This window comes from Streptomyces sp. NPDC056144 (genome assembly GCF_042264145.1).
Lineage (GTDB): Bacteria > Actinomycetota > Actinomycetes > Streptomycetales > Streptomycetaceae > Streptomyces.
The window spans coordinates 55,896-110,401 of the sequence record NZ_JBHJVF010000006.1 but is presented as its reverse complement, the minus strand read 5'-3'; the positions used below and the strand labels follow the sequence as shown (position 1 = coordinate 110,401).

The following is a 54,506-nucleotide window of genomic DNA, read 5'->3' as shown; positions in this document are numbered from 1 at the left end:
GCCCGGCTCCGCCACATCCCGAACGCCGAGAAGAAGCTCGCGCTCGTCCTCTCCGCGTACCCCACCAAGCACTCCCGCATCGGCAACGCCGTCGGTCTCGACACCCCCGCCTCCGCCGTCGCCCTGCTGCGCCGACTCATCGCCGAGGGGTACGACTTCGGGCCCGAGGCCGACCTCCCGGGGCTGGTCTCCGGCGACGGCGACGAGCTGATCTACGCCCTCATCGAGGCGGGTGGCCACGACCAGGACTGGCTGACCGAGGAGCAGCTCGCGAGGAACCCGGTCCGCATCCCGGCCGCCGACTACAAGCGCTGGTACGCGACGCTTCCGGCCGAGCTGCGCGAGCAGGTCGAGGAGCACTGGGGTCCGGCGCCGGGCGAGATGTTCCTCGACCGGTCCCGCAACCCGGAGGGCGACATCGTCCTCGCGGCGCTGCGGCGCGGGAACCTGCTGATCCTCATCCAGCCGCCGCGCGGCTTCGGCGAGAACCCGATCGCGATCTACCACGACCCCGATCTCCCGCCGTCCCACCACTACCTGGCCGCCTACCGCTGGATCGCCGCCCGCGAGGACGACGGCGGCTTCGGCGCCGACGCCATGGTCCACCTCGGCAAGCACGGCAACCTGGAGTGGCTGCCGGGCAAGAACGCCGGTCTGTCCGCCGCCTGCGGCCCGGACGCGGCGCTCGGCGACATCCCGCTGATCTACCCGTTCCTCGTCAACGACCCGGGCGAGGGCACGCAGGCCAAGCGGCGCGTGCACGCCACCCTGGTCGACCACCTCGTGCCGCCGATGGCCCGCGCCGACTCGTACGGCGACATCGCGCGCCTGGAGCAGCTGCTCGACGAGTACGCGCAGATCTCCTCCATGGACCCGTCGAAGCTGCCCGCGATCCGCGCGCAGATCTGGACGCTGATCCAGGCGGCGAAGCTCGACCACGACCTGGGCATGGAGGACCGCCCGGAGGACGACGGCTTCGACGACTTCCTGCTGCACGTCGACGGCTGGCTGTGCGAGGTCAAGGACGCGCAGATCCGCGACGGTCTGCACGTCCTCGGCGGGGCGCCGGAGGGCGAGGCCCGGGTCAACCTGGTCCTCTCCATCCTCCGCGCCCGCCAGATCTGGGGCGGCACGCAGGCGCTGCCCGGCCTGCGCGAGGCGCTCGGCCTCGACGAGTCCGCGCCCACCCGCACCGACGCCGACGCCGTCGAGGCGCAGGCCCGCGCGCTCGTCGAGGCGATGGAGGCGGCCGGCTGGACGGAGGAGGCGGTCGCGACCGTCGCCGAGGCGTACGGCTCCGAGGTCCGCGACGTCCTGTACTTCGCGGTCCGCCAGGTCGTCCCGCGGCTCGCCGCGACGACGGACGAGCTGACGCACGCGGTGCACGCCCTGAACGGCGGCTTCGTCCCGGCCGGCCCCTCGGGCTCGCCGCTGCGCGGCCTCGTCAACGTCCTGCCGACCGGCCGGAACTTCTACTCGGTCGACCCGAAGGCCGTCCCGTCCCGCCTCGCGTGGGAGACGGGCCAGGCGCTCGCGGACTCGCTCCTCACCCGCTACCGCACCGACAACGGCGAGTGGCCGACCTCCGTCGGTCTCTCCCTGTGGGGGACGAGCGCGATGCGCACGGCCGGCGACGACGTCGCCGAGGCGCTCGCCCTGCTCGGTGTCCGCCCGCTGTGGGACGACGCCTCGCGCCGTGTGAACGGCCTGGAGCCGATCCCGCTCGCCGAGCTCGGCCGCCCGCGCGTCGACGTGACGCTCCGCATCTCGGGCTTCTTCCGCGACGCGTTCCCGCACGTCATCGGCCTCCTCGACGACGCCGTCCGGCTCGTCGCGGGGCTTGAGGACGAGTCCGCCGAGGACAACTACGTCCGGGCGCACGCGCAGGCCGACCTCGCCGAGCACGGCGACGAGCGCCGCGCCACGACCCGCATCTTCGGCTCGCGGCCCGGCACGTACGGCGCGGGCATCCTCCAGCTCATCGACTCCCGCGACTGGCGCACCGACGCGGACCTGGCCGAGGTGTACACGGTCTGGGGCGGGTACGCGTACGGCCGCGGGCTCGAAGGCCGCCCGGCGCGCGCCGAGATGGAGACCGCGTACAAGCGGATCGCGGTGGCCGCGAAGAACACGGACACGCGTGAGCACGACATCGCGGACTCGGACGACTACTTCCAGTACCACGGCGGCATGGTCGCGACCGTCCGCGCGCTGAAGGGCACCGCCCCCGAGGCGTACATCGGCGACTCGACCCGCCCCGAGACCGTCCGCACCCGCACGCTTGTCGAGGAGACCTCCCGGGTCTTCCGCGCCCGCGTGGTCAACCCGCGCTGGATCGAGGCGATGCGCCGCCACGGCTACAAGGGCGCGTTCGAGCTCGCGGCGACCGTCGACTACCTCTTCGGCTACGACGCCACGACCGGTGTCGTCGCCGACTGGATGTACGACAAGCTCACCCAGGAGTACGTGCTCGACGCCGAGAACCAGGCCTTCCTGAAGGAGGCCAACCCCTGGGCCCTGCACGGCATCGCGGAGCGCCTCCTCGAAGCCGAGTCCCGCGGCATGTGGGAGAAGCCGGACCCGGAGACCCTGGCCGCCCTGCGCCAGGTGTTCCTGGAGACGGAGGGCGACCTCGAAGGCCCGGAGGACGAGGACTAGCCCGCCTCCTGGGCCGTCATCTGAGCGGAGACCGGGGCCAGCTCCAGGCGGCGGCCCCGGAACCCTTCCCTCAGCCGCCGGTCGTGGCTGACCACGACCAGCGTGCCCCGGTACTCGGCGAGCGCCGCCTCGATCTCCTCCACCAGGCCGGGGGAGAGGTGGTTGGTCGGCTCGTCGAGGAGGAGCAGGTCGGCGGGTGAGGTCACGAGCAGGGCCAGTTCCAGTTTCCGGCGCTGGCCCGTCGAGAGGAGACGGACCGGGGTCGCGAGATCCCGGGCGGCGAAGAGCCCGAGGGCGAGCAGCTCGTCCTCCCGGCCCTCGCCGAACGCCTCGCTCACCGTACGGGGGTCGGTGGGCGGGGCCGTCTCCTGTCGGAGCGTCCCGACGCGGGTGGTGAACGCCCCTCCCGTCCGCACCGTGCCCGCGTCCGGCGTGAGCTCTCCGGCGAGCACCTTCAGGAGCGTCGTCTTCCCGGCGCCGTTGGGCCCGGTGACGAGAAGCCGCTCGCCCGGCTCCAGACGGAGGGCGTCGAGCCGCAGCCTGCCGTCCACGCGCAGGCCCGTCACGTCGACGGCCGCGCCCTCGCCCACGAGCTCCGCGCGGAACCGCAGCGGGTCCGGCGGCGCGGGTACGGGCCGTGCCGACAGCCGGGCGAGCTTCTCCCGGGCCGCCCTGATCCTGCTCATGGCGCCGTGCGCCCGGGACCGGGCCCGGAAGGCGCCCGCGCCGCTGAACGCGGCGGGTGCCTTGCGCGGGATCGCCGAGAACCGGTCGATGTGCGTGTCCGCGAGGGCCCGGTACCGGGCGGTCTCCTCCTTCCACTCCTCGTACTCCCGCTGCCTGCGCGCCCGTTCGGCCGCGCGTCCGGCGAGGTAGCCGCCGTACCCGTCGCCGTACCGGCGGACGGTGTGCCGGTCCTCGTCGACCTCGACGACCGCGGTGGTGACCCGGTCCAGGAAGACCCGGTCGTGGGAGACGGCGACGACCGTTCCCCGGTGGGTGCGGAGCCGCTCCTCCAGCCATTCCACGGCCTCGTCGTCGAGGTCGTTCGTCGGCTCGTCGAGGAGCAGCAGCTCGGGTTCGGCGGCGAGGACGGCGGCGAGCGCGAGCCGGGACCGCTGCCCGCCGGAGAGCGTCCCGAGGAGCCGGCCCCGGTCGAGCGGCCCGGGCTCCCCGAGCCGCCGGAGCGTGGCCTCGACCCGCCGGTCGGCCCCGGCGCCGCCGCGCGCCTCGTAGGCGGCGAGCAGCGCGGCGTACCCGTCGAGGTCGCCGCCGAGGTCTCCGCTCGCGGCGAGTCCCGCCTCGGCGGCCCTGATGGCCCGCTCCAGCTCCCGTACGTCGGCGAGGGCCTGGTCGACGGCGTCCCCGACGGTGGCGGTCCCGGGCAGGTCCAGGGTCTGGGCGAGGTGCCCGAGGCCGCCGGGGGACTCCACGGTCACGGTGCCGTTGTCGGCGGTCTCCGCCCCGGCGAGGAGCCGCAGCAGGGTCGACTTGCCCGAACCGTTGTCCCCGACGATCCCGAGCCGTTCGCCGGAGCGCACGGAGAGGGAGACGCGGTCGAGCACGGTGCGGCGTTCGGGGGTGTGCGGCTGGTCGTAGCGCTTGGTGACGTCGGTGAGTTGGGCACGGAACAAGGGCGGTCTCCTGACCTGGGCGACAAGGACGACGCAGCCATCGGCTCCAGGGGGAACCGAAGCCGTAGCTGCACGAGACGTCTCGTCTCGTTTCCTCGAAGGTACGCCAAGCCGGGCCCGTCCGCAAGACGTTCCGTCTCGTCAGGCCGAGGCGACCCGCAGCACCAGGGCGACTATGGGGAGCACGGTGAGGATCACGAGCGGCGCCACCGCGTAGTCCTTGCCTCTCAGGTGGGTGATCACGGCCCCGAGGAAGTAGAGCGCGACACCGACCGCCGCGGCCACGCCGATGAACGGGATCACCAGGCCCACGAGCAGGCCGATCGCACCGGCGGTCTTCGCCGTCGCGAGCCAGGGCAGCCAGCTCTCCGGCACCTCCAGCCTCGTCATGGTGGCCATGATCTGCGGGTTCCTGGTGAAGGTCAGGAAGGCGGAGGCGAAGAGCGCGAGTGCGAGGACGGCGGCCAGGACGGCATAACCGATGAACATGCGGGATCTCCAATGATTCGTTGGCGCGAATGATTGAAGAGTATCAACGATTGATCTGGCTCCACAATAGGGTCGCTGTTACGGTGGATCGCATGGCAGCTCTCCCGACCGACCGTCTCGGTTTCCTCCTCTCCTTCCGCGGAGAGCTCACCGGCGCCCGCATCCGGGCCGCCCTGGGCGTGGCGGGTCTGCACCCCCGGAGCGCGATGACGCTGATGCGGCTCGCCGAAGGCGCCACGAGCCAGCGCGAGCTGGCCGCCGCGATGGAGATCGACCCGAGCCAACTGGTCGCGATCCTCAACGACTTGGAGTCGGAGGGGCTCGCCGAGCGCCGCCGCGACCCCGCCGACCGGCGCCGCCACATCGTCGAGATCACGGAGGCGGGTTCCGAGACGCTCCAGCGCGTCGACGAGGCCGTGGGCGCGGCCGAGCGCGAACTCTTCGGCGACCTCACCCAGGCCGAACAGGTCCTGCTGCGCGGCCTGTTGGACCGCGTGATCGTCGACCCCGCCGCCCACGAGTGCGACTAGGGGACAACGCGAGGACCCCGTGAGCCGTGCTCACGGGGTCCTCGCGCGTTGACCGGGCGGGCGCTACTCGCCCTTCGCGGCCTTCACCGCCGCTGCCGCGTCCACGTTGCCCAGGCCCAGCTTCGGGATCTGCTGGGGGTTCTTCGCCGTGCTCTGGATCGTCTTCATGATCTCCGCCGGGCTCTGGCCCTGGTGGTGCAGGAGGGCCGCCACGGCGGAGACGTACGGCGTCGCCATCGACGTGCCGGAGAGCTTTCCGTACCCCGTCAGGTTCTTCAGCGTCTCCTTCGTCGTGTACGTCGGGAGCGTGGAGAGGATGTCCACGCCCGGCGCCGCCACGGCGTTCTGCGCGCCGAAGTTGGTGAAGGAGGCCGGGAGTCCGCTCTGGTCGGCCGCGTTGACGACCAGGACCGGCGTGTCGATCTTGTACGGCTGGAGGGCCGTCGAGTCGTTGCCCGCCGCGGCCACGACCACCGCGCCCTTGCTGTTCGCGTGCGTGATGGCCTGGTTGAGGACGCCGCCCTTGAGCAGGCGGGCCATCAGGCCGGACTCGCCGAGCGAGAGGTTGATGACGTCGGCGCCGTTGTCGGCGGCCCAGACGATGCCCTTGGTGATGTTCGCGTCGGTGCCGCTGCCGTCGGCGCCGAGCACGCGTACCGGCATGATCTTCGCGGCGGGCGCGCCGCCCGAGACGCCGATGCCGTTGTCCGTGTGCGCGGCGGCGATGCCGGAGACGTGGGTGCCGTGGCCGTTGAGGTCCTTGGGCTGCTTGTCGTTGTCGACGAAGTCGTAGCCGTCGACGAGCCGCCCCTTGAGGTCCGGGTGGTCGAGGTCGACGCCCGTGTCGACGACGGCGATGACCGTGTCCTCCCCCTTCGACGTCGACCACGCGTCCGGCAACTTCAGCGCGTCGATGCCCCACTGCTGCGAGCGCAGCGGATCGGGCTCGGGGTCGTCCCCGCAGCCGGTGACCAGTCCGGCGGTGAGGGCGGCGAAGGCGGTGAAGGCGGCAAGTGTGGCGGGCCGGCGGCGCATGAAGATCTCCCCATTCGTCTGCGTTCTTCCCTTTGATACAGCCGGTGACCGGAGTCCGCATCTCGACAACAAAGCGACTTGTTCTAGTAGAGTGCGAACAAGGAGGTCATCATGAACCGTGCCACCCGTTCCGCCACTCGTTCCGTCACTCCTCTCCTGCGCGGCCTCGCCGCGCTCCCCTTCGCCCTCGCCCTCGCCGTCCACCTGAGCCTCTTCGTCGCCTGGCGCGACGCGTTGCCCGCCGAACTCGCCACCCACTTCTCCCTCGGCGACGGCGGCCGGCCCGACGGCTGGTCGACCCCCACGGCGTACGTCCTCACCAGTACGGGCCTGCTCCTCCTCGCCGCGGTCGTCTGGATCGCCGTCGTCCGCCGCAACTCCCTGTGGGCCGCCTGGGCCACCGCCGGTTTCACCGGCGGGCTGCTCGTCCAGCTCCTCCGCACCAACCACACGGTCCCGCTGACCTCCGCGCCCCTCGTCGACCTCGCCGTCGCCGCGACGGCCGCGGCCGCCGCCGGGTTCGCGGGCTGGGCGCTCACCTCCCTCGTACCCCAGGAGGAGCGGCCCGCGCCCGCGCCCGGAGCGGACGGCGACCTCCGTCTCCCGCTCGCCGACGGCGAGATCGCCGGCTGGTCCCGCGACGTCGCCTCCCGGACCCTGACCGCCCTCTCCGTCGTCGCCCTGGTCGCGACCCCGGTCGTCCTTCTCCTCCTCCCCTGGCCCGAGGCCCTGTTCGGCCTCCTCGGCCTGGTCATCGGCCTCCCGGGGCTCGCCCTCGCCCGCGTCCGGGTCACCGTCGACCGGCACGGCCTCACCGTCCGCTCCGTCCTCTTCCCCCGCCCACGCGCGCGCGTGGCGCTCGACGACGTCGCGTCCGCGGGCGTCCGCGCGATCGACCCCCTCACCGAGTTCGGCGGCTGGGGCTACCGGGTCAGGGCTCACCGCACGGGCGTGATCGTGCGCTCGGGCGAAGCCCTCGTCGTACGCCGTTCGGGTGGTCGGGAGTTCGCCGTCACCGTCCCCGACGCCCGCACGGCGGCGGCCCTCCTGAACACTCTCGCCGCGCGGGATGGGAAGGTCTGACCGTGCTCTTCCGTGTCGACCCGGCCTCCTCCGTCCCCCTCGGCGACCAGATCGCCGCCTGTGTGCGCGGCGCGCTCGCCGACGGCTCCGCCGAACCCGGCGAACGCCTCCCCGCCGCCCGTGAACTCGCCGACTCCCTCGGCGTCAACGTCCACACCGTCCTCCGCGGCTACCAACGCCTGCGCGAGGAGGGCCTCATCGAACTCCGCCGGGGCCGCGGCGCCGTCATCGTCCCCGGCGCCACCGCCCCCGACCGCGCCCGCCTCGTCGCCCGCCTCCGCGAGGCGGCGGCGGACGCCCGCGAACTGGGCCTCACCGAAGCGGAGTTCGTGGAGCTGGCCCGTACGAGCATGACGTAGGACGTCCGGACGCTACGAGCCCGGCAGTCTCGAACCCATCCCCACGTTCCACCGCCCCGCCCGCCCCGTCAGCTCCACCGACGTCAACGGCCGTACGTCCACCCGCCAGAACACCGCCTCCGGTACGCCGAAGGCGTGGGCGACGGCCGCCCGGACGACCTCGGGCTCGGCGAAGGCCCACACCGTCCCGGGCGCGAGGCCCTCCATCCAGCCCCCTACCCGCCCCCAGAAGTCGCGCAGCGACTCCCCACCGTGCGGGACCGCGTCCGGGTCGCCGAGCCAGGCGGCCACCGACTCCGGTTCCTCCCCGGCGAGTTCGTCGAGCCGCCGCCCCCGCCACCGCCCCATCGCGCACCCGGCGAGCGCCGGCTCGTCCGCCGCACCCCCCTGCCCGAGCGCCTCCGCCGTCCCGCGACAGCGGGCGGAAGGCGAGGTCAGGACCCGTACGGACCTGCCGAGACGCAGCGGGTCGGCGGTGCGTACGGGCTCCACCGGCGACGACCCGTCGTCGAACCGCGCCTCCCGCAGCGCCGCGCTCATCGCGGGCGCCACGAGAGTCAGCCGAACCGTCCCCGTCCCCGCCGTCCCCGTCCCCGCCGTCCCCGTCCCTGCCGTCCCCACCACAGGTGATCCATCCCTCACTGCTCGATCCGCCGCCTGCACGCCCTTGGCGCCGCACGGCGTACGCGGTACGGTCACGGCGACAATTCCACAACCGACGACGGCGAGACGGAAGTCCGGTGCAAATCCGGCACGGTCGCGCCACTGTGAGCCGCCCCGGCACCCCCGGACGCGGTGAGTCAGACCCGACGACCGTCGTCGCGCACCACCGCAATGGGACGCGAGTTCCCGAGGAGGTTCCGCCATGGCCGAGGCCGTCGCCCCCGCCGTCACCCCCACCACCCCCGTAGCGCTGCCGGTTTCCCTGCCGGTCCGCACCGTGCTGCCCTGGGCCCTGTTCGCCGGGCTCCTGGCGCTGGTGGCGCTCTACTTCGTCGGCGCCGAGCAGGGCGCCCTCTCCGTCTTCGCCGGCAGCGACGTGCACGAGTGGGTGCACGACGGCCGTCACCTGCTCGGTTTCCCCTGCCACTGACCGACCGGGGACTCCACCGACATGCGCACCGACACGCACACCGACACGCACACCGACTCCTCCACCGTGAGGAGACTCCTGGTCCGCGGCATGCTCGCGGGCCTGATCGCCGGACTGTTCGCCTTCGCCGTCGCGTACGTCGTCGGCGAACCGTCCGTCAACGCCTCGATCGCCGTCGAGGAGGCCGCGGCCCAGGCCGAACACACCGGCCATCACCAGGCGGCGGAGGCGGCCCACGAGGAGGAAGAGGAACTCGTCAGCCGGGACCTCCAGTCCACCGCGGGCCTCGCCACCGGCGTCCTCGTCTACGGCGTCGCGCTCGGCGGCATCGCCTCCCTCGAGTTCGCCTTCGTCCTGGGACGCGTGGGCCGGTTCACCCCGAGGGCGACGGCCGCGCTCGTCTCGGCCGCCGCCTTCACCACGGTCTACCTGGTGCCGTTCCTGAAGTACCCGGCGACCCCTCCGGCCGTCGGCAACCCGGACACCATCGGGAAGCGCACCACGCTCTTCTTCCTGATGATCCTGCTGAGCGTGCTGCTCGGCGTCGCCGCCGTCATCGCCGGCCGCCGCCTCGCCCCGCGCCTCGGCAACTGGAACGCGACCGTCGTCGCGGGCGTGGGCTTCGTCGCCGCGATCGCGGTCGCCTGCGCGTTCCTGCCGGGCAACGGGGACGCGGTCCAGGCCGGGTTCCCCGCCGCCGTGCTGTGGGAGTTCCGGCTCGCCACCCTCGGCATCCAGGCGGTCCTGTGGGCGGTCTTCGGGATCGCCTTCGGGTACGCGGCCGAGCGCCTGCTCGCCCCGCGCCCGGCGGAGACCGCCGCCGGCGCGAAGCCGGTACCGGCGGCCTGAACCGGCGGGTGCTCCCTGGATCCCGTATCTACGGGAGCACCCGCACCGGCGCCCCCTCCAGGAACGCCTCGATGTCCTCCACCGCCTCCCCGAAGTACCGCCCGTAGTTCCCCTCGGTGACGTACCCGAGGTGGGGGAGGGCGAGGACGTTCGGCAGGCTCCGCAGCGGGTCGTCCGCCGGCAGCGGCTCCGTCGCGAAGACGTCGAGCCCGGCCCCCGCGATCCACCCCTCCCGCAGCGCCCGGAGCAGCGCCTCCTCGTCGACGAGCCCGGCCCGCGAGGTGTTCACGAGGTACGAGGACGGGCGCATCGCGCGCAGCTCCTCCTCCCCGACGAGGCCCCGCGAGCGCTCCGACAGCACCATGTGCAGCGAGACGAAGTCGCTCTCCGCGAACAGCGCCCGCTTGTCCTTCGCGAGCCGTACGCCGTGTTCGGCGGCCCGCTCCTCCGTGAGGTTCGGGCTCCAGGCGACCACGTCCATGCCGAAGGCGAGCCCGACCCGGGCCACCCGGCCGCCGATCTTGCCGAGGCCCACGAGCCCGAGGGTCCGCCCGCCCAGGTCGGCGCCGACCGTCGACTGCCACGGCCCGCCCTCGCGCAGCGCCCGCGCCTCGGTCGTGACGTGCCGGGCGAGGCCGAGGAGCAGGGCCCAGGTGAGCTCGGTGGGCGGCTGCGGGCTGCTCGCCGTGCCGCAGACGACGATCCCGCGCGCGCGGGCGGCGGCGACGTCCACGGAGGCGTTGCGCATGCCGGAGGTGACGATCAGACGCAGGCGGGGGAGCCGGTCGAGCAGGGCCGCGTCCACCGGGGTCCGCTCCCGCATGACGACGAGGATCTCGCAGTCCTCGACGGCGGCCACGAGCGCGTCCCGGCCGCTTCCTTCGCCCTCGCCTCCGTCGTCGAGGTGCTCCCGCAGGACACGTACGTCCACGCGGCCGGCGAGCGGGCTCCAGTCGGCGGAGGAGAGGGCGACGCCCTGGTAGTCGTCGAGTACGGCGCAGTGCAGTGTCATGTCCGCATGATCACCCACACGGACCACCGGAAGGCCACCGGAAGGCCGTCCTCCGGGCGACAAACCCGACCACCCGCCGGAGAATTGCCCTGATTTGTCTCTCTGGGTGAGGAGTGGGTGCCGATGGCCGCCAAGGACGTGAGCCCCGAAGGTGACGCCGAGCTGACCGCTCTACGGGCCCGCATCGCGGCCCTCGAAGCGAGGGAGGCGGCCGCCAAGCCGCCCCACCACCGCGTCCGTTCCTTCTTCGCCGCCCTGCTCATCGTCATCGGCTGCGTCCTGACCCCGCTCGGCCTCGTCGCCGCCTGGTCCTCGGACATCGTCGGCGACACCGACCGGTACGTGCAGACCGTCACCCCGCTGGCCTCCGACCCCGACATCCAGGCGGCCGTGGCGACCCGCGTGACGAACGCGGTCATGGAGCACATCGACCTGAACGCGCTCCTGGAGGACGTGGCCCCCGACCAGCGGCCCCTGGCCGGCAAGGCCCTCGACAAGCTCGGGGACTCGCTGGAGGGCGCGGTCAAGAGCTTCGTCCACGACCGGACGCAGGACGTCGTCGCGTCCGACGCCTTCGAGACGATCTGGGTCGACGCCAACCGGGCGATCCACACCTCCCTCGACCGCGCGCTGACGGGCAGCGACGACGGGGCCGTACAGATCAACCAGGACACCGTCACCATCGACCTCGCCCCGGTCATCGACCGCGTGAAGCAGCGGCTCGTCGACTCCGGCATGACGATCGCCGCGAAGATCCCCGAGGTCCACACCGAGTTCACCGTCCTGGAGGCCGACGACATCGGCAAGGCCAAGACGGGGTTCTCGCTGCTCCAGGGCCTCGGCACCTGGCTGCCGGTGATCGCGGTGCTCCTGGTGGCCGGTGGCGTCCTGCTCTCCGCGCACCGGCGCCGGAGCCTCATCGCCGGCACCCTCGGCATCGCCGTCGCCGCCCTCGTCCTCGGCGTCGCGCTCACCGTCTTCCGCACGGTCTACCTCAACGCCCTGCCGGCCGGCGTCTCCCCGGCCGCCGCCGGGGCCGTCTACGACACCCTGATCCGCTACCTCCGCACCTCGGTACGGGTCTTCGTGACGCTCGGCGTCCTCATCGCCCTGGCCGCCTGGCTCTCCGGCCCGAGCCGCCCGGCGACCGTCGTCCGCGGCCTGTGGGACGCGGGCATCACCGCGACCCGGGGCGCCGCCGACCACGCGGGCCTGCGCACCGGACCGGTGGGCCCCTTCGTCCGCCGCTACCGCACCTGGATCACCTGGATCCTCGTCGCGGGCGCGGCGGCCGCCGTGGTCTTCTGGCCGCACCCGACCGGCTGGGTCGTGGTCGGGATCGCGCTCCTGCTGCTCTTCCTGCTCGGGGTGACCGCGTTCCTCGCGGAGAAGACGGAAACGAAGCAGGGGCCCCCGGCGGAGACCCCTGCTCTGTAGCGACGGAAGAACCGATCCGACACCGTACGGCGAGCGTCACCGCCGTACGGTGTCGTCCGTCTTCAGCTCCTTCAGCGCCTCGTCGAACTCCTCCAGCTGGTCGGGGCAGTAGACCTTCAGGACGATCCGCTCGGCCTGGAGGGCCTTCGCGTCGGAGATCACGGGCCGCTGGCCGGGGCCCCCGGCGCCGTTGGACTGCTGGATCTTCCACAGCGCCGTCTTGAGCGCGTTGCCCGGCTCCTCGCAGACCTGGCCGCCGTCCGTGCCGAGCAGCCGCTCGATCGTCTCGGTGTCCGGGGACGAGTAACCGGCCTTGACCAGCTCGTCCTGGAGCTGGGTGGCCTTGGCCTCGGTCTTGCTGTTCGTCCGCACGGCCGAGTACCGGATGAGGCCGGTGACGACGAGCCCGACGAGGAGCACGATCGCTCCCCAGTAGATCCACTTGTGCTGCATCGCGAAACGGGTGCTCATCGCGCTTCTCCTTCGCCCTCGGCGGCCTCGACGGACGCGGTGCCCTCGGCGGTGCGCCAGTCCGGCTTGCGGAACTTCAGGAACGCCCAGGGGATCAGCAGGCCCAGGATCACCAGTCCGCCGCCGACCACGACGACGTACTGCAGGACGCTGCTGCCGCCGAACTGCGAGGGCGGGATGAAGCCGATGGCCATGGCCGCGAGCGAGGCGAGCAGACCGACCGAGCAGAGCAGGCCGAGGGCGGGTGCCCGGTAGCCGCGCGGATGGTCGGGATGGGTCTTCCGCAGGCGCATGGCGGCGGCGAACATCAGCAGGTAGACGATCAGGTACACCTGCGTGGTGATGGTCGAGAAGATCCAGTAGACGCTCGACACGTTCGGGATCAGCGCGTACATCAGGGCGATGACCGAGGTCACGACGCCCTGGGTGACCAGGATGTTCTGCTGGATGCCGAACTTGTTGAGCTTCTGCAGGAACGGCGGCAGGTAGCCCTCGTGGCGGGAGATCTCCAGGAGGCCCTTCGACGGGCCGGCGAGCCAGGTCAGCATGCCGCCGAGGGAGGCGGAGATCAGCATGACGGCCGCGATCGGGGTCATCCAGCCGACGTTGAAGTACGAGAAGAAGGCGTCGAAGGCCTGCATGACACCGGCGGTCAGGCTGAGCTGGTCGGCGGGGACGACCCAGCTGATCGCGAGGGCGGGCAGGATGAAGATGAGCAGGACGAGGCCGACCGCCAGGAACATCGACTTCGGGTACTCCTTCGCCGGGTCCTTCAGCGAGGAGACGTGGACCGCGTTCATCTCCATGCCGGAGTACGACAGGAAGTTGTTGACGATCAGGACGAGGCTCGCGAGGCCCGTCCACTGCGGCAGCAGGTGGCTGCTGTCCATCGGCGCGGCGGAGGGGTTGCCCTGGCCGAGGAAGACCATGCCGAGGACGACGAGGATCGTGCCGGGCACGAGCGTGCCGATGATGAGGCCCCAGCTCGACAGGCCGGCGAGGGCCTTGGTGCCGCGCGAGGAGATCCAGACGCCGGTCCAGTACAGGACCATGATGACGATCGCCGTGTAGACGCCGTTCGAGGCGAGCGAGGGGTCGATGACGTACGCGATCGTCGACGCCACGAAGGCCAGCAGACTCGGGTAGTAGAAGATCGTCATCGCGAACTGGCACCAGACCGCGAGGAATCCGAGGGGCTTGGAGAGGCCCTCGGCGACCCAGCGGTAGACGCCGCCGCTCCAGCCGGAGGCGAGCTCGGCGGAGACCAGCGCGGTCGGCAGCAGGAAGACGATCGCGGGGATCAGGTAGAGGAAGACGCACGCCAGGCCGTAGACGGCCATGGTCGGCGCGGCCCGCAGGCTCGCCACCGACGCGGTGGTCATCAGGGCGAGCGTCACCCAGGTCATGGTGGTCGGCGCGGGCCGTGCGGCGGCCGCTCGTGGTCTGGGTACGTCTGCGGGGGTGTCGAGGCTGCTCATGGGCCCTCCCAGTGGTCGCACGAATCCCTTCAGGCTCGAACGGCCCAGGGAGGGCGGCAACCGCTGTCGGCCGTACGGGTTACGGCGCGCGCGGGTCACGGCCCGCGCGGCGTACGGATCGCGCGGGTTACGGCTCGCGCCGCGCACGGCCCGCGGGGGTCACGGCTCGCGCGGCGGGCGCCCGAAGGAGCGGCGGTACGTGCGCGGCGGCACACCCCGGCGGCGGACGAACTGGGCGCGCAGCACGGCGGCGCTGCCGAAGCCCACCGCGTGGGCGATCTCCTCGACGGGGAGGTCCGTGGTCTCCAGGAGCTCCTCGGCCCGGCCGAGACGCAGCCCGAGCAGCCAGGCGTGCGGGGTCGTGCCGGTGGAGGCGGCGAAGCGGCGGGCGAAGGACCGACGGCTCATCAGCGCCCTGCGGGCCAGCTCCGCCACGGGCAGCGGCCGGTCCAGGTGCTCCCGGGCCCAGGCCAGGACGTCGGCGAGCCGCTCGTCCTGGCTGTCCTCGGGGGCGGGCGTGACGAGGTACTGGGACTGCCCGCCGTCCCGGTGGGAGGGGAGGACCAGGTCGCGGGCGATGGCGTTGGCCGTGGCGGCGCCGTACTCGCGCCGCAGGAGGTGGAGGCACAGGTCGAAGCCGGCGGCGGCGCCCGCGCCGGTGACGACCGGGCCCTCGTCCACGTACAGCGCGTCGGGGTCGACGGTGACGGCCGGGTGGCGCTCGGCGAGGAGCCCGGCGAACCGCCAGTGCGTGGTGGCGCGGCGGCCGTCGAGGAGCCCCGCGGAGGCGAGCGCGAAGGCGCCGACGCAGTGGGCGGCGACGAGCGCCCCGCGCGCGTGGGCGGCGGTCAGCGCGTCGAGGACGGCGGGGGCCGGAGGCGTACGGAAGTGGGCCCAGGGGAGGGCGATGACGAGATCGGCGGCGGCCAGCCGGTCGAGGCCGTGCTCGACGACGAGGGGGAGCCCGACGTCGGTCCTGACCCGGCCGGGCCGGTCCGTGCAGAGCGCGAAGTCGAAGCGGGGCAGGTCGGGGCCCCGGGCGTCGAACACCTCGGAGACGATCCCGGCGCCGAGCATGCCGACGCCGGCGGGCGCGTAGGCGGCGACGGTGACGAAGGGCGGAGTCATGAGGAGGCAGTGTGGCACTTTTCCTGCGATGGGTGGCAGAGCGGCCACTCGTGAAGGGCGGTGCGGGACAGAAGACTTGAGCCCATGAACGAGACGAGCAGCACCCTCGCCCCCGTGACCGACGCCCCCGTGACCGGCGCCTCCGCGACCGACGCCCCCCGGGGCCGTACCGCCGCCTTCACGATCCTGACCACCGGATACACGCTCTCCACCGGGCCCGGCGTCGCCGCCACCGTCTCGTACGTGCACGACGGCGACCGGCACGTGATCGTCGACCCGGGCATGGTCGCCGGCCGCGACCGCATCCTCGGCCCGCTGGCCGCGCTCGGCCTCGGCCCGGACGACATCACCGACGTCGTCCTCAGCCACCACCACCCGGACAACACCATGAACGTCGGCCTCTTCGGCCGCGCCCGCGTCCACGACCACAAGGCGATCTACGAGAACGACCAGTGGACCGACCGCGACGCCGAGGGCCACGAGCTCACCCCGTCGCTCCGCCTGATCCGCACCCCCGGACACAGCCGCGAGGACATCACCCTCCTCGCCGGTACGGCCACGGGTGTCGTCGCGTTCGTCGGCGACCTGTGGTGGCGGCCGAACGGCCCCGTCGAGGACCCGGTCGCCCCCGACCACGCGGTCCTGCGCGGCTCCCGGCTGCGGGTGCTCGCCGCGGCGGACGTGATCGTCCCGGGCCACGGCCCGGCGTTCCCGGCGGACGCGACCGCGCCGCACTAGCCGTACCGGGGCAGGAACGGTTCCGCGCATGCCGAAGGCCCCGGGGACAGGACCCGGGGCCTTCGGCGGTCACGCGCCGGAGAGGGGGCGCTACTTGGCCGGTGGCTGCTCGGAGCCCGGCTGCTGCGTACCCAACTGCTCGTGGAGCTTCTCCTGGGCCGTATCGACCTGGCTCTTGTACTTGTCACCGGTCTTGGCGTCGACGGCGTCGCCCGCCTTCTCGATGCCCTGGCCGACGGTGTCCTCGTGGCCCTTGATCATGCCCTTGAGCTTGTCGAGCATGGACATAGACGTCCTCCTCACGAAATGCCGACGTTCCCAGCATCACGGGGATACGGGGTTCCCGCATCCGGAGGAGCGGATTGTCGTCTTCCTACAGGTGTCCCCGCAGTCCCTCCACGTGCGCAGTCCCTACATGTGCGGGACGCCGTAGTACTTCGCGAACTGCTCCAGGTAGGTCGGGTCGCGCGGCTCCCGCCCGCGTTCGAACTCGGGCGCGTCCTTGATCTGCGCCTTCGTGCGGTCGACGCGTACGGTCCCGGCCTCGCGGTCGACGCTCCGTACGGTGCTCGCGGGCAGCAGGACGTGCTTTCCGAAGATCCACACGCCGGTGTCGACGACGAGGTAGCCGGCTCCGGCCTCGTCGGTGTGCTCGTCGACCTTCCCGATGTCGCCGTCGGTCGCCGCGACGGTGAACCCGACGAGGTCGGTGCCGGTCTCGTAGCCGGAATCGGCGCGGTAGCCCCAGATCTCACGAGGGGTGTCGTGGTGCATCATGGCAGCTCACCTCAGCCCTCTGCTCACCTCAGCCCTCTACCGGGCGGCTGCCCGCCCCGCGCTCAGGCAAACGCGGTGAGCCCGACGGCCCGCCCGTCCTCGGCCCAGGCGACCTGGAGGATCCGGGCCACGGCGTCCCGGTTGACGGGTCCGAAGAGGTGGGGGAAGAGGACGTCGTCCGCGACCCCCGGCGGCGGGGTCGGCGCCGCCGCCTCGAACTCCAGCCGGGCCGTCAGCCGTTCCTCGTCGAGGACGAGGGCGAGCAGGGGCCGTTCGGTCTCCCGGTAGAAGGCGTTGACGACGGCCAGGGTCGTGGCCTCGTCGGGGGAGCAGTGCACGAAGCCCTCCTCGGCGAGGGAGGCGGGAGCGTACGGGCGGTCGGGGGCGGCGTTCCACTCGGCCGGGGTCACGACGTGATAGATCATGCGCCAGTTTCGCATGGGGGTGCGAAAAGATCCGGAATAGTCTGAATTACGGACTAACGCAACTATCGTCCCGGTGTGGCGAAGGGGTGATGATCAATTTCGCCCTTAATGTCCGAGAGGTCACTGTCGAACTCTCTGGACGGGACTGATCCATGCCCCGACACCGGCCCCCACGTGGCCGTGCCCGACTGGCCGTCGGAATCGCCACCGCGCTCAGCCTGCTCTGCGCCGCCCCGGCACCCGCCGTGGTGGCCGCCGCCGGCGACGTTCCCCGGAGCGCGGTCGGCATCACGAAGACCAACGACACGGGGGGCAAGCCGCTCAAGCCCGGTGACGAGTTCATCTACACCCTGAACGGCCAGTGCTCGGGACTGACGGTCGACTGTGTGCACTTCACCGTCACCGACACCCTCCCGGCGGGGCTCGACGTGACCAGCCTCCCCAAGAGCACGACCACCCGCGACGTCACGTACGACGAGGCCACCCGCAAGCTGGTGATCGTCTACAAGCAGGCCCTCCAGAACCCCACCGGCGAGACCGGTCTGAGGGCTGGTCAGGCGGGCACGGTGGAGGTCGGGATGCGCGTCCCGGCCGACACCGACATGAAGGACGGCACGACCGTCACCAACACCGCCCGGGTCTCCGCCGACAACGCCGACCCGAAGACCTCGTCCACGGACGTCACGATCACCATCCCGCTCGTCGTCAAGCCGGTCGCGACGAAGACCTGGGAGGACGGCTCGGCCGTCGCGGGCACGGACGAGACGTCGACGGTCACCCTGAACGTACGCAACCAGTCCTCGTCATCGGCCGAGGTCACCGAGCTGTCGGTCACGGACGACAGCGCCGAGACCTTCGAGTACTTCGACTTCACCACCGCCACCGTGACCCGCTTCCCGGCCGGAGCCGACGAGGCCCACCTCGTGGTCACCACGGAGGACGGCACCACCCGCACCGGCGGCTCGATCAGCGCGCCCGGCAAGCTGCCGCTGCCCGCCGGGGTCGAGCCCGACGAGGTGGTCGGCGTCGAGGTCGTCTTCACCAACAGCAACGGTGATCCGCTCCCGTACGACGCGACGGGCGGGACCGTCGAGGTCGGGCTCAGGCTGCGCGACACCAAGCGGTCGGACGGCTCGCCCCTCCGCCCCACGGACAAGATCGTCGTGAACAACTGTGCCGTGCCGTCGGCCGAGGAGGCCACGAAGGGCACGGTCGCCGGGGCGCAGGCCTGCGACACGTACGACATCCTGCCGGACATCCTCGTGCTCACCGGCACCAAGAAGTACATCCCCGACACCGACGGGGACTTCGCGCAGGAGACCGGCGAACACGCCGTGCTCGGCGAGAACTCGCCGGTCAGCACGCTCGTCGACGTCACGAACGGCTCGCCGTTCCCGGTGAAGTCGATCACGGTCACGGAGCCGGACGCGACGGCGACCAGCGAGTTCAGCAAGCTGGACGTGGACCAGGTGCGGCTGCGCTTCCCGAAGGGCGCGACGAAGGCCGAGCTGACCGTCACGTACGCCGACGGGACCAGCACCACGAAGACGTACACCGAGAACACCACCGTCGACGTGGCGAAGGCCGGGACGACCGTCACCAAGGTCGAGGTCGTCTACACGGGCGTCGACGCGGACGGCAACCCGACCATCGAGCCGGGCGCCGACGCGGGCCTCGACCTGCACGGCACCCTCACCGGTGACGTCACCGCCGACGACCTGCCCACCGGCTCCAGCCCCGGCGTCTCCAACTGCGCCGGTTTCGCGGGCGACGCGGGACGCACGGACGGCAGCGGTACGGCCTCCGGCACCGCCTGCGCGACCCTGCCGATCGAGGCCCCGAACACCTCCGGCCAGGGCGAGAAGACCGTCGACCAGACGAACGTGCCGCCGGGCCAGCCCATCGGCATGCACCTGACGGTCACCAACAACGGCAACAAGCCGCTGGTGAACCCGGTCCTCACCGACCCCTCGGCGGGCCCCGACGGCAAGCCGGCCGGCGAGAGCCCCTTCGACGTCCTCCGGATCGACTCCGCGAGCGTCCGCCCGTCCTCCGCGCCGGTCACCCTCGAACTGTGGGACCCGGCCGCCGGCACGGGCGACTGGGTCGCCTACGACGCGAACGACACCGACCTCCTCCACCGGGCGAAGGGCATCCGCGCCCTCTACGACGGCAACATGCCCCCGCAGTCCAGCTTCACCGTCGACCTCGTCACCGAACGGCGCGAAGGCGTCGACAACGGCGTCGAGTTCAGCAACTGCTACTCGATCACGGCGGGCGGCGACTACGTCCCCGGCGGCAACGTCTGCTCCCCGGGCATGAGCACCGGCCCGGCCTCCGACTCGGCCTCGCTCAACAAGTCGATCAGCCCCGGCGAGCTCCCCGAGTACGTCCCCGGCCTGCCCCGCCAGACCGCCGACACCACCCTCACTATCCGCAACACCGGCAACATGTCGGCGAAGTACCTCGAAGTCACCGACCAGGACACCGACTTCTTCGACGCCGTCGACCTCACCGCGATCAAGTCGAACCAGATGCCGGCGGGCGCGGACCGGGTGACACTCGACGCGTACGTGAACGGGGCCTGGGTCGCCGGATCGCCCGCGACCTCCGCCGCGCTGCCCTCCGGGGTCGACCCGGCCGCGGTCACCGGCCTGCGCGTCACCTACTCCTCGACCAGCGCCTTCAACGACGGCTACACGATCACCCCGTGCACCAAGACGGCCTGCGACGGTGTGCTCGTCTTCACCGTCAGCCCGCGCCCCGCCCTGCGGAGCAACGGACAGCCGGTCCCGGCCCATCTGGAGGACACGGCGAGCGGCCGCTTCCTCACCAAGGTCGAGGACGAGGACAAGCCCAAGGACATCGCGCCGGTCGACGCGACCCTGAACCTGGTCAAGGGCGACCCGGTCCTCGCGGTGAGCAAGGCGCCGAACACGGCGATCGCCCCCGGCGAGGACGCGCCCTTCTACCTGAAGGTCACCAACACCGGGACGGCGAACATCCCGAACCTCCTGGTCAAGGACGCCCTGCCGCCCGGCATCGCGTTCCTCGACTCCTTCCAGGGCGACAACGGACAGCCGTACAAGGTCATCGACACGCAGGTCCCCGACGGCACCCCGCCCGTCCCCACCCCGGTCTTCGAGCAGACCACCGACGGATCCCGGATCGCGGGCCTCAGCTGGGACTTCTCGAAGGACGCCGACGGCAAGGCCTGGGTGCTCGCGCCCGGCGCCACCCTCACCATCGAGATCCACGTCAGCCTGGAAGCCGGCATCAACGCCGGTGACGTCGCCACCAACACCATGGGCGCGACCTCCTCCGACAAGGACATGACCTGCGACGGCCCGTCGCAGGCGGACGGGGCGACCTTCGGCTCCGGCCTGTACTGCGTCGCCTCCGCGACGCTGACGGCCAAGTCCGGCGCCTCGTTCTCCGCCCGCAAGTGGGTCTCCGGCCGTGACGAGCTGGGCTGGTTCGACCAGCGCGGCGGCACGGTCGTCCCCGTCGGCGACCCCTCCTGCCTCTCGGCGAAGGACGCCACCGGCCGCCAGTACACCACCACCCCGTGCGTCGCCCTGGTCAACCCGGGCGACCGGTACCACTACCTGATGCGCATCCAGAACTCCGGAACCGAGAACGGCACGGCCATGCGCGTCGTCGACCGCTTCCCGGTCCAGGGCGACAAGGGCGTCATCCTCGACGTCAGCCGGGGCACGGCCTGGGACAAGCGCCCCACCCTCGCCTCGCGCCCCGAGCTGACCGGACCGGGCACGATGACCGTCTCGTACGAGAACGACGAACCGCTCTGCACCGACGACCTCGGCATGGGCGGCGCGGGCTCGAACGCGGCGGTGTGCGCCGCCGGCACCTGGGACGACACCTTCGGCCCGAAGGCCGTCGGCACCCGCCTCGACCTCGCGTTCCCGACCCCGCTCCCCCCGGGCGGCACGGTCGACGTCACCTACGCGATGGACACCCCGCTGGACGTCGCCCACAACGGCGACCCGACCATCGCGTGGAACTCGTACGCCCACAACGAGACGACGGACCGCGCCGGTTCGCCGCGCGTGCTCCAGGCGAACGAACCCATCCAGGTGGGCGTGGCCCTGGCCTACGGCGGCCTGAAGCTGACGAAGGCGCTCGGCGACCACCCGTCCGCCCTCACCCCCGGCCTCTCCAAGGCCCCGTTCCCCTTCCACGTCACCTGCGTCATCAAGCCGCAGGGCCGCCCCGAGCGGACGGTCCTCGACGCGGACTACAAGGTCTCCGTGGACAAGCCCGTGACGATCGACTCGATCCCGGCGGGCGCGGAGTGCGAGGTCTGGGAGGAGAACGCGCGGGGCGGCAGCGCGAACCACCCCGAGAACGACCCCCTCACCGTCACGATCAAGCCGGGCCTGGTGGACCCCTCCGTCCAGACGGCCGAGATCACCAACACGTACGTCTTCGGTGAGCTGAAGCTCGTCAAGACGGTGGACGGTGACGCCGCCGCGTACGCCGACGGCCGCACCTTCACGGTGGACGTCTCCTGCGCGCTGCCGACGGCGTCGGGCGAGCCGGGCGACCTGGTCCTCCACAAGGAGTACGAGGTGACCGCCGACGAACCGGTGACGATCAAGCCCCTCCCGGTCAACACCCTTTGCTGGGCGGAGGAGACCGACACGGGCGGCGCGGCGGAGACGGTCGTCGACCACGGCACCGCCGACAACCCGGTGGTGATCACCGCCTCCGGCTCCGACACGGCGACCATCACCGTCACGAACACCTTCCCGGCCGGCCTGGTCGAGGTCACCAAGCACGTCGTGAACGGCGGCGCGGGCCCGTACGCCTTCACCCTCGCCTGCACGACCGACCAGGGCGCGGTCCCGCTCGCGGCGGAGGACGCGGCCTTCAGCCTCTCCGACGGCGAGACCCGCGAGGTCTCCGTCCCGGACGGCGCCACGTGCACGGTGACGGAGACGGACGTTCCGGACGGTGACACGGTCACGTACAAGGCGTCCGACGGACGCACGGACGGCGAGGTCACGGTGGACGGAAAGGCGACGGTCGACGTGACGAACACCTTCGCGACGCCGCCGACGCCGACCCCGACGCCGACGGATCCGACCCCGACGCCCACGCCGACGGATCCGACGCCGACACCCACGCCGACCGACCCGACCCCCACGGGGCCGACCCCCACCCCCTCCACGAGTACGGGCCCGCCCCCGGCGCCCGGCCCGAAGGAGGACGGAGGCAGCCTCTCCGACACGGGCACGGGCCCGTGGACGCTCCTCGCGGGGCTCCTGGCGGCCCTGGCCCTGACCCTCGGCTTCGTCGCCCGCAGGGCGACGCGCCGCCGCAACGGCTGATCAGTCAGGCAGGAAACGAGTGAAGGCCCAGGTCGTCCCCGACCTGGGCCTTCACCCTTTCCTCAGACGTCTCCCAGGAACTCCCGGAGTACGCGTCCCAGGACGTCCGGGCGCTCCAGATGGACGTCATGCCCCGTCCCGGGAACGCTCAGGGCCCGGGTCCCGGGCCGCCGCCCGAGCATCTCGTCGACCTCCGCGGGCGGGAGGAAGCCGGTCTGGCCGAGGACGGCCAGGGTGGGGCAGGCGACCGCCTCCCACTCGTCCCAGAAGGACCGCTGGGCGTTCTCGGTCAGCGACTCGACCATCACGTCGTTGTCGAAGCGCGGCCACCAGCCGCCGTCGCGCTCCTCCAGACCGGCCGCCCACCCCTCGCCGACGGGTCCGCCGCCGAGGAACTCGACGGCGGCCTCGCGGGAGGGGAACGGCCGGGGCCAGGAGTCGAACCAGCCGCCGATCCGCTCCTGGCTCTCGGGGGTAGACCCGCCGGGCCCGGCCTCCACGAGCACGAGCGCGCGGAAGAGCTCCGGGTGCGCGGAGGCGGCGAGCATGGCGGTGTGCCCGCCCATGGACTGCCCGACCAGGACGGGGTTCCGGAGCCCGAGCCGTTCGCGTACGGCGACGACGTCCGCGACGTACGCGGCCCGCGAGACGTCCGCCGGGCGCCGCTCGCTCGCGCCGTGACCCCGCTGGTCCACGGCGACGACCCGGTGGCGGGCGCTCAACTCCGCGGCGATGACGTCCCATTCACCGACGTGCCCGGCGAGCCCGTGCAGCAGGACGACATCGGGTCCGGAACCGTCCGAGCCGCCCGAGCCGCCCGGGGCGCCCCAGTCGCGGCAGGAGAGGCGGACGCCGTCGCGGACGACCGTGAGTTCCGACCAGGTCATGCGGGGTCCTTACGGTAGGTAGAGAGGGTGATCATCAGAACATCTGATCGGGAAACGCGGAGAGAGGGAGGGGAATTGGCGGACGAACGCGAGGTCGTCACCTGGCGCGACGCGAGGTGGGAGATCGTCGGATGCTGGGTGGTCTGCGCCGTCGGCGGAGTGCTGGTCGCCCTCTTCGACTTCTCGACGAGCCTGATCGCCTACCTGGCGGTGGGCCTGCTCGCGGAGTGGTTCCGGCCGCGCCGCGACTGGCCGGCGGGCGTGCTCGCCGCGTGCGCGGGGGCCGGGGTCCTCTTCCCCGCCCTGGACACCCTCCGGCCGGTGACGCCCCGCGCCCTCGCGGACGGCCTGGCGATCGCCCTCGGCGCCACCACGGGCGTCCTCGTGTTCACGCTGGTGGGACGGGCGAGGACGGCGCGCGGGCGGGCCCGGTAGCGGCCGGTCGCGTCCTCCCGCCGCTCACGGGTGCGGCTTCTCGCCCTTCGCCAGCATCGACACGAACTGCGCGATGCGACGGGCCCGGGTCTCGGGCCTCTTGGCGTCCTGGACGCGGTACAGGATCGCGTACCGGTTCGGGCGGTCGAGGGTCTCGAAGAAGGCGGCCGCCGCCGGGTCGGCGGCCAGGGCGGCGGCGAGGTCCTCCGGGACGGTGGCGGTCCGCGGGCTGTCGTAGGCGGCGTCCCAGCGGCCGTCGGCCTTCGCGCGGTCGATCTCGGCCTGGCCGGACGGACGCATCCGGCCCTGGGCGGTCAGGGCGGCCACCTTGTCCCGGTTGATCTTCGACCACCGGCTGCGCGGCCTGCGCGGAGTGAACCGCTGGAGCCACCACTCGTCGTCGGCCTTCGCCTTCTGCCCGTCGATCCACCCGTGACAGAGCGCCACGTCGACCGCCTCCGCATAGGTCAGCGCGACGACTCCGGGCGCCTTCTTCCGCAGCTTGAGCCAGATCCCCGCCGACTCGGCGTGGTGCTCCCCGAGCCACGCCTCGAACTCCTCGGCGGACGCGAACACGACGATCTCCAGGTCCTGAGCCATTCCGCCAGCGAATCACAGGCGACCTCCGGCGACAACACAGCGCCACCGGTCCCCCTATCGAGGGAATCCACAGCAGGCGTTCACCCCTGGGGGTGCTCGCCACTACCTGTCCAAGATGCGCATCTGGGACGTTGACCCGGAAATGCCGCGCTGCCGCGGCGACGGATGCGAGGAGCGGGGAGAGCCGTGTACGAGTGGCTGCGGGAAACGCTGGTGAACAGGCTCGGGCTGCCGGCGGACGCCGTGCGTGCCGAGGCGACGCCGGAGGAGGCGGGCCTCGACTCCCTGTCCGTGACCGAACTCTCCATGGTCGCGCAGGAGGAGTGGGGCGTCGTGGTCCACGAGGACGACCTCGCCGCGTGCGCGACGGTCGGGGCGATGGCGACGCTGCTCGAAGAGCACCAGCAGCGGACCGCCGCCCGGTGACGGCCGCGCGGAACGGCGGGACGCCGGCGGCCGTCCTGTGCGGCCTCGGCGCGTGGCTGCCGCCCCTGGTGGTGCCCAACACCGAGGTCGCGGAGCGGTTGGGCGTGACCGACGACTGGATCCAGAAGCGCACGGGCGTCCGCAGCCGGCGCCGCGTGGAACCGGGGACGGCGACCGTCGACATGGCCGTGGAGGCGGGGGCGCGCGCCCTGAAGTCCCAGGGGCACGGGCAGGTCGACGCCGTTCTGCTGGCGACGTCGACGCCCGACCGGCTGATCCCCTCGTGCGCACCCGAGATCGCCTCCCGCCTCGGGCTGTCCGGTGTGGCCGCCCTCGACCTCGGCGCGGCGTGTGCCGGGTTCGTGTACGCGCTGTCGGTGGCCGCGGGCTTCATCGCCGGCGGAACGGCGGAACGGGTCCTCGTGATCGGGGCGGACACCATGTCCGCCGTCACCGACCCCATGGACCGGACGACTGCCGCGATCTTCGGAGACGGCGCGGGAGCGGCCGTTCTGCGGGCGGGCCGCGCCGACGAGCCGGGAGCTCTCGGGCCCTTCGTCCTGGGCAGCGACGGCGACGGCGCGGGTCTGCTGGGCACGCCGCGGGGAGGCTCCCGCACCGGCTACGACTACACCGCCGACGAACCGCGCCCTTACGTGCGCATGGACGGACGGCAGGTGTTCCGGAACGCGGTCGAGCGGATGGGCGCGGCGATCGGCGAGGCCGCCGACAGGACCGGCTGGGACCTCCCCGCCGTCGACCGCGTCGCGATCCACCAGGCGAACGCGCGCATCTGCCAGGCGCTGTCGACCCGACTCGCCGTGCCGGGAGAACGCTGGCTCGCGAACATCGACCACGTGGCCAACACCTCCGCGGCCTCGGTGCCGCTGCTGCTCGACCACTCGGTGCGGGACGGTTCTCTCGCGCCCGGTGCCCGCCTGGTGATCGCGGCGTTCGGCGCCGGCCTGACCTGGGGGGCCACCACCGTCGTCTGGCCCGAACTGACGCCGGGCGAATGAGAGGACGGCCATGACGGAGGGGACGGACATGACCGGGGCGGCCGTCGCCTATCCGGCGCTCGATCGGACGATCCGCGAGATGGAGGAGTCGGTCCACTACCTCCACATCGGCGCGGCCATGGAGATGCAGGGGCCGCCTCCTGGTGTGGAGACGGTGCTGGACCACGTACGACGGCGTCTTCCCCTGCTGCCGCCGCTGGTCGGCTGCGCCGACCATCTCGCCGACCACGTGCGTCGGCTCCCCGTGCCGGGCTGTCGTTCCGGTGACTGGTCACGGGCGTACGACGCCCTGGTCAACGCACCGGCGCCCGCATGCGCCCAACGGCCGTGGGAGGTGCTGCTGGTCGCCGACGAGGACGGGGACAGGAACGGATATCTCCTCTGCTACCGCGCTCACCACGCTCTCCACGACGGTGTCAGTCTGATGAGGCTGGTCCGTCTGCTGTTCGCCCGCACCGAACCCGTACCCGCCATGAACGTTTCGCCGCCGCAGCGCGACAAGGAACCTCCGGCCTTCGGCGCGCGTGTCACCGGCCGCCTCCACACCGCCGCAGCAACCCGTCGTCTGCTCGTACGGGCACCTCGACGGCCTCTGCTGCCGGGGCCGCCCGAGAACCGACGGGTGGTCACTTCGGCCGTGGTGCCCGTCGGGCGCCTGCGCGCGGCGGCACGGTCGCTGGGGTGCTCGGTCCTGGACCTGCACCTCGCCGCCCTGACCGGGGTCGCGGAGGCGGCCGACCCCACGGGCTGGACGGCGGAGGGCAGACGGACCCGCGGCATCGTCCTCCCCGTGTCCCTGGAACAGACCGGGGTGACCCCCTACACCGGAAACCGCTTCGCCCTGGCCCTGGTCGACCTCCCTTGGGACCGGAGCGATCTCCGCGAACGGGCCAGGATCGTCGCCGACCGCACGAGGCCGCTGAAGGATCCCGGGGTCCGCTGGGCCATGGGAAAGGCGATGGGGCAGCTCGGCGTCACCGGTGTCCGCAGGCTCTCGGGGCAGGTGTTCGCGCGTGCCGGTCTGCAGACCACCGTCCTGGGCTTCACCGCCGACATCGGCTTCGCCGGCCGCCGCGCCGCCCGCTTCACCAATCTGCACTGCCTCCCGGCCCCCTTCCCGTACCAGCCGACGCTCGTCCTGTGGCGCGACGAGGCCGTCTGCACCTTCACGGCGGACACCGCGCTGCCCGCCGCCGAGAAGCTGGCCGACCTGTGGCTCCAGGCCGTCGACGTCCTCGCCCCGACCGGGCCTTCCCCCTCGTGACGCCATGACGCACCGACCGCCGCACCTCACCTACCGCACCGTGCGCGCCGCCATGCGCCTCGTCGCCCGCACCCACTGCCCGGTGACCGTCACGGGTGCCGAGCACATCCCGGCCACCGGGCCCGTACTCCTGGCGGGGAACCACCTCGCCGTCTGCGACACCCTGTTCCTCTACGCCGCCGTCCCCCGCAGGGTCGTCATCCTCGGAAAGGAGGAGTACTTCACCCGCCCCGGCGTCGGAGGACGGCTGCTGGCGCAGTACTACCGCCGTCTCGGGGTGCTGCCCGTGGACCGGTACGGCGGGTCGGCAGCCGCGCGGGCCGTCCTGGACACCGGCCGTGGGGTCCTGGACGACGACGGGCTCCTCGCGCTCTACCCCGAGGGCACGCGCTCACCCGACGGCAGGCTCTACCGAGGCCGGCCGGGAGCCGCCGCGCTCGCCCTCATCAGCGGCGCCCCCCTCGTTCCCTTCGGCATCACCGGCACCGACCGCGTGCAGCCCATCGGCACCACCCGGCTGCGCCGCCACCCCGTCCGGATCAGGTTCGGGCCGCCGCTCGCCACCCGGGCCCACGACCACGAGCGCCGCGCCGACGGCTTCCCGACCACCGCGGCACTGCGGGAGACGACGCTCCGTCTCATGCACCGCATCGCCGACCTGTCCGGGCAGGAGCTCGTCGACCTGCCGGCCCCTCGCAAGGCGCCCCCGGCCTGGAGCTCACCCCACCAGGAGAGCTGACTCGGTCCGTTCCCCGACCTCCACCCCGGCCCACGAGCGCACCCGCCAGCCGTCGGCCGGCGTGCCCTCCACGACGACGACACCCGTGTTGGGCACCTCGTTCTCCAGGGCGAACCCGATGCAGACGTTGTCCGTCCGGGCCGCCGCCCAGATCCTGATCGCCGTGCCGTGCGTCACCAGCGCGGCGACGGAGGCCCCGCAGCCCGCCGCCTCGGCCATCACCGCGTCGAACCGGCCGAGGAAGTCCCTCCCGTCGGACGCCCCCGGCATCGGAACGTCGGGACGCCCGCACGCCCACGCCGAGGCGACCGCCGCGTACCGGCTGACGTCGTCCCCCGACGTACTCAGCTCCCAGGCACCCGCCTCCAGCTCCCGGAGACCCTCACGTACGACTGACGGCAGCCCGAGTGCCGCGGACAGCGGCTCCGCCGTCTGACGGGCCCGCGTGAGCGGCGAGACGAACACCGCCCCGATCGGCTCCTCCCGCAGGACGCCGACCAGCTCCTCGGCCTGCCGGTGCCCGACCTCCGTCAAGGGCGATCCGGGGGCCGCCGTGTCGAGGGCGGCCGCCAGGTTCGCGGCCGTCTGGCCGTGACGGATCAGCAAGAGACGCATGTGCCCTCCCAAGGCAACCGGCCACCACGAGGCCGCTCACCTCCTCAACGGCACCACAGGCTCTCGGACACCGCCTTTCATTCCGTGTACGGCAGCCAGGCGTTGGCGCCCTCCTCGTACCAGTAGTCGTGGCCGGCGTTCAGGGCGACCGTGCGGAACGGGCGGCCGTGGTCGTCGATGCGGGTGGTGCCCTTGCGGCCGCCGCTGCTCCAGGCCAGCTCCAGGTACCAGCTGACGTCCCGGCCGAGGGTGGAGGCGTCGACGTTCAGCACCTGGGGGTCGGTGGTGGAGACCTTGTACGGGAAGTCGGTCGTGGGCGTCGGACGCTCGCCCTCCTTCCCGGGTACGGGCCTGGCCCTCGGCGAGGCGTCGTCCAGGTTCACGGCGAAGGAGGCGGGCACCAGCGTGCCGCCGCAACCCGCGCCCATGGTGTACGCGTTCCAGGCGGGAGCCTTGCGGCCGCTCACGACATGGACGTACAGCGCGTGCAGGACCGTGGCCTTGCTCTCGGTGCCCTGGACGGTCAGCTGCATGCGCAGGTGACCCGCCGGGGCGGCGCCCAGGGCCCGGGCCCACCCCTCGGTCGCCTGCCCGGCGGGGGGCGGGGGGACCGTGCCGGGCGCCTTGTCCAGGGCGAACCACTGGTCGCAGGGGGTGTCCCAGTTGTCGGGCAGGACGGTGACCGTGAACGGGGCGGCGGGGGAGGCCCCCGCCTTGGCGGTGGCCGGCGAGGCGGACGCGGACGTCACCGAGGGGACGGCTCCGTGGCTCGTGGCCCCGGGACCCCTGTCGCCCATGGCGGAGACGGCGGCGGCGGCCCCCGCCACGGCGGCGGTGGCCACGGTGGCCGCGACAGCGAGCAGCAGCCGACGGCGCCGGGTCGTGGGTACGGAGGCGTCCCGGACGGCGCCCGGCTGGACGAGGACGTCGGGGGAGTCCGCGAGCACCGCCGACACCGGCGCGGGTTCGGGCCCGGGGCCGGGTTCGGTCTCCGCCGCCGCGGGCGCAGACGTGGGCGCCGCCGCGGGCACCCCGTCCGGCACCCCGTCCGGCACCCCCTCCGGCACCCCCTGCCGCCGCTCCACCAGCGCCAGCAGCCACTGCTGATGCAGCGCGAGCAGCTCGTCGGCCGAGGCACCGCAGACCCGCGCGAACCGCTCCACCGGGGCGTAGTCCGTGGGCACCGCCGCGCCGCTGCAATAGCGGTGCAGCGTCGAGTTGCTGGAGTGCAGCCGCTTCGCGAGCGTGCCGTAGCTGCGCCCCGAGCGCTCCTTGAACCCGCGCATCAGCCGCGCGAACCGTTCCGTCTCCGTCTCGGTGGCCATTCCACCCTCCCCCTCATCCCGCAAGCACGTTCCAGGGTCGCCCGTTCCCCCTGGTGAGAGGGGTCGGGAGCGTTCCAGGGTTCCAACTATCCCGGTAGGGACGCCACTGGGACGAAACCGCCCCCACAGTTGCGTCATCACCGACCGGAACAGCAGCTCCGGTCCGACGACACCGCACCGATACGGAGAACTCCCATGCGCACCTACCGACTCCGCACCACCGCCCTGGCCGCCGTCACCGCCGGCCTCGCTCTGGCCCTGACCGCCTGCGGCGGCGGCTCGGACAACGCCGGCGGGCCGGCCGCGAACCCCGCCCCGGCCAAGAGCGCGGACCAGCAGGCCGCGACCGAGACGGCGAAGCCGTCCGAGGAGCCCACCGCGGCCGCCCCGTCCGCAGAGTCCGCCTCCACCGCCCCGACCACCGCCCCGACCACGGAAACGGCCACGGCATCCCGAGCCGCCACGACCACCGCCACCCCGGCGAAGGCCCGTACGAGCGGCAAGAGCAAGGCGGCGGACACGACCGGCGACTCCTACGCCTACAACCACCCCTGCTCGGCGCGCGACCTGACCGTCAGGGTCACCTCCCCGACGGGCGCTCCGGCCACCGTCCGCGTCATCACCGTGACCAACAACGGTTCCACCTCCTGCGGACTGGACTACTTCCCCACCGTCGGTTTCAGCGCCAAGGGCAGCGCGCTCGGCCTCCAGGCCACGGCCCCCGGCGGACTGGGCGGCGCCCCGGCGTACCCGGTGCGCCCCGGCGCCACCGCCTACGCGGCCGTGAACCTCAACCCGTCGGGCGGCAAGGGCCCGGTGGCCGACGAGGTCAACGTCCTCGCCGACCAGCGTCACATGCCGAACGCGGACGGCGTCAGCCTCCGCCTGACCAAGCCGGGCACCGTCGCCCACCCGAAGGTCGGCCTGTACCGCACCAACACCCGCGACGCGCTGCGCGCCTTCTGAGCGCGGTTCCGGGAGAGTCCCGGGGCTCCTCCCGCAGGCGCGTCGACCGCCTAGGTGTGCGTTTCGGACCGCTCCGAAGGGCACGGCTGGGGCGCGGTCGGTCGAGTTGCGCGGACGACGATCGAGGTTGCCGGCCAGGTGCTCCTCGCTCATGCCAGGCCGAGCGACCGTCCCCGTGCCAGTGCGCCGACCGCAGCCCGGGAGTCCGGCGTGTGCGCCGGGGCGGGTGGTCCGTGACGGCATCGGGCCTCTGATCGTTGTCGGAGCGCATCCGTGACCGACCGAGGGGGCACATGCCCAAGGAACGCCTTGATCCCGCCTTGCTCAGGCTGTGCGGTGTGCTCGCCGTGGGTGCCTTCGCCCCGCTGCTCGACAGCACGATCGTCTCCGTCGCGGTCGACGTCCTCGCCGACGAGCTCGGTGCCGCGACGACGACCGTGCAATGGGTGAGCACCGCCTACCTGCTGGCGTTCGCGATGGTCATGCCGGTGAGCGGCTGGGCCGGTGACCGGTTCGGGACGCGGCGGGTCTGGCTGAGCGCTCTGGTCCTGTTCCTCGTCGGCTCGCTGCTGTGCGCCTGTGCCTGGAGCGTCGGGTCCCTGGTCGTGTTCAGAGGTGTGCAGGGGGCCGGTGGGGGGCTGATGATGCCGGTCCTGCAGACCATCGTCATCCGGGCCAGCGGCGGGCGACAGGTCGGGCGGCTCGTCGCGGTCGTCTCGCTGCCCGCTCTCCTCGGCCCGGTCCTGGGGCCGGTGTTCGGCGGGCTGCTGCTCGGGCATCTCGACTGGCGCTGGATCTTCTACGTCAACCTGCCCGTCTGCGCGCTCGCGCTGTTCCTCGCCTGGCGAGGTGTTCCCCCGGATCCCCGGCAGCGGGCCTCCCGCCTCGATGTCGTGGGGATGGTGCTGGTCTGCCCGGGAGTGACCGCACTCGTGTACGGGCTCGCGCAGTGCGGCGGCCAGGACGGCGCGGGAGGCGGGCGGGCACTCCTGCCGATGGCGGCGGGGGCCGTCCTGGTCGCCGCGTTCGTCGGACGGAGCCTCAGGAGCAGCGCGCCCCTCATCGACATGGGTCTGTTCCGGCTGCGCTCCTTCGCCGCGTCGGCGGTGCTGATGTTCGTCGGCGGTTCGACCATGTACGGCGGGATGTTCCTGCTGCCCCTGTACTGCCAGGTCGTACTCGACAAGGGCGTCGTCGCCACCGGGCTCCTGCTCGTGCCGCAGGGCCTCGGCGCGCTGGCGGCGCGGGTGGCCGGCGTCCTCACCGACAGGATCGGGCCGCGTCCGGTCGTGGTGGCCGGCCTGCTGCTGAGCGCGGCCGCGACGTGGCCCTTCGCCGCCTCGGTGGGCGAGGGCTCGGTGATCGCCGTCGCTCTGTTCTTCCGCGGTCTCGGTACGAGCGCCGTCAACCTCGCCGTCACGGTCGGCGCCTACCAGGGGCTGGAGAGCTCCCAGGTCGCGGACGCCAGCACCACGACGCGTATCCTCCAGCAGCTCGGCGGCTCCTTCGGCATCGCCGTCCTCGCCGTCCTGCTCCAGCGCGGCGGCCACGGCGCCACGGCCTTCGCCCAGGCCTTCGGCCTGACGGCCGCCCTCGCCCTCTGCGCCGTCGTCGCGGCAGCACTGCTGCCCGGCCGCCGGGCCGCGGCCTCGGCCTCGGCGCCTCTGGCGACAGCCGGGGGACGGCCCTGACGGGTTCCGGACGGGCCGCGCGGGACAGGACCGGTGGCGGGACCGGTGACAGGACCGGTGACAGGACCGGTGACAGGGGTCGGTGGCCGGTCTCCGGTCAGATGATCACCCATCGCGTGACCTATGCCCGCACGTCCCTGTTGACGGGGAATGAACACTGAGAGGATCCGTCACCTCACCTTCGACGGCTTCGGCTACCGGTGCCGGATCGTCGAGAACGTTGCTCCCGCCACCGAGGCCGTCGTCGTCCTCGGCGGCGCCTTCCAGGACATGTACGCCTACCAGCGGCTCGAAGCGCGCTGGGCGGCGTCCGCGACCGTCGTCAGCGTGGACCTGCCGGGATCGGGCGCGGCCGACGTGCTGCCCGCCTCGTACGACTTCGACTTCCTGACCGGCGCCCTGGTGGACCTCCTGGACCGGCTGGGCCTGGGACGGGTGAACCTCTTCGGGGCCTCCTACGCCATGCCGATCGCCTACGGCCTCGCCCAGAGGCATCCCGAACGCGTCGCCCGCCTGGCCCTGGTGGGCGCCGCTCCCGTCTACCCGCCGGACCAGCGCGCCGCGCTGCGGACGATGGCCGACGCCCTGGAGTCCGGTGACGCCGGCGCCTACGCCCGTATGAGCATCGCGGCCCTGTTGTCCCCCGCCGAGCGGGAGGTCCACAAGCGGGCAGTCGTCACCCGCGTCCTCGCCCGCACGATGGGCTCGGTCACACAGGCCGACATCCCCCGGCATCTCGCCTCGACCTACCGTGTCATCGACTGGCAGGGGCTACGGCCCGGGGGCGTCCGGGACGTTCCGGCGCTGGTCTTCACCGGTGAACACGACAGCCTCACCCACCCCGACCTCGGGCGCGAGGTCGCCGCGACCATCGCCGGAAGCGTCTTCACCCTGATCCGGGGCGCCGATCACCTCTGCCATCTCGAACGGCCTTCGGAGATGTCCCAGTTGCTGGATCGCTTCTTCACCGATCAGTCCCTCGACGACCTGCCGTACCTCACGCCCGTCGAACACCACGCGAGGCCGGCCGCCCTGATCCCGTAACGGCTCCCCGGCTCCCCGGCTCCCCGGCTCCCCGGCTCCCCGGCTCCCCGGCTCCCCGGCTCCCCGGCTCCCCGGCTCCCCGGCTCCCCGGCTCCCCGGTGCCCCCCGACTACCACTCCGCCACCGCACTCATCCCGCCCCTCTCCCGAAGGACACCGATGTCCGACCTCCGCCCCGAGACGGCCGTGACGCCCGAGTCCGCCGACCACGGCTTCGTCACCTACACGGACGCCCTCCTCCACACCCTGGCGCGCCGTCCCGACCTGCCCGTGATCATCTGCCCCGACCGTCGGCGGATCACCGCGGGCGAGCTGCGCGACAGCGTCCACCGGCTCGCCCGAGAGCTGATCGCGCGAGGCGTCCGGCCCGGGCAGACCGTCTCCCTGCTCACCGGCAACACCGCTGAGGCCCTCGTCGCGCGCTACGCGGCCAACCTGGCCGGGGCGCGCGTGACACCCCTGTACGACGGGCTGAACGCGGACGCCCTGGCGCACCTGGTGGACGTCGCCGACACCGAACTGCTGCTGGCCGACCCGACCCGGTACGCGGACCTGGACCGGCTGAAGCCGCTTCTCCACGTCCCGATGGTGGCGGCCCTGGGCCCGCATCCGCACGCCGACGACCTCTGCGCGGCGGCGGCCCGGCAGCCGTCGGCACCCGTCACCGTGCCCGTCGGCGCCGACGACGACTGGTGCATCCGCCACACCGGCGGCACCACGACCGGGATGCCGAAGAGCCTGCAGATGAAGCACGGCCCGTACCGCCGCACCCTGGACCACCTGTGCTCCCGCGCGGGCGACCCGCCCCGCTATCTCGCCTGTACGCCGCTCACGCACATCGCGGGGCTCTGGGCGGACGTGGCGCTCCTCCAGGGCGGTTCCGTCGTCCTCCAGCCCGCCTTCGATCCCGGCGAGGCCCTCGCGGCGATCGAACGCGAGCGGGTCACCCGGCTGTTCCTCCAGCCGCCCCTCCTGCACCAGCTCCTCGACCATCCCGCGCTGCCCGCCACCGACACCTCCAGCGTCCGGCAGGTCACCTACGGCGGCAGCCCCGCCTCGACGTCCAGGCTGCGGCAGACCGAAAGCGTCTTCGGCAAGGTGCTGCACAGCTGGTACGGGCAGAACGAGACGCTCGGGCTCACCGAGGTGGGCCCCGAAGAACACGACCGCGTCGGCCGGCACGGACAGATCACCGTCGGCCGCGCCATGCCCGGCGTCGAACTCCGCGTCGTCGACCGGCACGGCGGCGCCCTCCCGAACGGCAGCGAAGGCGAGATCCACGCCCGCGCCCACAGCGCCATGAACGGCTACTGGAAGCAGCCCGAACTGACCGCCCGCGTACTGAGTGACGGCTGGGTGCGCACCGGCGACATCGGCTACCTCGACGACGACGGCTACCTCTTCCTCGCCGACCGAGGCCAGGACACGATCACCGTCGACGGAACCCGCGTCTATCCCAGCGAGATCGAGGAAGTGCTGACGGCCCACCCCGCCGTCGCCCAGTGCGCCGTCTTCGGCGTGCGCGACGACACGTCCGAGCACGTCCACGCCGCCATCGTGCCCGCCGGCGGCCACAGCACGGACATCGACGAACTGCGCCGCTTCGTCGCCGCCCGCAAGAGCGGTCTCCACGTCCCCCACAGGTTCCACGTCCTGAAGTCCATCCCGCTCAGCGGCATCGGCAAGCCCGACAAGCACGCACTCCGCCGGGCACTCTCCTGAGCGGCAGCCCCGCGACGCAGGAGGGCGAGGCCGGCTCACGCGGAGGTCACGGCAGCCTTGAGAGATCTCGACGAATGAAGAAGGCCCTGGTCCCTGACCTGGGCCTTCGTTCACGAGCGGCTGCCCGGAGCGACGGCGGTTCGCCGGGACGGCCGCCGCCTCGCATGGTGGCGCGGACGATGATGTGGCCCCGCTGGACAACAACGAAGCCCCAGGTCTCTGACCTGGGGCTTCGTAGAAGCACGGATGACGGGAATCTTCGGCCTCCATGCGGCGGATGCCCTGGTGGGTGAGGGAGACCATCGCGGGGGTGTTGCCCGGTTCCCAGTCGACGGTGATCAGGTTCTCGCCGGTGAGGTAGGTGCAGGCGGCGGCCCGGTCCTCCTCCGGGATGCGCAGGTCGTTCCGCAGCTTCGGCCCGGGGACTCCGAGGAGGCGGTTGCCTTCGGTGGCTTCGTACGGCGAGCGTGATCAGGGTTTCTACGGGGTCACCTCCGGAGCATGCCCGGCATGGGGATCATCCGCGCGCCGATGAGCGGGTGTCGCGGGGGCGCCGGGGCCGCGCCGCCGTCGGTCTCCCAGGCGTCCTCGCTGCCGCGGGCGTCCCGGGTGTCCCGTACGCGTCGGCTGATCGCGGCCTCGTCGGACATCAGGGCGCCGGCGGCCAGGATGCTGCCGGGGAGGGCGGCGGTGGTCATGAGCCGTGCTGCCGAGGCGGGTTCGGTTTCGGGCGGGATCACCAGGAGGTCGCAGCGGCCGACGGCGTAGGAGAGCAGGATCATCTTGTCGGGATCCTGTTCGGTGAACCAGCCGACGTGCACGGTGCGCCCGGTGACGGCGACCTTGTGCGGGACGACGGGCCAGTGGGTGGGGTTCACCGCGACGCGCGTGATGCGTCCGAAGTGCTCTTCCAACGCGTCGACCAGAGGCGGGAGTTCGACGGCCAGGTCATGCGAGCGAGGCCGCCAGGCGCCGTCCAGGAGGCCGACGAGTGTGGTCTTCGGTGTCAGTGACAGGCGCGCCGAAAGCAGGGGTGCGAGGGTGGCGGTCATGATCGCGGACCCGTCTCCGGGCCGCCCTGCAGGGCGGCCCAGTGTCTTGATCGCCGGAAACGACGTCCGCGTGGGAGCGGGTGTTCGAGTTACTCCCGGTACTTTCAGCGTACTCCGCCCAGCGGCCGGACGAGCCGCCCTGACTGATCCCGAGCGTCATCCGCGCCACTCGATCATGACCAGTGTGGCGTCGTCCGAAGTGGCCTCGCCGCGTGCCCGTTTGAGGGTGTGGGAGAGGTCCCGTGCCACCGCCCGGACCTGCCGGTCCGCCTTCTCCAGCCGGTTCACCCCGTCGATCATGGCGAGGTGGAAGGTGTCCCCGTTCAGGGCGTAGTCGAAGCTGTCGCCCGCCACGTCGTAGGCGGGTTCGAGGACGCCGGCGACGGTGACGGGCGGCGTCACCATCGACAGGGGCGGCGGCAGCGACCACTGGATCTCGGCGGCGACGCTCATCGAGGGCAGCAGGACCCGTACGCCGTCGGACAGTACGAGTTCGACCGGGCGTGAGGTGAGGAAGCACCGGCCGGCCTCGGAGTCGTCGATGGCCTGCGGTTCGCCGGCCGCCAGCCCTTCGCCCGGCAGGGGGACCAGCCGCTGCTGTCCGTGGTCCTGGAGCAGGATCTGCGGTTCCCGTCCCCCCAGCCGCGCCACCGTGTCGGCGAGCACCGGCCCGACCTGATGCGGTGGCAGCTCGTGGGACCGGTCCAGGAGGCCACCCAGCAGCTCCTCCCCGAGGCTCTCCGAGCGATCGGGATCCCCGGGCGATCCGACTGTCGTCCCGCTCCCTTCCGCAGGGCGGCGGACGGGCCGTGCAGCGCATCTGCCACGGCCCGGCGGGCACGGGAGCCGGGCCCGCCACCGGCGATCTCGGCACCAGGATGCGCCTCGACGGCCGGGCCCGCCGCACAGGACGCGGTCGCCGGTGCAGCGCTCTACGAGGCACGCTGGGGACCGGCGGGAGACGATGGCCGACTGGACGTCACCGCAGGACAACGTCACCCAGGCAGCCGAAGTGCTTCCCGAACAGGTGGCCGATGGCGGACATCTGCCAGTGGCGGACCCATGTCGTCGTGGACGCGCGGGGCAACAGGATCGGTGAGCTGTTCAAGAGAGGACGGCGGGAACCCGTATCGGAGCAGGGCTCCGCGCAATCTACGGGCTCACTCGACTCACTCCGAGGCCGGCGGCGGGGATGATTCGGCGGCGCGGCGGTACTCGGCGTTGATGCGCTGGGCTTCTTCGAGCTGGTCTTCGAGGATGATGATCCGGCAGGCGGCCTCGATGGGGGTGCCCTGGTCGACCAGCTCCCGGGCGCGGGCGGCGATGCGCAGCTGGTAGCGGGAGTAGCGGCGGTGGCCGCCGCCGGAACGCAGCGGAGTGATGAGGCGCGCTTCGCCGAGGGCGCGCAGGAATCCCTGGGTGGTGCCGACCATCTCGGCGGCCCGGCCCATCGTGTAGGCGGGGTAGTCGTCGTCGTCGAGACGGCCGAAGGAGTCGTCTGCTGTCACTTGCACCTCTCTGGTGAACGCGTGGAGGGGCCCTGGTGCCGTACTGGCACCAGGGCCCCGAAGGAACTACTACACCATCTGCCGGTCCTGATACTGCACCGGCCTTCTGTTTCCGCCGACCCGACCGAGACACTGTCGGGCTCGCGGGGATCGCGATTGCTTGACCGGAGACCACCTCACTATCGATGTCCTGCGGTACCCGGGGTCAAGAGTTCCGCCCGGGCGATCCTGATGGCGCTCGGTCCCTCCGTTCTTCCCTCGGTGATCAACTGCTTCCCAATGGGGACTGCGTATTGCTGGTACTGCGTATTGCTGGTACTGCGTACTGCTGGTACTGCGCTTACGGGCACCGCGACGGTCATGACCGTGGTCCCGTGCACGGCGGCCCCTGATCACTGCGGGCCACCCGGTGCGGTCGTCAGTCCCGTCGCCGTCCTGCTGACAATCCTGGCTTCGGAACTCCACCACCGCACCGCCCTGCCAACTGCACTTGCGGGTACTGCTGCCCGGCAGTTCATCTCTGCCCGGCCTTCTTGTCTCTCTGGGCTACGAGAGAAACCATAACCACGTCACCAATCAATGTCTACTCTGGCCGAGATAGATTTTTGCGTGTCGAGAGGAGAAGTAGTCCTTTGTCGCAGCGCGGCCGGGAAGCCCGTCGTACGCGGGAGGGCCCGACCGGCACGTGTGCGGGTCGGGCCCTCCTCAGGCTGTCCGGTGGCGGCTCGCGCCGGTCCCGTCGGTCAGACGGCGACCGGGGTGCCGAGCATCGCGGATGCCTGCTGCACCGGGGTGAGGTCGGGTGCGTCGGCGTCGGCAAGCCCTCGGCAGGTGAAACCGAGCCTGGCCATGGCCCTCAGGACTTCGCCGGAGCTGAAGTCACGGCGGTCCTGGCGGGTGATGACCTGGCCGACCTGCTTGGCGGGATAGGCGCGGCGACCGATGATCACGGATTCACCGGTGACCGGCTCGGGCTTGATGCCCTTCATGGATTCCAGGACGCCGCTCTTGGTCAGATCGAACGGGTACCGGGCGATGACGCAACGCATGGTGCCTCACAGGGAGAGGGGGGGAAGGGGCCGGTCGCGGTGAGTCGGTTCAGGCGGGGTGAGGGCGTCCGGCCGGGGCGATCCGGGTGGGGGGCGAGGTGAACGGCCGGTGGTCGCCGGGGATGTCGCGCAGCCGGATGCGGTCCGTGTACGTGCTGCTGTCACGGACGACGGCGAGCTGGGCCCGGGTGACCAGCCGGGTACACAGACCGTCGTCGTCGCAGATGAGCAGATGCTCCGAGCGGGCACTGATCACGACGGACAGGGCCACTTCCACGGTCATGTCGTCACCGACCCGCGGTGCGGCCGTTTCCGTGAGGTCGGCCACCTTCCTGTCCACGGGGTTGGCGTTCGCTGAGCGGGGCTGCGTCTGAACCAGCGTCAAAGTCTGGGACGGCGTCACAATGCCTCCTGCGGCGATGGGTCGGATTCCTCTTCACACGACGTGCGGACCGCCAGGCGGACGGCGGACCGCCGCGGGCTCACGCGCCGGCCCGCTGCGAGCTCGCGCGGCGGGCCGCCGAGGCGGCGCTGCGCCGACCGCGGGACACCGGGCCGCGCTTACGCGGCTCGGCCGTCGGCGCGGTGATGGTGACCGGGACGCCGGAGGGGGTCCGGGCGCCGGTGATCCGGTGGAGCGCTTCCTCGCCGGAGCGGACCTGGGTGGTCCGGGGCACGATGCCGGCGGTGGCCATGAGGCGGGTCAGGCCGCGCCTCTGGTTGGCGGTGACCAGGGTGACGACGCTGCCGGACTCGCCCGCGCGGGCGGTGCGGCCGCCGCGGTGGAGGTAGTCCTTGTGGTCGGTCGGCGGATCCACGTTGACGACGAGGTCGAGGTTGTCGACGTGGATGCCACGGGCGGCGACGTTCGTGGCCACCAGGACGGTGACGTGGCCCGTCTTGAACTGGGCGAGGGTGCGGGTGCGCTGGGGCTGGGACTTGCCGCCGTGGAGCCCCGCGGCGCGGACTCCGCTGTCGAGGAGGTCCTGGGTGAGCCGGTCCACGGCGTGCTTGGTGTCCAGGAACATGATCACCCGTCCCTCGCGCGCCGCGATCTCCGTCGTCACCCGGTGCTTGTCGGCGCCGTGCACGTGCAGGAGGTGGTGTTCCATCGTGGTGACCGCACCCTGGGAGGGGTCGACGGAGTGGACGACGGGGTCGGTGAGGTAGCGGCGGACCAGGAGGTCGACGTTGCGGTCCAGGGTGGCGGAGAACAGCATCCGCTGGCCCTCGGGGCGTACCTGGTCCAGGAGAGCGGTGACCTGGGGCATGAAGCCCAGGTCGGCCATCTGGTCGGCCTCGTCCAGGACGGTGATCGCGACCTGGTCCAGCCCGCAGTCGCCTCGGTCGATGAGGTCCTTGAGGCGCCCGGGGGTGGCGACGACGACCTCGGCACCGCCGCGCAGGGCGCCGGCCTGGCGCCCGATGGGCATGCCGCCGACCACGGTCGCCAGGCGCAGCCTGACGGCGCGGGCGTACGGCGTGAGGGCGTCGGTCACCTGCTGGGCCAGCTCGCGGGTGGGGACGAGGACGAGGGCGATCGGCCGACGGGGCTCGGCGCGCTGCCCGGCGGTGCGGGCCAGGAGGGCCAGGCCGAAGGCGAGGGTCTTGCCGGAGCCGGTCCGGCCGCGGCCCAGCACGTCACGGCCCACGAGGGAGTTCGGCAGGGTCGCGCCCTGGATCGGGAACGGCACGGACACGCCCTGCGCGGTGAGCGCGGCCAGGAGCTCCCTGGGCATGTCGAGCGCGCCGAACGCCTCGACGGCGGGCAGCGGGGGCGTGATCGTCTTGGGGAGGGCGAACTCTCCCTGCACCGCGGCGGGCCGACGGCCGCGGCCGCCCGAGCGGCTCGGGTCTCCCGCACGGCTGGGGGCGGCCGAACCGAAGCGACCGGACCGGACGGGAGCGGCGGTGGAGCCGAAGGCGGAGCCGCCGGTGCGGCGGCTGCGGGAGGAGCGGCTGTTCGTGCGTGTGGGGTTCATTCAGAACCTTCCTTGATGCGGCACGTCATCAAGGAATTCCCGCAGCGGTGGAGCGGTGCGGGGAACCGAAAGAACGGGCCGAAGATAATGCGAAAGCGAATATTGCTCGCATGGATTCTGTGTCGGTGCAGGCGCTGAAACCGAAAGAGAGTGACGTCAGGTGGACGTCGATATCCAGGGATCCAGGGCGGCGGAGGGACACAGGTTCGAAGTGGGCGGGCGTCCTCGGAGGGCCCATGGGCGGCGGACGTCGATGGCCGTCCCGTAGGGGGAAACGCTGCCTGAAAATGCCTGCAGCTGGGGCCCGCACCCCGAGGGATGCGGGCCCCAGCTACGAACTACGCGTCAGCTTCAGGCGGGAACGATGTTCTCGGCCGTCGGGCCCTTCTGGCCCTGCGCGATGTCGAAGGTGACCTTCTGGCCTTCCTGCAGCTCGCGGAAGCCCTGGGCGGCGATGTTCGAGTAGTGGGCGAACACGTCGGGGCCGCCACCGTCCTGCTCGATGAAGCCGAAGCCCTTTTCCGCGTTGAACCACTTCACGGTGCCAGCAGCCATGTCATATCTCCTTTGGGCAGTACATCGGCATCCGCACTTTACGGATGCCGTGTCGCCGCGATGATGCCCTGCCCGGAAAATGACCGGAAATAAAAAGTGCTCCTGCGCGGCGGAGGGCCGCCTGGAGACACTTGAAGTCTTTGGGTACCAAAACTGCAACTGATATCGACAGTAGCAGGTCGCAGCGGCTTCTGCGTATAGATCAATCGCCCTCTGTGTGTTGCGGTAGAAACTCTCCCCGCGAGGCCCGGTAAATTCTCGGCCCGCGATCATAGATAGTGACTCACCCTGAGTGCAGCATTTCGGAAGCGCGGGCCCTCTCCGGGAGCGGTCCGGTTCCCCGTCCCGTACCAGACGCCCCACGCGACGATGAAGCCGTCCCGGACAACGAAGAAGGCCCAGGTCTCTGACCTGGGCCTGCTCGCAAGAGCGGATGACGGGAATCGAACCCGCGCTGAAAAAGCTTGGGAAGCATCGTCGCCTTGGCCGCTCCCACTCGGGGCTCGGTCGCGGCGATTCCGGAGGACAGCGGTCGCATCATGGGCGTCCGCCTGCCTCGTTCGGGTGGAATCTTTCCCCCTTGTCGGGGATCAGTGCTGGTCACATGGGGTGAAAGGGGCGCGTGACTCGTTCCCCGTCCCCGGGCGGGAGGCGTTGATGGGGACGTGAGTACTTCAAGCGCCGCACCGATACTGTCCGCCGCTCTCGCCACCCCCGCTCCCCCCGTCGTGCACGACTCGGGCGCGGACACCGCGCCCGGCGTCATAGTCGTCGACTCCTGCACCGCCCTCGGCACCACCCTGGTCGTCCGCCTCGCCGGAGAGATCGACCACTTCAGCGCCGCCCCGCTGCGGGCACTGCTGGCCTCGGCGGCCGACGACGGCTGCACCGGGCTCGTCCTGGACACCTCCCGGGTCACCTTCTGCGACTCCGGCTTCCTGGCCGTCCTCGACTGGTGGCCCCAGCGGGGGCGCCGTCTCAGACTCGCGAACCCCTCCCGGGCCGTTCAGCACCTTCTGAACGCCGTTGCACCAGCACGACGGCAGCGGACCCATGCGGGCTCCCTGACGGCGGCAGGCCGGTCATGACGTTCCTGCTCCTGACCTGCGTCCCGATGCTCGCGGCGGTTCTCCTCGCACACGGGGAACCGAGCGAACCAGGGCACCGCCGTCCCGCCCAGCCTCCGCGACCCGCACCTCGCAGGACTCTGATCCACTGCCGCCTGGCGCCCCCGCTCCTCTGCGCCATGCCATAGACGACGGAAGGGGTCGGGGCCCGCGACAGCGCGCGGGCCCCGACGGCGTATCTCCGGGCCGGCGCTGACAGGCGTCGCGAGGACGACGGGCGCCGACGTACCGGCCGGTGCCACGTCCGAGACGCCGGGTGCGCGGGCCTGGCGGCGGTCGTCACAACGGCCCCGGCGCATTCACTCCGTCGGGGCCGCCCTTCCGGATCGTCACACGTGAGCGTGTTCGATCCGTGTTCAATCGTACGACTTCTCGGCCTGGCGGGCCGGGCGAGAGCGGGACGTCGGGGTGGTCCGGCTCAGCCGCGCTCTTGTTCTTCGGCCTCCATGCGGAGGATTCCCTGGTGGGTGAGGGAGACCATCGCGGGTGTGTTGCCCGGTTCCCAGTCGACGCTGATCAGGCCCTCGCCGGTGAGGTAGGTGCAGGCGGCGGCCAGGTCTTCCTCCGGGATGCGCAGGTCGTTGCGCAGCTTCCGTCCCGTGATGCCGAGGAGGCGGTTGCCTTCGGTGGCTTCGTAGAGGGCGGTCAGGACCCGGTCGCGGTACCCCTGTCGCTGGTGGAGTGTGGCCATGACCGAGTCCTTTCGTCGTGTGAAGGTCCGATTCCGCTCAGACTTCGTCGACGTGGGTGGCGGTGAGAGGGGACGATCTGCTGGTGGTGAGCCAGGAGCGGGCGGGCTCTGCGGCGGTTTCGGTGTCGACGGTGAGGTGGAGCCGGGTGCCGCCGTCGAGGACGGGGTAGCTGCGCTGTTCCGTCCCGGCGAACGAGCGGCGGATCACCTCGGCGACCGCGCGGGCGGCTTCGGGGGTGGCGGCGACGATGCGGATCTCGGCCTGTCCGGCCGAGGGCAGGGCCGCGGTGTCGGTGCGGTACAAGGGGCGGGTCCCTTCACGGGTGAGCGAGAGGCCGGCGGGTGGGTTGTCCCGGATGTCGGGTGCCCCACCCGCGGCCTTCGGTCGGAGGAGTGGTCTCTGGAGCGGTCAGGGCCAGGTGCCCATGGCCCTGCGGCGGGCTGCTTGCTCTGTCGGCGTGCGGGGGCTGTGACCCGGCGGTCGGAAGATGGCCGGGAAGGGGTCGCTGTAGTGGCGGGCGGCGATGCGCGCGGCGTGCTGGGCGTTGAGCCGGTGGACAAGGCGCGCGCCGAGCGTGATCAGCACGGCGACTGCCGCGAGTGCGATCAGGGTCTCCATGTCGTCACCACCGCGTGTTCTTCGGCAGCGGAATCATCCGCGCGCCGACGACCGAGTGCCGGAGGGGTGGCAGGGCAGTTCCTCCGTCCGTCTCCCAGGCGTCCTCGCTGCTGCGGGCGTCGCGCATGCGGCGGCCGGTCGCGGCTTCGTCTGACATCAGGACACCGGCGGTGAGGACGCTGCCGGGGACGGCGGCGGCCGCCATGAGCCGGGTGGCCGCGGCGGGTTCGGTCTCGGGCGGTATCACCAGCAGGTCGACGCGGCCGACGGTGTAGGAGAGCAGGATCATCTTGTCGGGATCCTGTTCGGTGAACCAGCCGGCGTGCACGGTGTGCCCGGTGACGGCGACCTTGTGCGGGACGACGGGCCAGTGGGTGGGGTTCACCGTGACCCGTGTGATGCGTCCGAAGCGCTCTTCCAGCGCGTCGACCAGGGGCGGAAGCTCAGCGGCGAGGTCACGCGAGCGAGGCCACCAGGCGCCGTCCAGGAGGCCGGCGAGTGTGGTCTTCGGCGTCAGCGAAAGGCGCGACGAAAGCAGGGGTGCGAGGGTGGCGGTCATGATCGCGGACCCGTCTCCGGGCCGCCCTGCAGGGCGGCCCAGTGTCTTGATCGCCGGAAACGACGTCCGCGTGGGAGCGGGTGTTCGAGTTACTCCCGGTATCTCCAGCCTACTCCGCGCCGGGGGCGGACGAGTGGTGTCCGTCCGGCCGACTTCCCGGGCCGGGAGCATCCGCCCGGTCGGCGTCGGTGACCTCACCTCGCGGCACGTCCCTCCGTCACCCGCGCCACTCGACCAGGAGGAGCGTGGCGTCGTCCGAAGTGGCCTCGCCGCGTGCCCGCTTGAGGGTGTGGGACAGGTCCCGCGCCACCGCGTGTACCTCCCGGTCCGCCCTGTCCAGCCGATTCACCCAGTTGATCAGCTGGTCCTCGCCGAACTCCTCCTGCCCGCTCTCGTGTTCCTCGATCAGACCGTCGGTGAAGCAGAGGATCCGGTCCCCGGGTTCGAGCGTCACCTCGCTGACCTGCGGCTGGTCTCCGCCGAAGCCGACGGGGAGGGTGGTGGGGCTGTCGAGGCGGCGTACGACGCGGTGGTGGCGGATCAGCATGGGGGCGGGGTGCCCGGCGTTGACCCACTGGAGGCGGCCGGTGCCGGTGTCGAGCCGCAGCATCTGGGCGGTGACGAAGTGGTCGGGGGCGAACTGCTCGGCGACGGCCCGGTCCATGAAGAGATAGATCTCGGAGAGTTCGACACTGGTGCGGCGGGCGTGCCGGTAGGCCCCGATGGTGACGGTCGCCATGGTCGCCGCGTCCAGGCCGTGGCCCATGGCGTCGATCATGGCGAGGTGGAGGACGTCGCCGTTCAGGGCGTAGTCGAAGCTGTCGCCGGCCACGTCGTAGGCGGGTTCCAGGACTCCTGCGACGGCGACGCGGGGCATCGTCATGGCCAGCGGCGGCAGGAGCGACCACTGGATCTCGGCGGCGACGCTCATCGCTTCGCCGCGGCGGGTGCGGAAGAAGAGGTCGGTGTAGCCGTTCTTGGTCCGGATGATCTCGGAGCCCAGGGCCGCGAGCCTGCGCAGGAGGCGGCGGGCGTCGTCGTCGACCGCGTCCAGCGTGACGGCCAGGACGCCGGCCTGGTCGCCGCCGTCGAGGAGCGGGACGTGGACCCGCACCCCCTCGACCACCGGCACCTCGACCGGACGCGAGGTGAGGAAGCAGCGACCGGCCGCCGAACCGTCGATGGGCACGGGATCGCCGTCCGCCAGTCCGTCCCCGGCGAGGGGGACCAGATTCCGCTGGCCGTAGTCCTGGAGCAGGATCCGCACCTCGCGGCCCCCGATCTGTCCGATCGCGTCGGCGAGGGCCGATCCGACCCGGTCGGGCGGCAGCGTGTGGGCGTGGTCCAGGAGCCCGCCCAGCAGCATCTCCCCGAAGCTCTCCGAGCGACCGGGAACCCCGTCCTCGTACCGTCCGACGGTCATCCGGGGCCTCCAGGCGAGCGGCGGGGCGACACTGTGGACCGGTGCCGACGGGCCGATCCGACGGCATCGCGGTGCGGCTTCCAGGATGCTTCGCGGAGGCCGGGGCCGCCACGCGCATCCGCCGACTCCGGCTGCCCGGTCGGGGTCCCTCGGCGTGGGGCCCGGTGCCCCGCTGGGGACGGCCGGTGGTCCGTCAGGCCCGGCCCGGCGGTGCGGGTGGTGTCGACGGTGGGACGCAGGCGGGTGCCCTTGCCCGGGGCGGGTCAGCCGCACCGCTGACCGTCGGCGAGACGGTGGCGCAGGGTGCCGGCCACTCTGCGGGCGGCGTCCGTGGAGGCGGAGACGATCCGGACTTCGGCGTCCCCGACGGAGAACTGCGCGTCCGCGGGTCCTCCCGGAGTACGGTGAAAGTGCGGGGCCGTCACCCCGCCCGCCGGCCCGGCGTCCACTGTCGCACCGACCCGGCGGAAGCGGCACCACCCGTGGACGGGCGGACCACCATGACCGACGCGAACGTTTCCCCCCACCACGTCCCGGCGCCCCGGCGCCTCCTGCCGGACGAGATCCACCGGTCGGTCGGGCCGGGCACCGCGCTGCTCCGGATGGAGACGACCGGGTCCCGGCAGAGCCTTCTGGACGGCGCGTGGTGGCCGCGCTCACGTGACGTCGAGCAGGAGCTCCCGTCGCTGCTCACCGCCCTGACCGAGTACCTCGGGCCCGTCACCCGGGTCGGCCTGGACGCCTCCGCCTGGAACGCCATCCCGACCCGCCTGGTGGTCGACGGCCGGGTCGTGCACCTCGACTCCTTCCCCGTCGGCGACGACACCGTCCTGGTCACCCGCGGCGACAACGACCACTTCTCCCTGATGGTCGTCCCGGCGGACACACCACCGGAGGCCGCCCGCGCGGCCATGGCCCGCGCCGTCCACGCCGACAACATCACGCAGGCCACCGAACTCCTCGGCGCCACGCTTCCCCCGCCGGCGACCGAGCGGGGAGGAGCGGCATGATCCGGGCAGCGGACATCCGCGAGCGACGCAACCAGGACGTGGTGGACCCCGGGGACCACGGGATCGGCGAACTGGAGTCCGTCCACGTCGACACCAGCACCGACGAACCGGCCACGGCCGCGGTCCGTGCCGGCCTCCCCACCCGGCAACGCCCGGTGTCCGTCCTCCTGGAGGGAGCGACGGCGGGGCCGGTGCGTGGGGGACGCCCGCGGCGGGAGACCACGGGGCACGTCGGTTCAGGACCGGTGCTCAGGGTGGCCCCCCGTCGGCCGGTATGAATCGTCCGCGTTCGTCACGGCGCCGTCGGCGATTCATCAGATGGTGCGTACTCGTGTTTATCGGGCACCCACGCCGGACGGGTGTGGCTACGGTCGTTCGCGTCGTCCCACGGGGGCGGCATCGGTCGAGTGCCGCATGCGCCAGGACCGTCCCGGCCTTCCACGCCGGTGCGGAGCGCGCCCGAGCGGCTCCCAGGGAGTGGACATGGGTTCTGTCGGTCGTAGGACCGTCGCGGTGATGGCAGCCGCTCTGGCGTCGATGGGGGCGGGAAGCGGTGTCGCCGCGACCGCGACCCCCTCGTCGCCCGCGCCGTGCAGCGGCGCGGAATGCCCCAGCCTCAAGCCGGTCAGGCTCACGACCAGCCAGGCCACCTTGAACGTCACCCAGATGCAACTGGAGAACATCCACGCGATGGCTTCCGACGCCATCACCGGGGAGCCCGTCCGGGGAGCGAAGATCGTGTTCGCCACCGTCGGCGGCCGGACGCTGGGGGCCGCCTTCACCGACTACGACGGTGTGGCCTCGATCACCGCCCCGGAGAACCTGGGTCCCGGAACCCTTCAGGAGCTGCTCGGCGGCTACGAAGCCGCACTCGTCGGCGACGGCGTGCACGCTCCCGTCGGGGCCCACGGGGCGATCACCGTCGGTACCGACCAGGGGCCCGGGGTGCCGGGCTCCCCGTGTTCGCTCTGCAGTGACCGTGGGCTCAAGCAGGACGTGGTCCCGGTCGACTGGAGCCGGTGACGATGCGGATCCGGATCCTCAGCAGGCGGCCCCGGGCGGCCGGCGACGCTTCTCCGGACCCTTCCGCGGCAGGTCCACGGGACAGCATCGTCGTGTCCCCGGTCGGCGCGGTCAACGGCTTCGCCGTCCTGGACGCCGTGGCCGCGCTGCCGGTCGGCACCTGGCGCTACCTCTGGGAGCCCGAGGGCGTCCGTCACCTCGGGCCGATGGCCCAGGACTGGCACGCCGCTTTCGGTTTCAACCCGGACGACACCAGGATCCCCGTCGTCGACGGCCTCGGCGTGTCCTTGGTCTGCATCCAGGCGCTCCAGCGCCACGTGGAGGACCTCAGGGCCGAAGTCGCCGTGCTGCGCGAGGCCGTGGCGGGCACTCCGTCCGGGGCGGGGCGATGACGACGCAGGGTCTGTCGCCGGTGTCCACGGATGCGATCTGGCGGCTCCCGGTGACGGTCTGCCGCATCACCGGGTTCCTGGGCGAGAGGACGGCCGGCCTCCTGCTGGAGCGTGCCATCGCCTCCACCGGCGACCGGCTCAAGCCGTCCCTGGTCCGGGACCGGGAGCTGGCCCCTGACCTGCGCAGATCCCGGTCTTGCTCCGACTTTCAGGCACCCGAGCTACTGGCGGCCATCGACGACGTACGAGAGGCGGTCGAGCACGTTCTGGGAGTCGACTGCCGCCGCACCGAGCCCAGTTACGGTCTCAACGTGCACAACGACGGTGACTTCTACGGGCCGCACCAGGACGCCAGCGTCGCGTACTCCCCCCGCCGTCTGCTCACTTTCGTGTACTACCTGCACCGCACGCCCCGGCCGTTCGGGGGCGGCGAGCTGCGCGTCTTCGACGCCGCCCTGCCGCTGCACACCGAGACCACCGGGGAGTGGGAGGAACGTACCTGGCGGGACTGGGAGCCCGAGCACGACAGCATCGTCTTCTTCCTGCCCACCGCCTGGCACGAGGTACGCCCGGTCGCATGCCCCGGAAAGCGGCACGAGGACAGCCGCTTCGCCGTCAACGGCTGGCTGTGCGCCCCCGACCCGACGCACCGCGGGGGCGACGAGTGCCGGTGAGCAGCGGCCCCGAGAACAACGACGAAGCCCCAGGTCGCTGACCTGGGGCTTCGTTCAAGAGCGGATGACGGGAATCGAACCCGCGCTATAAGCTTGGGAAGCTCATGTTCTACCATTAAACTACATCCGCACAGCGGCCGGATGAACCGTGCCGCATCGTTGCACACTGTACCCCATGGGCCACTTGAGGCGAAGTTCGTGCGTTCGCGCGTTCCCGAGCGGCGCGGAGTGCCGCCTGGAGGGCGTCCTGTTGATCCCCTAATGTGGCTGCTCGTCCACCGTATGCGTTGGTAGGGGAAGGGACTTGATGGGTTCCATGGAGCGCACCGTCGTCCGCTGTGCCGAAGGGCATGTGTTCAGTACCGCCTCGTTCCCGCTTCAGCAGCTCGGGGCCGGGCGGATCGGGCCCGGGCGGCTCATCCGGTGTCCGCGGTGTGCGCGGCTGCGGCACGCGGTGCCCGTGACGGGCTCCGGGAGCTGAGAGTGGGCCGGGGCGCGGGGCCCTGCCGATTGGGGCAGGTCCGCGCCCTCTGCGTATCGTAAGAGCGTGCTTCTCTCAGACAAGGACATCCGGGCCGAGATCGAATCCGGACGGGTCCGCATCGACCCGTACGACGAATCCATGGTGCAGCCCTCGAGCATCGACGTGAGGCTTGACCGCTTCTTCCGGGTGTTCGAGAACCACCGTTACCCCCACATCGACCCCGCCATCGAGCAGCTGGACCTCACCCGTGAGGTCGAGCCGGAGGGTGACGAGGCGTTCATCCTCCACCCCGGCGAGTTCGTGCTGGCCTCCACGTACGAGGTCATCAGCCTGCCGGACGACATCGCGTCCCGCCTGGAGGGGAAGAGTTCCCTCGGGCGGCTCGGGCTCGTCACGCACTCCACCGCAGGGTTCATCGACCCCGGTTTCTCGGGGCACGTGACCCTGGAGCTGTCGAACCTCGCGACGCTCCCCATCAAGCTGTGGCCGGGGATGAAGATCGGGCAGCTGTGCATGTTCCGGCTGAGCTCGCCCGCCGAGTTCCCGTACGGGAGCGAGCGGTACGGCTCGCGGTACCAGGGGCAGCGCGGGCCGACGGCCTCGCGGTCGTACATGAACTTCCATCGGACCCAGGTGTGAGGCGGTAGCGGTATGAGTGACGTACGCGAGAACCTGACGTACGAGGGGTTCGGCGTCGCGGTGCGCGAGCTCGCGCAGACCATCGCCGACGACGGCTACGAGCCCGACATCGTGCTCTCCATCGCCCGCGGCGGCGTCTTCGTCGCCGGCGGTCTGGCCTACGCCCTGGACTGCAAGAACATTCATCTCGTGAATGTCGAGTTCTATACCGGTGTCGGGACCACGCTGGAGATGCCCGTCATGCTCGCGCCCGTGCCGGACGCGATCGACTTCAGCGACAAGAAGGTGCTCATCACCGACGACGTCGCCGACACCGGCAAGACGCTGAAGCTCGTCCACGACTTCTGCGTCGACCACGTCGCCGAGGTCCGTTCCGCCGTCATCTACGAGAAGTCCCACTCCCTCGTGAAGTGCGAGTACGTGTGGAAGAAGACCGACGAGTGGATCAACTTCCCCTGGTCGGTCGAGCCGCCCGTCGTGAAGCGGGAGGGGCAGGTTCTCGACGCCTGAGAGATCTCAGGAGCGAGAACCCACCCCTCACCTGGTCACCTGGTCACCTGGTCACCTGGTCACCTGAGTCCGCTCAGGTGACCAGGGTGTTCAGCGCCGCGTACGTGTTCGCGCCCGGCACCCCGTCCAGCGGGCCCGCGTAGCCGCCCGTCTGGGCCAGGCGCTGGAGTGCCACGTACGTCGCCTGGCCGGGGACGCCGTCGATCAGGCCCGAGTAGCCCCAGCCGCGCAGGCAGGCCTGGATCCCGGCCCAGCTGTACGAGCCGAGGGCGCCGTCCACCGGGCCGGTGTAGCCGCCGAGGGCCGCCATCCGCTGCATCGCCGCGTACGTGTTCGTCTCCGGGACGCCGTCGACCGGGCCCGTGTAGCCGAAGCGGCGCATCACGGTCTGGACGCCCTTCCAGCTGTTGACACCCATGACGCCGTCGATCGTGCCGGTGTAGCCGCCGGCCGCCGCCAGGGTCTGGAGGCCCTTGTACGTGTTCGTGCCGGGCGCCCCGTCGAGCGGGCCGGTGTAGCCGTAGCCCCGGACGACCGTTTGGACGCCCTTCCAGCTGTTCACGCCCATGACGCCGTCGACCGGGCCGGTGTAGCCGCCGCCCTTGGCGATCTTCTGGAGGGTGGTGGCGTTGGCCACCGAGATCGGGCCGGGGCCGCTTCCCGTCACGCTCAGGTAGGTGCGGACGGCCGCGAAGGTGTTCGGGCCGGGGACGCCGTCGATCGGGCCCGTGTAGCCGTAGTCGGCGGCCAGGCGCTGGATGCCCTTGTACGTCTCGGGGCCCGGGTTGCCGTCGATCGGGCCGGCGTACCCGTACCCCCGGGAGACGACCGTCTGGACGCCCTTCCAGGAGTTCGTCCCCATGACGCCGTCGACCGGGCCCGTGTAGCCGCCCTTCTGGGCGAGCTGCTGGAGCGTCTTCTGGTCCGCCGTCGAGATCGTCACGCTCCCGGTGCCGGCCGCCTGCGCGAGGTAGTTGCGGAGGCCGGTGTACGTGTTCGGGCCCAGGATGCCGTCGACCGGGCCCGCGTAACCGCCCCTCTGGGCGAGCTGCTGGAGGCCCTTGTACGTGTTCGTGCCGGGCGCCCCGTCGACCGGACCGCTGTACAGGCCCAGCTGGGTGAGGAAGGTCTGCACGCCCTTCCAGCTGTTCGGCCCGAGGACCCCGTCGAGGGGGCCCGTGTAGCCGCCGAGCTGCGCGATCCGCTGGAGGGTCAGGCCGTCGGAGAGGGGGATGCCGGTGCCCCCGCCGGGGACCGGGTTGGCGCCCGGCGGCGGCAGGACCGCCGACCCGAAGGCGTCCGGCTTCGCCTGGTTCATGTCGACGGCGACGCCCTTGACCGAGCCCGCGTCGCTGAACTGGTGGATCGCCCACGCCGGGTACGCCGTACCGATCCGGGGGCTGCCCGCCGCCGCGCCGTAGTCGGCGATCCACAGCTTGGCGCCCGTCGCGATGGTCAGCGGCCAGGACTTCGACTGGAGCAGCGAGGAGTACGTGTAGAGGAAGGGGGTCGTGCCGAGGCGGGCCTTCACGATGTCGATGAACTGCGCCGTCTGCGCGTCCGTCCACACCGGGCTGCCGTCGACGCCCTCGACGTCGACCATCAGCGGCTCACCGGCGCGGTAGTCCCTCAGATGGGTGAGGAAGTAGTCGGCGTCGGTGGACGCCTGTCCCCAGCCCGTCATCCAGTAGTGGCCGACCAGGAACCCGGCCGCCCGGGCCGCGTCGACCTGCTGGACGTAGTACGGGGAGGTGTACGGCTGGTGGGTGCCGTCGTTCGAGCCGCCCGACTTCACCACACAGAAGCGGAACCCGGCGCTGCGCGCGGCCAGGAAGTCCAGGTTCGCCTGGCTGGTGCCGACGTCGATCCCGTACACCGCGTCCGTCGGCGCCGGGGTGGGCGCCGGGCCGGGCGCCGGCGGGGCGGTGGTCACCGGGTGGGAGGCGAGCCAGCCCGAGACGCCGAGGATGGTGTTCGGGCCGAGGGCGCCGTCGACCGGTCCGGTGTAGCCGCCGTCGCGGGCGAGGGACTGCACGGCCTTGTACGTGGCGGAGCCGGGCACGCCGTCGACCGGGCCGGTGTAGCCGTAGCCCTGGACGGCGGTCTGGACGCCCTTCCAGGAGTTCACTCCCATGGCCCCGTCGACCGGCCCGGTGTAGCCGCCGCGCTGCGCGAGCGTCTGGAGGACCTTCTGGTCGGCCGAGGTCAGGGTGTAGCCGCCGCTGCCCCCGCCGGGGCCCGGGGTGCCGAGGTCGGCCATCCTGGAGCCGACGTTGTCCAGGGTCCAGCCCAGGTAGTCGAGGCCGGAGAAGGCGTTGTACCGGGCGATCGACTGGGTGCCGATGCGGTAGCCGCCGGGGGCGAAGTCCTCGCCGCCCGCGAGGTGGCCGGTCGCCATCAGGCAGCGCGTGCCGCCGCCGTCGAGGTCGAGGGCCACGTGACCGGGGGTGAGCCGGCCCGGGTTCGCCCACCAGTGGAAGGCCCCGCGCGGCGCCGCCGACCAGTCCGAGTGGCCCTCGCCGGAGGCCACCCACGCGTCGTACGCCGTCCCGCGCGAACTGCCCAGGTCGCAGGCCCGGAACATCAGGGACTGGCACATGTCGGACCAGTTGTAGCCGTTGTCGAAGCCGGACGGGCCACCGTCGGTCGTGTGCTGGCGGGCCCACTGCTCGGCCCCGGCGACCGTTCTCGTCATCGTGCACCTCGTACGGAGAGATGGGCCGTCGTCAGAATCGTTTCGGTGCCGACCAGTTGGGCGCGCAGCTCGTGACCCGCCGCGTCCGTCGGTACGGCTCCGCGCCGCAGCCAGGTGTCGAGGACGACCGTGCCGCGCGCGTCCGTGTCCAGGTCGAGATAGCCGTGCAGGGAGGGGGACTTGGACCCCTGGGCGATCTCGAACCAGAGGCTCGGACGGACCGCGTGGAACGCGCTCAGGGAGAACCGCACCCGCCGGTCGGGCAGCGGCCGGCCGTCGGGGCCGGTGAGCGTGAACACCACGCCGGACGCCGGCCCCGTGGGGGAGGCCGTCGTCCAGTCGTACGAGGGGGAGGAGAACGTCCCTCTCGGGGCGCGGTCCCCCGGTGCCGTTGCCGGTGCCGTTGCCGCCACAGCGGGGCCGGCCGCGCCGCCCACCCCCAGGACGAGGCCCGGCAGCAGCGCGCCGGCCGTCCGCAGGACGGAGCGCCGTGACGGCCCCCGCCCTTCGCCATCCACCCGTTCGGGCACCTTGACCTCCTGAAATCCACTGGATCGCTGGAGGGCAAGATCACTCGGCGGATCCCGCGCCGACAACCCAACGAACGCGCGGAATCCGGGACTCGACTCCGCGGATTCGTTGGGTTGTCGGTCCCCGGGCGCCCCGGTGGGATGAGCGAGCTCGCGATCTTCCCCGAGCCACTGACGAACCCAGGGAGAAGCGTTGAACGAGAACGAGAACGAGGGCCTGAGCCGCCGCACGCTGCTGCGCGGCGCGGTGGCCGGAGGCGGCGCCCTGACCGTCGGCGGGCTCCTCCTGCCCACCAGCGCCTACGCCGTCCCCGCGATCTACAACCCGTTCACCTCGTACGCCGTCACCGGTCCCTGGGACCCGCCGAACCACAACGGCATCGACTACGGCATGGCCGTGGGCACCGCGCTGCCCGCCTGCGGCGCCGGAACGATCGAGAACATCTACGACAACGGCACCGGCGGCCACACCGTCACCATCTACCACGCCGAGGGCTACCGCAGTCAGTACATGCACCTGTCGCAGTTCCGGCTGGGCAACGGCGCCAGCGTGTCCGCCGGGACGATCGTCGGGTACTCCGGCGGCGCCGCGGGCGCCCCCGGTGCGGGCAACTCGACCGGCCCGCACCTGCACTGGCACATCTACAACCCCAGCAACGAACGGATCAACCCGCTCTCCGTCGTCGGCGGAGGCTCGCCGCC

Annotated in this window: 56 protein-coding genes, 1 tRNA gene, 1 pseudogene and 1 riboswitch (2 of these 59 cut by a window edge); of the genes and pseudogenes, 27 read left to right on the top strand and 31 right to left on the bottom strand. The window is 72.0% G+C overall.

Annotated features, from left to right (window positions below; genetic code table 11):
- Positions 1-2,658 carry the 3' portion of a cobaltochelatase subunit CobN gene (gene cobN / locus ACFC0Z_RS19850; RefSeq protein ID WP_376439448.1) on the top strand. The gene continues 978 nt to the left of window position 1, outside the view, so 2,658 of the gene's 3,636 nt are visible here — the last part of the coding sequence; its start codon lies beyond the left edge, outside the window; its stop codon occupies positions 2,656-2,658.
- Here the strand turns inward: cobN and abc-f are convergent.
- Both abc-f and ACFC0Z_RS19840 read right to left on the bottom strand, forming a co-directional pair.
- Positions 2,655-4,292, bottom strand: a complete 1,638-nt coding sequence (abc-f, locus tag ACFC0Z_RS19845; protein ID WP_376439445.1) for a ribosomal protection-like ABC-F family protein — start codon at positions 4,290-4,292, stop codon at positions 2,655-2,657. The two genes, cobN and abc-f, sit on opposite strands and share 4 nt — an antisense overlap.
- 141 nt (positions 4,293-4,433) lie before the next feature.
- On the bottom strand, positions 4,434-4,781 hold the full coding sequence (locus ACFC0Z_RS19840; protein WP_376439442.1) for a DoxX family protein: 348 nt from the start codon (positions 4,779-4,781) through the stop codon (positions 4,434-4,436).
- A gap of 92 nt (positions 4,782-4,873) precedes the next feature.
- Between ACFC0Z_RS19840 and ACFC0Z_RS19835 the strand changes: the two genes are divergently transcribed.
- Entirely contained in the window at positions 4,874-5,311 is a 438-nt protein-coding gene (locus ACFC0Z_RS19835; RefSeq protein ID WP_376439440.1) for a MarR family winged helix-turn-helix transcriptional regulator, read from the top strand.
- A 63-nt stretch (positions 5,312-5,374) separates the two neighbouring features.
- Here ACFC0Z_RS19835 and ACFC0Z_RS19830 read toward each other — a convergent pair whose 3' ends face one another.
- Positions 5,375-6,346 (bottom strand): S8 family peptidase, encoded by a 972-nt coding sequence (locus ACFC0Z_RS19830; RefSeq protein ID WP_376439437.1) that lies wholly within the window; start codon positions 6,344-6,346, stop codon positions 5,375-5,377.
- Between the two features lie 111 nt (positions 6,347-6,457).
- Here ACFC0Z_RS19830 and ACFC0Z_RS19825 point away from each other — a divergent pair, with 111 nt between their 5' ends.
- Complete coding sequence (locus ACFC0Z_RS19825; RefSeq protein WP_376439434.1) at positions 6,458-7,429, top strand: hypothetical protein; 972 nt, start codon at positions 6,458-6,460, stop codon at positions 7,427-7,429.
- A gap of 2 nt (positions 7,430-7,431) precedes the next feature.
- The gene (locus tag ACFC0Z_RS19820) at positions 7,432-7,788 is read left to right on the top strand and encodes a GntR family transcriptional regulator (RefSeq protein ID WP_360798607.1); all 357 of its coding nucleotides are present in this window, start codon (positions 7,432-7,434) and stop codon (positions 7,786-7,788) included.
- Positions 7,789-7,800: 12 nt separating this feature from the next.
- On the opposite strand, the gene ACFC0Z_RS19815 is transcribed toward ACFC0Z_RS19820, so the two are convergent.
- Positions 7,801-8,340 carry a histidine phosphatase family protein gene (locus tag ACFC0Z_RS19815; protein WP_376439431.1) on the bottom strand — a complete coding sequence of 180 codons (540 nt, stop codon included), beginning with the start codon at positions 8,338-8,340 and terminating at the stop codon, positions 7,801-7,803.
- A gap of 179 nt (positions 8,341-8,519) precedes the next feature.
- Positions 8,520-8,594, top strand: a riboswitch (cobalamin riboswitch).
- Between the two features lie 59 nt (positions 8,595-8,653).
- Here ACFC0Z_RS19815 and ACFC0Z_RS19810 point away from each other — a divergent pair.
- Positions 8,654-8,881, top strand: coding sequence for a CbtB-domain containing protein (locus ACFC0Z_RS19810; protein ID WP_376439428.1), 228 nt, complete (start codon positions 8,654-8,656; stop codon positions 8,879-8,881).
- A 21-nt stretch (positions 8,882-8,902) separates the two neighbouring features.
- Positions 8,903-9,730: a CbtA family protein gene (locus tag ACFC0Z_RS19805; RefSeq protein ID WP_376439425.1), complete on the top strand. Its 828-nt coding sequence runs from the start codon at positions 8,903-8,905 to the stop codon at positions 9,728-9,730.
- A 28-nt stretch (positions 9,731-9,758) separates the two neighbouring features.
- Here the strand turns inward: ACFC0Z_RS19805 and ACFC0Z_RS19800 are convergent, their stop codons facing one another.
- Positions 9,759-10,742 (bottom strand): D-2-hydroxyacid dehydrogenase family protein, encoded by a 984-nt coding sequence (locus ACFC0Z_RS19800; RefSeq protein WP_376439423.1) that lies wholly within the window; start codon positions 10,740-10,742, stop codon positions 9,759-9,761.
- Between the two features lie 123 nt (positions 10,743-10,865).
- On the opposite strand from ACFC0Z_RS19800, the gene ACFC0Z_RS19795 reads away from it, so the two are divergent.
- Positions 10,866-12,179 (top strand): hypothetical protein, encoded by a 1,314-nt coding sequence (locus ACFC0Z_RS19795; RefSeq protein WP_376439421.1) that lies wholly within the window; start codon positions 10,866-10,868, stop codon positions 12,177-12,179.
- A 36-nt stretch (positions 12,180-12,215) separates the two neighbouring features.
- Here the strand turns inward: ACFC0Z_RS19795 and ACFC0Z_RS19790 are convergent, their stop codons facing one another.
- The 3 genes from ACFC0Z_RS19790 to ACFC0Z_RS19780 all read right to left on the bottom strand — a co-directional run bounded on the left by ACFC0Z_RS19790 (position 12,216) and on the right by ACFC0Z_RS19780 (position 15,256).
- Complete coding sequence (locus ACFC0Z_RS19790) at positions 12,216-12,650, bottom strand: hypothetical protein (RefSeq protein WP_376439420.1); 435 nt, start codon at positions 12,648-12,650, stop codon at positions 12,216-12,218.
- Positions 12,647-14,128 (bottom strand): APC family permease, encoded by a 1,482-nt coding sequence (locus tag ACFC0Z_RS19785; RefSeq protein WP_376439418.1) that lies wholly within the window; start codon positions 14,126-14,128, stop codon positions 12,647-12,649. Before ACFC0Z_RS19785 ends, ACFC0Z_RS19790 begins: the two co-directional genes overlap by 4 nt.
- A gap of 159 nt (positions 14,129-14,287) precedes the next feature.
- Positions 14,288-15,256: a GlxA family transcriptional regulator gene (locus ACFC0Z_RS19780; RefSeq protein ID WP_376439415.1), complete on the bottom strand. Its 969-nt coding sequence runs from the start codon at positions 15,254-15,256 to the stop codon at positions 14,288-14,290.
- 84 nt (positions 15,257-15,340) lie between these two features.
- Between ACFC0Z_RS19780 and ACFC0Z_RS19775 the strand changes: the two genes are divergently transcribed.
- Entirely contained in the window at positions 15,341-15,994 is a 654-nt protein-coding gene (locus tag ACFC0Z_RS19775) for an MBL fold metallo-hydrolase (protein ID WP_376439412.1), read from the top strand.
- A 90-nt stretch (positions 15,995-16,084) separates the two neighbouring features.
- On the opposite strand, the gene ACFC0Z_RS19770 is transcribed toward ACFC0Z_RS19775, so the two are convergent.
- The 3 genes from ACFC0Z_RS19770 to ACFC0Z_RS19760 all read right to left on the bottom strand — a co-directional run bounded on the left by ACFC0Z_RS19770 (position 16,085) and on the right by ACFC0Z_RS19760 (position 17,196).
- Positions 16,085-16,282, bottom strand: coding sequence for an antitoxin (locus ACFC0Z_RS19770; protein ID WP_376439409.1), 198 nt, complete (start codon positions 16,280-16,282; stop codon positions 16,085-16,087).
- 123 nt (positions 16,283-16,405) lie between these two features.
- Positions 16,406-16,771 (bottom strand): PRC-barrel domain-containing protein, encoded by a 366-nt coding sequence (locus tag ACFC0Z_RS19765; RefSeq protein WP_376439406.1) that lies wholly within the window; start codon positions 16,769-16,771, stop codon positions 16,406-16,408.
- A gap of 62 nt (positions 16,772-16,833) precedes the next feature.
- Positions 16,834-17,196, bottom strand: coding sequence for a DUF952 domain-containing protein (locus tag ACFC0Z_RS19760; RefSeq protein ID WP_376439403.1), 363 nt, complete (start codon positions 17,194-17,196; stop codon positions 16,834-16,836).
- 152 nt (positions 17,197-17,348) lie between these two features.
- Here ACFC0Z_RS19760 and ACFC0Z_RS19755 point away from each other — a divergent pair, with 152 nt between their 5' ends.
- Entirely contained in the window at positions 17,349-22,550 is a 5,202-nt protein-coding gene (locus tag ACFC0Z_RS19755) for a DUF5979 domain-containing protein (RefSeq protein WP_376439400.1), read from the top strand.
- Positions 22,551-22,612: 62 nt separating this feature from the next.
- Here ACFC0Z_RS19755 and ACFC0Z_RS19750 read toward each other — a convergent pair whose 3' ends face one another.
- Entirely contained in the window at positions 22,613-23,437 is an 825-nt protein-coding gene (locus ACFC0Z_RS19750) for an alpha/beta fold hydrolase (RefSeq protein WP_376439398.1), read from the bottom strand.
- A gap of 75 nt (positions 23,438-23,512) precedes the next feature.
- Here ACFC0Z_RS19750 and ACFC0Z_RS19745 point away from each other — a divergent pair, with 75 nt between their 5' ends.
- A complete protein-coding gene (locus tag ACFC0Z_RS19745; RefSeq protein ID WP_376439396.1) occupies positions 23,513-23,872 on the top strand; it encodes a hypothetical protein in 360 nt (119 codons plus the stop codon).
- 24 nt (positions 23,873-23,896) lie between these two features.
- Here the strand turns inward: ACFC0Z_RS19745 and ACFC0Z_RS19740 are convergent, their stop codons facing one another.
- Positions 23,897-24,472 (bottom strand): YdeI family protein, encoded by a 576-nt coding sequence (locus tag ACFC0Z_RS19740; RefSeq protein ID WP_376439393.1) that lies wholly within the window; start codon positions 24,470-24,472, stop codon positions 23,897-23,899.
- Positions 24,473-24,658: 186 nt separating this feature from the next.
- On the opposite strand from ACFC0Z_RS19740, the gene ACFC0Z_RS19735 reads away from it, so the two are divergent.
- Genes ACFC0Z_RS19735 through ACFC0Z_RS19720 form a run of 4 tightly spaced genes read left to right on the top strand, consistent with a single transcriptional unit; the run spans position 24,659 to position 27,920 of the window.
- Positions 24,659-24,898, top strand: a complete 240-nt coding sequence (locus ACFC0Z_RS19735; protein WP_376439391.1) for an acyl carrier protein — start codon at positions 24,659-24,661, stop codon at positions 24,896-24,898.
- Entirely contained in the window at positions 24,895-25,917 is a 1,023-nt protein-coding gene (locus ACFC0Z_RS19730) for a beta-ketoacyl-ACP synthase III (RefSeq protein WP_376439388.1), read from the top strand. Before ACFC0Z_RS19735 ends, ACFC0Z_RS19730 begins: the two co-directional genes overlap by 4 nt.
- Positions 25,918-25,927: 10 nt before the next feature.
- Complete coding sequence (locus ACFC0Z_RS19725; RefSeq protein WP_376439385.1) at positions 25,928-27,181, top strand: hypothetical protein; 1,254 nt, start codon at positions 25,928-25,930, stop codon at positions 27,179-27,181.
- A 4-nt stretch (positions 27,182-27,185) separates the two neighbouring features.
- A complete protein-coding gene (locus ACFC0Z_RS19720; RefSeq protein WP_376439382.1) occupies positions 27,186-27,920 on the top strand; it encodes a lysophospholipid acyltransferase family protein in 735 nt (244 codons plus the stop codon).
- Here ACFC0Z_RS19720 and ACFC0Z_RS19715 read toward each other — a convergent pair.
- Positions 27,900-28,535, bottom strand: a complete 636-nt coding sequence (locus tag ACFC0Z_RS19715) for a histidine phosphatase family protein (RefSeq protein WP_376439379.1) — start codon at positions 28,533-28,535, stop codon at positions 27,900-27,902. The genes ACFC0Z_RS19720 and ACFC0Z_RS19715 overlap by 21 nt on opposite strands.
- Positions 28,536-28,612: 77 nt before the next feature.
- A complete protein-coding gene (locus tag ACFC0Z_RS19710) occupies positions 28,613-29,860 on the bottom strand; it encodes a helix-turn-helix domain-containing protein (protein WP_376439376.1) in 1,248 nt (415 codons plus the stop codon).
- A gap of 195 nt (positions 29,861-30,055) precedes the next feature.
- Here ACFC0Z_RS19710 and ACFC0Z_RS19705 point away from each other — a divergent pair, with 195 nt between their 5' ends.
- The 4 genes from ACFC0Z_RS19705 (at position 30,056) to ACFC0Z_RS19690 (ending at position 35,282) form a co-directional block, all read left to right on the top strand.
- Complete coding sequence (locus ACFC0Z_RS19705) at positions 30,056-30,826, top strand: DUF4232 domain-containing protein (RefSeq protein WP_376439373.1); 771 nt, start codon at positions 30,056-30,058, stop codon at positions 30,824-30,826.
- Positions 30,827-31,119: 293 nt separating this feature from the next.
- Positions 31,120-32,517 (top strand): DHA2 family efflux MFS transporter permease subunit, encoded by a 1,398-nt coding sequence (locus tag ACFC0Z_RS19700; protein ID WP_376439370.1) that lies wholly within the window; start codon positions 31,120-31,122, stop codon positions 32,515-32,517.
- A gap of 150 nt (positions 32,518-32,667) precedes the next feature.
- Positions 32,668-33,561 (top strand): alpha/beta fold hydrolase, encoded by an 894-nt coding sequence (locus ACFC0Z_RS19695; RefSeq protein ID WP_376439368.1) that lies wholly within the window; start codon positions 32,668-32,670, stop codon positions 33,559-33,561.
- Positions 33,562-33,719: 158 nt separating this feature from the next.
- Positions 33,720-35,282, top strand: coding sequence for an AMP-binding protein (locus tag ACFC0Z_RS19690; RefSeq protein WP_376439366.1), 1,563 nt, complete (start codon positions 33,720-33,722; stop codon positions 35,280-35,282).
- A 255-nt stretch (positions 35,283-35,537) separates the two neighbouring features.
- On the opposite strand, the pseudogene ACFC0Z_RS19685 reads toward ACFC0Z_RS19690, so the two are convergent.
- The 8 genes and pseudogenes from ACFC0Z_RS19685 to ACFC0Z_RS19650 all read right to left on the bottom strand — a co-directional run.
- A pseudogene (locus ACFC0Z_RS19685) lies at positions 35,538-35,741 on the bottom strand (hypothetical protein); the annotation flags it as partial.
- Positions 35,742-35,770: 29 nt separating this feature from the next.
- Complete coding sequence (locus ACFC0Z_RS19680; RefSeq protein ID WP_376439363.1) at positions 35,771-36,334, bottom strand: DUF5994 family protein; 564 nt, start codon at positions 36,332-36,334, stop codon at positions 35,771-35,773.
- Positions 36,335-36,490: 156 nt separating this feature from the next.
- On the bottom strand, positions 36,491-37,000 hold the full coding sequence (locus ACFC0Z_RS19675; RefSeq protein ID WP_376439361.1) for a hypothetical protein: 510 nt from the start codon (positions 36,998-37,000) through the stop codon (positions 36,491-36,493).
- Between the two features lie 503 nt (positions 37,001-37,503).
- A complete protein-coding gene (locus ACFC0Z_RS19670) occupies positions 37,504-37,842 on the bottom strand; it encodes a MerR family transcriptional regulator (RefSeq protein ID WP_073908295.1) in 339 nt (112 codons plus the stop codon).
- A gap of 743 nt (positions 37,843-38,585) precedes the next feature.
- Entirely contained in the window at positions 38,586-38,891 is a 306-nt protein-coding gene (locus ACFC0Z_RS19665; protein ID WP_376439358.1) for an SCO5918 family protein, read from the bottom strand.
- A gap of 49 nt (positions 38,892-38,940) precedes the next feature.
- A complete protein-coding gene (locus ACFC0Z_RS19660) occupies positions 38,941-39,174 on the bottom strand; it encodes a hypothetical protein (protein WP_376439357.1) in 234 nt (77 codons plus the stop codon).
- A gap of 199 nt (positions 39,175-39,373) precedes the next feature.
- Positions 39,374-40,873 carry a DEAD/DEAH box helicase gene (locus ACFC0Z_RS19655; protein ID WP_376439354.1) on the bottom strand — a complete coding sequence of 500 codons (1,500 nt, stop codon included), beginning with the start codon at positions 40,871-40,873 and terminating at the stop codon, positions 39,374-39,376.
- A gap of 351 nt (positions 40,874-41,224) precedes the next feature.
- Positions 41,225-41,428, bottom strand: coding sequence for a cold-shock protein (locus ACFC0Z_RS19650; protein WP_020133169.1), 204 nt, complete (start codon positions 41,426-41,428; stop codon positions 41,225-41,227).
- A gap of 665 nt (positions 41,429-42,093) precedes the next feature.
- Between ACFC0Z_RS19650 and ACFC0Z_RS19645 the strand changes: the two genes are divergently transcribed.
- Positions 42,094-42,516 (top strand): STAS domain-containing protein, encoded by a 423-nt coding sequence (locus ACFC0Z_RS19645; protein ID WP_376439352.1) that lies wholly within the window; start codon positions 42,094-42,096, stop codon positions 42,514-42,516.
- A gap of 457 nt (positions 42,517-42,973) precedes the next feature.
- On the opposite strand, the gene ACFC0Z_RS19640 is transcribed toward ACFC0Z_RS19645, so the two are convergent.
- The 5 genes from ACFC0Z_RS19640 to ACFC0Z_RS19620 form a co-directional block, all read right to left on the bottom strand.
- A complete protein-coding gene (locus ACFC0Z_RS19640) occupies positions 42,974-43,246 on the bottom strand; it encodes a hypothetical protein (protein ID WP_376439349.1) in 273 nt (90 codons plus the stop codon).
- Positions 43,247-43,283: 37 nt separating this feature from the next.
- On the bottom strand, positions 43,284-43,550 hold the full coding sequence (locus ACFC0Z_RS19635) for a hypothetical protein (protein WP_376439346.1): 267 nt from the start codon (positions 43,548-43,550) through the stop codon (positions 43,284-43,286).
- 105 nt (positions 43,551-43,655) lie between these two features.
- Complete coding sequence (locus ACFC0Z_RS19630; protein ID WP_376439343.1) at positions 43,656-43,865, bottom strand: hypothetical protein; 210 nt, start codon at positions 43,863-43,865, stop codon at positions 43,656-43,658.
- 4 nt (positions 43,866-43,869) lie between these two features.
- A complete protein-coding gene (locus ACFC0Z_RS19625) occupies positions 43,870-44,424 on the bottom strand; it encodes a DUF5994 family protein (RefSeq protein WP_376439341.1) in 555 nt (184 codons plus the stop codon).
- A 217-nt stretch (positions 44,425-44,641) separates the two neighbouring features.
- Entirely contained in the window at positions 44,642-45,847 is a 1,206-nt protein-coding gene (locus ACFC0Z_RS19620) for a PP2C family protein-serine/threonine phosphatase (protein ID WP_376439338.1), read from the bottom strand.
- 500 nt (positions 45,848-46,347) lie between these two features.
- On the opposite strand from ACFC0Z_RS19620, the gene ACFC0Z_RS19615 reads away from it, so the two are divergent.
- From ACFC0Z_RS19615 to ACFC0Z_RS19595, 5 genes are all read left to right on the top strand, one after another.
- Positions 46,348-46,857 carry a DUF5994 family protein gene (locus ACFC0Z_RS19615; protein ID WP_376439335.1) on the top strand — a complete coding sequence of 170 codons (510 nt, stop codon included), beginning with the start codon at positions 46,348-46,350 and terminating at the stop codon, positions 46,855-46,857.
- Positions 46,854-47,135 (top strand): hypothetical protein, encoded by a 282-nt coding sequence (locus ACFC0Z_RS19610; protein ID WP_376439333.1) that lies wholly within the window; start codon positions 46,854-46,856, stop codon positions 47,133-47,135. The genes ACFC0Z_RS19615 and ACFC0Z_RS19610 overlap by 4 nt, the downstream gene beginning before the upstream one ends.
- A 238-nt stretch (positions 47,136-47,373) precedes the next feature.
- Positions 47,374-47,880: a hypothetical protein gene (locus ACFC0Z_RS19605; RefSeq protein WP_240495382.1), complete on the top strand. Its 507-nt coding sequence runs from the start codon at positions 47,374-47,376 to the stop codon at positions 47,878-47,880.
- A 92-nt stretch (positions 47,881-47,972) separates the two neighbouring features.
- Positions 47,973-48,272 (top strand): tail fiber domain-containing protein, encoded by a 300-nt coding sequence (locus tag ACFC0Z_RS19600; RefSeq protein WP_240495383.1) that lies wholly within the window; start codon positions 47,973-47,975, stop codon positions 48,270-48,272.
- A gap of 20 nt (positions 48,273-48,292) precedes the next feature.
- Entirely contained in the window at positions 48,293-48,946 is a 654-nt protein-coding gene (locus ACFC0Z_RS19595; protein WP_376439330.1) for a 2OG-Fe(II) oxygenase, read from the top strand.
- A 59-nt stretch (positions 48,947-49,005) separates the two neighbouring features.
- Here ACFC0Z_RS19595 and ACFC0Z_RS19590 read toward each other — a convergent pair.
- Positions 49,006-49,076, bottom strand: a tRNA-Gly gene (locus tag ACFC0Z_RS19590).
- Positions 49,077-49,493: 417 nt separating this feature from the next.
- On the opposite strand from ACFC0Z_RS19590, the gene dcd reads away from it, so the two are divergent.
- Both dcd and ACFC0Z_RS19580 read left to right on the top strand, forming a co-directional pair.
- Complete coding sequence (gene dcd / locus ACFC0Z_RS19585) at positions 49,494-50,069, top strand: dCTP deaminase (RefSeq protein WP_376439328.1); 576 nt, start codon at positions 49,494-49,496, stop codon at positions 50,067-50,069.
- 12 nt (positions 50,070-50,081) lie between these two features.
- Positions 50,082-50,579 (top strand): phosphoribosyltransferase, encoded by a 498-nt coding sequence (locus ACFC0Z_RS19580; protein ID WP_376439326.1) that lies wholly within the window; start codon positions 50,082-50,084, stop codon positions 50,577-50,579.
- Positions 50,580-50,652: 73 nt separating this feature from the next.
- Here the strand turns inward: ACFC0Z_RS19580 and ACFC0Z_RS19575 are convergent, their stop codons facing one another.
- Positions 50,653-53,274, bottom strand: coding sequence for a GH25 family lysozyme (locus ACFC0Z_RS19575; RefSeq protein WP_376439324.1), 2,622 nt, complete (start codon positions 53,272-53,274; stop codon positions 50,653-50,655).
- Entirely contained in the window at positions 53,271-53,804 is a 534-nt protein-coding gene (locus ACFC0Z_RS19570; RefSeq protein ID WP_376439321.1) for a hypothetical protein, read from the bottom strand. The genes ACFC0Z_RS19575 and ACFC0Z_RS19570 overlap by 4 nt, the downstream gene beginning before the upstream one ends.
- 193 nt (positions 53,805-53,997) lie before the next feature.
- Between ACFC0Z_RS19570 and ACFC0Z_RS19565 the strand changes: the two genes are divergently transcribed.
- Positions 53,998-54,506, top strand: the 5' end (the start) of a protein-coding gene (locus tag ACFC0Z_RS19565; protein WP_376439319.1) for a peptidoglycan DD-metalloendopeptidase family protein. The gene runs 574 nt beyond the window's last position; the window shows 509 of its 1,083 coding nt (coding positions 1-509); it begins with the start codon at positions 53,998-54,000; its stop codon lies off the right edge, out of view.

Bases quoted from the DNA above. Each gene is read 5' to 3' on its own strand.
- ACFC0Z_RS19605 (WP_240495382.1), top strand. From the start codon at position 47,374: ATGGCAGCCGCTCTGGCGTCGATGGGGGCGGGAAGCGGTGTCGCCGCG.
- ACFC0Z_RS19810 (WP_376439428.1), top strand. From the start codon at position 8,654: ATGGCCGAGGCCGTCGCCCCCGCCGTCACCCCCACCACCCCCGTAGCG.
- ACFC0Z_RS19770 (WP_376439409.1), bottom strand. From the start codon at position 16,282: ATGTCCATGCTCGACAAGCTCAAGGGCATGATCAAGGGCCACGAGGAC.
- ACFC0Z_RS19700 (WP_376439370.1), top strand. From the start codon at position 31,120: ATGCCCAAGGAACGCCTTGATCCCGCCTTGCTCAGGCTGTGCGGTGTG.
- ACFC0Z_RS19805 (WP_376439425.1), top strand. From the start codon at position 8,903: ATGCGCACCGACACGCACACCGACACGCACACCGACTCCTCCACCGTG.
- ACFC0Z_RS19825 (WP_376439434.1), top strand. From the start codon at position 6,458: ATGAACCGTGCCACCCGTTCCGCCACTCGTTCCGTCACTCCTCTCCTG.
- ACFC0Z_RS19840 (WP_376439442.1), bottom strand. From the start codon at position 4,781: ATGTTCATCGGTTATGCCGTCCTGGCCGCCGTCCTCGCACTCGCGCTC.
- ACFC0Z_RS19760 (WP_376439403.1), bottom strand. From the start codon at position 17,196: ATGATCTATCACGTCGTGACCCCGGCCGAGTGGAACGCCGCCCCCGAC.
- ACFC0Z_RS19695 (WP_376439368.1), top strand. From the start codon at position 32,668: ATGAACACTGAGAGGATCCGTCACCTCACCTTCGACGGCTTCGGCTAC.
- ACFC0Z_RS19660 (WP_376439357.1), bottom strand. From the start codon at position 39,174: ATGACCGTGGAAGTGGCCCTGTCCGTCGTGATCAGTGCCCGCTCGGAG.
- ACFC0Z_RS19835 (WP_376439440.1), top strand. From the start codon at position 4,874: ATGGCAGCTCTCCCGACCGACCGTCTCGGTTTCCTCCTCTCCTTCCGC.
- ACFC0Z_RS19615 (WP_376439335.1), top strand. From the start codon at position 46,348: ATGACCGACGCGAACGTTTCCCCCCACCACGTCCCGGCGCCCCGGCGC.
- ACFC0Z_RS19775 (WP_376439412.1), top strand. From the start codon at position 15,341: ATGAACGAGACGAGCAGCACCCTCGCCCCCGTGACCGACGCCCCCGTG.
- ACFC0Z_RS19640 (WP_376439349.1), bottom strand. From the start codon at position 43,246: ATGGCCACACTCCACCAGCGACAGGGGTACCGCGACCGGGTCCTGACC.
- ACFC0Z_RS19665 (WP_376439358.1), bottom strand. From the start codon at position 38,891: ATGCGTTGCGTCATCGCCCGGTACCCGTTCGATCTGACCAAGAGCGGC.
- ACFC0Z_RS19830 (WP_376439437.1), bottom strand. From the start codon at position 6,346: ATGCGCCGCCGGCCCGCCACACTTGCCGCCTTCACCGCCTTCGCCGCC.
- ACFC0Z_RS19580 (WP_376439326.1), top strand. From the start codon at position 50,082: ATGAGTGACGTACGCGAGAACCTGACGTACGAGGGGTTCGGCGTCGCG.
- ACFC0Z_RS19795 (WP_376439421.1), top strand. From the start codon at position 10,866: ATGGCCGCCAAGGACGTGAGCCCCGAAGGTGACGCCGAGCTGACCGCT.
- ACFC0Z_RS19630 (WP_376439343.1), bottom strand. From the start codon at position 43,865: ATGGAGACCCTGATCGCACTCGCGGCAGTCGCCGTGCTGATCACGCTC.
- ACFC0Z_RS19785 (WP_376439418.1), bottom strand. From the start codon at position 14,128: ATGAGCAGCCTCGACACCCCCGCAGACGTACCCAGACCACGAGCGGCC.
- ACFC0Z_RS19800 (WP_376439423.1), bottom strand. From the start codon at position 10,742: ATGACACTGCACTGCGCCGTACTCGACGACTACCAGGGCGTCGCCCTC.
- ACFC0Z_RS19710 (WP_376439376.1), bottom strand. From the start codon at position 29,860: ATGGCCACCGAGACGGAGACGGAACGGTTCGCGCGGCTGATGCGCGGG.
- ACFC0Z_RS19765 (WP_376439406.1), bottom strand. From the start codon at position 16,771: ATGATGCACCACGACACCCCTCGTGAGATCTGGGGCTACCGCGCCGAT.
- ACFC0Z_RS19655 (WP_376439354.1), bottom strand. From the start codon at position 40,873: ATGAACCCCACACGCACGAACAGCCGCTCCTCCCGCAGCCGCCGCACC.
- ACFC0Z_RS19725 (WP_376439385.1), top strand. From the start codon at position 25,928: ATGACGGAGGGGACGGACATGACCGGGGCGGCCGTCGCCTATCCGGCG.
- ACFC0Z_RS19620 (WP_376439338.1), bottom strand. From the start codon at position 45,847: ATGACCGTCGGACGGTACGAGGACGGGGTTCCCGGTCGCTCGGAGAGC.
- ACFC0Z_RS19705 (WP_376439373.1), top strand. From the start codon at position 30,056: ATGCGCACCTACCGACTCCGCACCACCGCCCTGGCCGCCGTCACCGCC.
- ACFC0Z_RS19575 (WP_376439324.1), bottom strand. From the start codon at position 53,274: ATGACGAGAACGGTCGCCGGGGCCGAGCAGTGGGCCCGCCAGCACACG.
- ACFC0Z_RS19715 (WP_376439379.1), bottom strand. From the start codon at position 28,535: ATGCGTCTCTTGCTGATCCGTCACGGCCAGACGGCCGCGAACCTGGCG.
- ACFC0Z_RS19610 (WP_376439333.1), top strand. From the start codon at position 46,854: ATGATCCGGGCAGCGGACATCCGCGAGCGACGCAACCAGGACGTGGTG.
- ACFC0Z_RS19740 (WP_376439393.1), bottom strand. From the start codon at position 24,472: ATGGCTCAGGACCTGGAGATCGTCGTGTTCGCGTCCGCCGAGGAGTTC.
- ACFC0Z_RS19680 (WP_376439363.1), bottom strand. From the start codon at position 36,334: ATGACCGCCACCCTCGCACCCCTGCTTTCGGCGCGCCTGTCACTGACA.
- ACFC0Z_RS19750 (WP_376439398.1), bottom strand. From the start codon at position 23,437: ATGACCTGGTCGGAACTCACGGTCGTCCGCGACGGCGTCCGCCTCTCC.
- ACFC0Z_RS19625 (WP_376439341.1), bottom strand. From the start codon at position 44,424: ATGACCGCCACCCTCGCACCCCTGCTTTCGTCGCGCCTTTCGCTGACG.
- ACFC0Z_RS19780 (WP_376439415.1), bottom strand. From the start codon at position 15,256: ATGACTCCGCCCTTCGTCACCGTCGCCGCCTACGCGCCCGCCGGCGTC.
- ACFC0Z_RS19650 (WP_020133169.1), bottom strand. From the start codon at position 41,428: ATGGCTGCTGGCACCGTGAAGTGGTTCAACGCGGAAAAGGGCTTCGGC.
- ACFC0Z_RS19720 (WP_376439382.1), top strand. From the start codon at position 27,186: ATGACGCACCGACCGCCGCACCTCACCTACCGCACCGTGCGCGCCGCC.
- ACFC0Z_RS19790 (WP_376439420.1), bottom strand. From the start codon at position 12,650: ATGAGCACCCGTTTCGCGATGCAGCACAAGTGGATCTACTGGGGAGCG.
- ACFC0Z_RS19755 (WP_376439400.1), top strand. From the start codon at position 17,349: ATGCCCCGACACCGGCCCCCACGTGGCCGTGCCCGACTGGCCGTCGGA.
- ACFC0Z_RS19690 (WP_376439366.1), top strand. From the start codon at position 33,720: ATGTCCGACCTCCGCCCCGAGACGGCCGTGACGCCCGAGTCCGCCGAC.